At 62.8% G+C, this 54,642-nt stretch carries 59 protein-coding genes, 1 tRNA gene, 2 rRNA genes and 1 riboswitch (2 of these 63 only partly in view); of the genes, 39 read left to right on the forward strand and 23 right to left on the reverse strand.

The genetic code is table 11. The features are described from left to right. The 3 genes from ATN00_RS03995 to ATN00_RS04005 form a co-directional block, all read left to right on the forward strand. A 23S ribosomal RNA gene (locus ATN00_RS03995) occupies nt 1–2,202 on the forward strand; it begins 595 nt to the left of the window's first position. Between the two features lie 150 nt (nt 2,203–2,352). Next, nucleotides 2,353–2,467, forward strand: a 5S ribosomal RNA gene (rrf, locus tag ATN00_RS04000). Between the two features lie 112 nt (nt 2,468–2,579). After that, a tRNA-Met gene (locus ATN00_RS04005) sits at nt 2,580–2,656 on the forward strand. Here the strand turns inward: ATN00_RS04005 and ATN00_RS23320 are convergent. From ATN00_RS23320 to ATN00_RS04035, 7 genes are all read right to left on the reverse strand, one after another. Then, complete coding sequence (locus ATN00_RS23320) at nt 2,642–2,809, reverse strand: hypothetical protein (RefSeq protein WP_156415215.1); 168 nt, start codon at nt 2,807–2,809, stop codon at nt 2,642–2,644. The two genes, ATN00_RS04005 and ATN00_RS23320, sit on opposite strands and share 15 nt — an antisense overlap. A gap of 338 nt (nt 2,810–3,147) precedes the next feature. Then, nucleotides 3,148–3,657, reverse strand: a complete 510-nt coding sequence (gene pal, locus ATN00_RS04010) for a peptidoglycan-associated lipoprotein Pal (RefSeq protein ID WP_062062427.1) — start codon at nt 3,655–3,657, stop codon at nt 3,148–3,150. A 107-nt stretch (nt 3,658–3,764) separates the two neighbouring features. Continuing rightward, a complete protein-coding gene (tolB, locus tag ATN00_RS04015; RefSeq protein WP_062062430.1) occupies nt 3,765–5,099 on the reverse strand; it encodes a Tol-Pal system beta propeller repeat protein TolB in 1,335 nt (444 codons plus the stop codon). Then, nucleotides 5,096–6,010, reverse strand: coding sequence for a hypothetical protein (locus tag ATN00_RS04020; RefSeq protein ID WP_062062433.1), 915 nt, complete (start codon nt 6,008–6,010; stop codon nt 5,096–5,098). The genes tolB and ATN00_RS04020 overlap by 4 nt, the downstream gene beginning before the upstream one ends. Nucleotides 6,011–6,028: 18 nt before the next feature. Beyond that, a complete protein-coding gene (gene tolR / locus ATN00_RS04025; protein WP_062062436.1) occupies nt 6,029–6,505 on the reverse strand; it encodes a protein TolR in 477 nt (158 codons plus the stop codon). A 40-nt stretch (nt 6,506–6,545) separates the two neighbouring features. Next, nucleotides 6,546–7,262 (reverse strand): protein TolQ, encoded by a 717-nt coding sequence (gene tolQ / locus ATN00_RS04030; protein WP_062062439.1) that lies wholly within the window; start codon nt 7,260–7,262, stop codon nt 6,546–6,548. Beyond that, the gene (locus ATN00_RS04035; RefSeq protein ID WP_062062441.1) at nt 7,259–7,744 is read right to left on the reverse strand and encodes a YbgC/FadM family acyl-CoA thioesterase; all 486 of its coding nucleotides are present in this window, start codon (nt 7,742–7,744) and stop codon (nt 7,259–7,261) included. The genes tolQ and ATN00_RS04035 overlap by 4 nt, the downstream gene beginning before the upstream one ends. A gap of 150 nt (nt 7,745–7,894) precedes the next feature. On the opposite strand from ATN00_RS04035, the gene ATN00_RS04040 reads away from it, so the two are divergent. Continuing rightward, nucleotides 7,895–8,773, forward strand: a complete 879-nt coding sequence (locus ATN00_RS04040) for a 3-hydroxybutyryl-CoA dehydrogenase (RefSeq protein WP_062062444.1) — start codon at nt 7,895–7,897, stop codon at nt 8,771–8,773. Nucleotides 8,774–8,890: 117 nt separating this feature from the next. After that, nucleotides 8,891–9,142, forward strand: coding sequence for a GIY-YIG nuclease family protein (locus tag ATN00_RS04045; protein WP_062062447.1), 252 nt, complete (start codon nt 8,891–8,893; stop codon nt 9,140–9,142). 136 nt (nt 9,143–9,278) lie between these two features. Here the strand turns inward: ATN00_RS04045 and hppD are convergent, their stop codons facing one another. Beyond that, entirely contained in the window at nt 9,279–10,322 is a 1,044-nt protein-coding gene (hppD, locus tag ATN00_RS04050) for a 4-hydroxyphenylpyruvate dioxygenase (RefSeq protein ID WP_062062450.1), read from the reverse strand. Further along, complete coding sequence (gene phhA / locus ATN00_RS04055) at nt 10,319–11,197, reverse strand: phenylalanine 4-monooxygenase (protein WP_062068383.1); 879 nt, start codon at nt 11,195–11,197, stop codon at nt 10,319–10,321. Before phhA ends, hppD begins: the two co-directional genes overlap by 4 nt. Before the next feature lie 94 nt (nt 11,198–11,291). Between phhA and ATN00_RS04060 the strand changes: the two genes are divergently transcribed. After that, nucleotides 11,292–11,762 carry an Lrp/AsnC family transcriptional regulator gene (locus tag ATN00_RS04060; protein WP_062068385.1) on the forward strand — a complete coding sequence of 157 codons (471 nt, stop codon included), beginning with the start codon at nt 11,292–11,294 and terminating at the stop codon, nt 11,760–11,762. Here the strand turns inward: ATN00_RS04060 and pspF are convergent. Next, a complete protein-coding gene (gene pspF / locus ATN00_RS04065) occupies nt 11,759–12,766 on the reverse strand; it encodes a phage shock protein operon transcriptional activator (protein WP_062062453.1) in 1,008 nt (335 codons plus the stop codon). The genes ATN00_RS04060 and pspF overlap by 4 nt on opposite strands. 174 nt (nt 12,767–12,940) lie before the next feature. On the opposite strand from pspF, the gene ATN00_RS23595 reads away from it, so the two are divergent. The 8 genes from ATN00_RS23595 (at nt 12,941) to ATN00_RS04105 (ending at nt 16,192) form a co-directional block, all read left to right on the forward strand. After that, nucleotides 12,941–13,114: a hypothetical protein gene (locus tag ATN00_RS23595; RefSeq protein WP_197413665.1), complete on the forward strand. Its 174-nt coding sequence runs from the start codon at nt 12,941–12,943 to the stop codon at nt 13,112–13,114. A gap of 76 nt (nt 13,115–13,190) precedes the next feature. Beyond that, nucleotides 13,191–13,868: a phage shock protein PspA gene (gene pspA, locus ATN00_RS04075; RefSeq protein WP_062062459.1), complete on the forward strand. Its 678-nt coding sequence runs from the start codon at nt 13,191–13,193 to the stop codon at nt 13,866–13,868. A 4-nt stretch (nt 13,869–13,872) separates the two neighbouring features. Beyond that, a complete protein-coding gene (gene pspB / locus ATN00_RS04080; protein ID WP_021244449.1) occupies nt 13,873–14,142 on the forward strand; it encodes an envelope stress response membrane protein PspB in 270 nt (89 codons plus the stop codon). Between the two features lies 1 nt (nt 14,143). Continuing rightward, on the forward strand, nt 14,144–14,518 hold the full coding sequence (gene pspC / locus ATN00_RS04085) for an envelope stress response membrane protein PspC (protein ID WP_062062462.1): 375 nt from the start codon (nt 14,144–14,146) through the stop codon (nt 14,516–14,518). Between the two features lie 107 nt (nt 14,519–14,625). After that, nucleotides 14,626–14,877 carry a hypothetical protein gene (locus ATN00_RS04090; RefSeq protein WP_062062464.1) on the forward strand — a complete coding sequence of 84 codons (252 nt, stop codon included), beginning with the start codon at nt 14,626–14,628 and terminating at the stop codon, nt 14,875–14,877. Between the two features lie 32 nt (nt 14,878–14,909). Further along, on the forward strand, nt 14,910–15,143 hold the full coding sequence (locus ATN00_RS04095; protein WP_062062467.1) for a hypothetical protein: 234 nt from the start codon (nt 14,910–14,912) through the stop codon (nt 15,141–15,143). 54 nt (nt 15,144–15,197) lie between these two features. Further along, nucleotides 15,198–15,629 (forward strand): SufE family protein, encoded by a 432-nt coding sequence (locus ATN00_RS04100; protein ID WP_031290866.1) that lies wholly within the window; start codon nt 15,198–15,200, stop codon nt 15,627–15,629. A 68-nt stretch (nt 15,630–15,697) separates the two neighbouring features. After that, nucleotides 15,698–16,192 (forward strand): hypothetical protein, encoded by a 495-nt coding sequence (locus tag ATN00_RS04105; RefSeq protein ID WP_062062470.1) that lies wholly within the window; start codon nt 15,698–15,700, stop codon nt 16,190–16,192. Nucleotides 16,193–16,195: 3 nt separating this feature from the next. Here ATN00_RS04105 and ggt read toward each other — a convergent pair whose 3' ends face one another. After that, entirely contained in the window at nt 16,196–17,896 is a 1,701-nt protein-coding gene (gene ggt / locus ATN00_RS04110) for a gamma-glutamyltransferase (RefSeq protein ID WP_062068387.1), read from the reverse strand. Nucleotides 17,897–17,946: 50 nt separating this feature from the next. Continuing rightward, nucleotides 17,947–18,984 carry a quinone-dependent dihydroorotate dehydrogenase gene (locus ATN00_RS04115; protein WP_062068389.1) on the reverse strand — a complete coding sequence of 346 codons (1,038 nt, stop codon included), beginning with the start codon at nt 18,982–18,984 and terminating at the stop codon, nt 17,947–17,949. Nucleotides 18,985–19,336: 352 nt separating this feature from the next. Between ATN00_RS04115 and ATN00_RS04120 the strand changes: the two genes are divergently transcribed. The 11 genes from ATN00_RS04120 (at nt 19,337) to ATN00_RS23325 (ending at nt 27,524) form a co-directional block, all read left to right on the forward strand. Beyond that, nucleotides 19,337–20,281, forward strand: a complete 945-nt coding sequence (locus ATN00_RS04120; protein ID WP_062062473.1) for a helix-turn-helix domain-containing protein — start codon at nt 19,337–19,339, stop codon at nt 20,279–20,281. Between the two features lie 121 nt (nt 20,282–20,402). After that, nucleotides 20,403–20,813: an RrF2 family transcriptional regulator gene (locus tag ATN00_RS04125; RefSeq protein WP_062062476.1), complete on the forward strand. Its 411-nt coding sequence runs from the start codon at nt 20,403–20,405 to the stop codon at nt 20,811–20,813. Between the two features lie 13 nt (nt 20,814–20,826). Then, nucleotides 20,827–22,311 carry a Fe-S cluster assembly protein SufB gene (gene sufB / locus ATN00_RS04130; protein WP_062062479.1) on the forward strand — a complete coding sequence of 495 codons (1,485 nt, stop codon included), beginning with the start codon at nt 20,827–20,829 and terminating at the stop codon, nt 22,309–22,311. 133 nt (nt 22,312–22,444) lie between these two features. Next, a complete protein-coding gene (locus tag ATN00_RS04135) occupies nt 22,445–22,900 on the forward strand; it encodes a hypothetical protein (RefSeq protein ID WP_062062482.1) in 456 nt (151 codons plus the stop codon). A gap of 4 nt (nt 22,901–22,904) precedes the next feature. Then, nucleotides 22,905–23,666, forward strand: a complete 762-nt coding sequence (gene sufC / locus ATN00_RS04140) for a Fe-S cluster assembly ATPase SufC (RefSeq protein ID WP_062062485.1) — start codon at nt 22,905–22,907, stop codon at nt 23,664–23,666. After that, the gene (locus ATN00_RS04145) at nt 23,663–24,415 is read left to right on the forward strand and encodes a SufD family Fe-S cluster assembly protein (RefSeq protein WP_062062488.1); all 753 of its coding nucleotides are present in this window, start codon (nt 23,663–23,665) and stop codon (nt 24,413–24,415) included. The genes sufC and ATN00_RS04145 overlap by 4 nt, the downstream gene beginning before the upstream one ends. Beyond that, nucleotides 24,412–25,635, forward strand: coding sequence for a cysteine desulfurase (locus ATN00_RS04150; protein ID WP_062062491.1), 1,224 nt, complete (start codon nt 24,412–24,414; stop codon nt 25,633–25,635). The genes ATN00_RS04145 and ATN00_RS04150 overlap by 4 nt, the downstream gene beginning before the upstream one ends. Further along, nucleotides 25,632–26,093, forward strand: a complete 462-nt coding sequence (locus tag ATN00_RS04155; RefSeq protein ID WP_062062494.1) for an SUF system Fe-S cluster assembly protein — start codon at nt 25,632–25,634, stop codon at nt 26,091–26,093. The genes ATN00_RS04150 and ATN00_RS04155 overlap by 4 nt, the downstream gene beginning before the upstream one ends. After that, on the forward strand, nt 26,093–26,452 hold the full coding sequence (locus tag ATN00_RS04160; RefSeq protein ID WP_062062497.1) for a HesB/IscA family protein: 360 nt from the start codon (nt 26,093–26,095) through the stop codon (nt 26,450–26,452). The genes ATN00_RS04155 and ATN00_RS04160 overlap by 1 nt, the downstream gene beginning before the upstream one ends. Nucleotides 26,453–26,470: 18 nt before the next feature. After that, nucleotides 26,471–27,271, forward strand: coding sequence for a Rossmann-fold NAD(P)-binding domain-containing protein (locus tag ATN00_RS04165; protein ID WP_062062499.1), 801 nt, complete (start codon nt 26,471–26,473; stop codon nt 27,269–27,271). A gap of 97 nt (nt 27,272–27,368) precedes the next feature. Then, nucleotides 27,369–27,524: a hypothetical protein gene (locus ATN00_RS23325; protein WP_156415216.1), complete on the forward strand. Its 156-nt coding sequence runs from the start codon at nt 27,369–27,371 to the stop codon at nt 27,522–27,524. Here the strand turns inward: ATN00_RS23325 and ATN00_RS04170 are convergent. Both ATN00_RS04170 and ATN00_RS04175 read right to left on the reverse strand, forming a co-directional pair. Further along, on the reverse strand, nt 27,521–28,420 hold the full coding sequence (locus tag ATN00_RS04170) for a DMT family transporter (protein ID WP_062062502.1): 900 nt from the start codon (nt 28,418–28,420) through the stop codon (nt 27,521–27,523). The two genes, ATN00_RS23325 and ATN00_RS04170, sit on opposite strands and share 4 nt — an antisense overlap. Beyond that, on the reverse strand, nt 28,420–29,433 hold the full coding sequence (locus tag ATN00_RS04175; RefSeq protein WP_062068390.1) for a threonine aldolase family protein: 1,014 nt from the start codon (nt 29,431–29,433) through the stop codon (nt 28,420–28,422). Before ATN00_RS04175 ends, ATN00_RS04170 begins: the two co-directional genes overlap by 1 nt. 148 nt (nt 29,434–29,581) lie before the next feature. Between ATN00_RS04175 and ATN00_RS04180 the strand changes: the two genes are divergently transcribed. Next, nucleotides 29,582–30,670 carry a branched-chain amino acid aminotransferase gene (locus tag ATN00_RS04180; RefSeq protein WP_062062505.1) on the forward strand — a complete coding sequence of 363 codons (1,089 nt, stop codon included), beginning with the start codon at nt 29,582–29,584 and terminating at the stop codon, nt 30,668–30,670. A 308-nt stretch (nt 30,671–30,978) separates the two neighbouring features. Beyond that, nucleotides 30,979–32,187 (forward strand): FAD-dependent monooxygenase, encoded by a 1,209-nt coding sequence (locus ATN00_RS04185; protein WP_062062508.1) that lies wholly within the window; start codon nt 30,979–30,981, stop codon nt 32,185–32,187. A gap of 22 nt (nt 32,188–32,209) precedes the next feature. Here the strand turns inward: ATN00_RS04185 and acs are convergent, their stop codons facing one another. Further along, nucleotides 32,210–34,156: an acetate--CoA ligase gene (gene acs, locus ATN00_RS04190; RefSeq protein ID WP_062062511.1), complete on the reverse strand. Its 1,947-nt coding sequence runs from the start codon at nt 34,154–34,156 to the stop codon at nt 32,210–32,212. A 170-nt stretch (nt 34,157–34,326) separates the two neighbouring features. Between acs and ATN00_RS04195 the strand changes: the two genes are divergently transcribed. Further along, nucleotides 34,327–34,998: a glutathione S-transferase family protein gene (locus ATN00_RS04195; protein ID WP_062062514.1), complete on the forward strand. Its 672-nt coding sequence runs from the start codon at nt 34,327–34,329 to the stop codon at nt 34,996–34,998. 17 nt (nt 34,999–35,015) lie between these two features. Here the strand turns inward: ATN00_RS04195 and ATN00_RS04200 are convergent, their stop codons facing one another. Further along, a complete protein-coding gene (locus ATN00_RS04200) occupies nt 35,016–36,179 on the reverse strand; it encodes a GGDEF domain-containing protein (protein WP_062062517.1) in 1,164 nt (387 codons plus the stop codon). A 75-nt stretch (nt 36,180–36,254) separates the two neighbouring features. Beyond that, entirely contained in the window at nt 36,255–37,133 is an 879-nt protein-coding gene (locus ATN00_RS04205; protein WP_062062519.1) for a LysR substrate-binding domain-containing protein, read from the reverse strand. Nucleotides 37,134–37,474: 341 nt separating this feature from the next. Between ATN00_RS04205 and ATN00_RS04210 the strand changes: the two genes are divergently transcribed. From ATN00_RS04210 to ATN00_RS04220, 3 genes are all read left to right on the forward strand, one after another. Then, on the forward strand, nt 37,475–39,769 hold the full coding sequence (locus tag ATN00_RS04210; protein ID WP_062062522.1) for a CDC48 family AAA ATPase: 2,295 nt from the start codon (nt 37,475–37,477) through the stop codon (nt 39,767–39,769). Between the two features lie 154 nt (nt 39,770–39,923). Beyond that, on the forward strand, nt 39,924–40,568 hold the full coding sequence (locus ATN00_RS04215) for a class I SAM-dependent methyltransferase (RefSeq protein WP_062062525.1): 645 nt from the start codon (nt 39,924–39,926) through the stop codon (nt 40,566–40,568). A 111-nt stretch (nt 40,569–40,679) separates the two neighbouring features. Beyond that, on the forward strand, nt 40,680–41,945 hold the full coding sequence (locus ATN00_RS04220) for a glutamate-5-semialdehyde dehydrogenase (RefSeq protein ID WP_062062528.1): 1,266 nt from the start codon (nt 40,680–40,682) through the stop codon (nt 41,943–41,945). 41 nt (nt 41,946–41,986) lie between these two features. Here ATN00_RS04220 and kdsA read toward each other — a convergent pair whose 3' ends face one another. Both kdsA and ATN00_RS04230 read right to left on the reverse strand, forming a co-directional pair. Next, nucleotides 41,987–42,814: a 3-deoxy-8-phosphooctulonate synthase gene (kdsA, locus tag ATN00_RS04225; RefSeq protein WP_062068392.1), complete on the reverse strand. Its 828-nt coding sequence runs from the start codon at nt 42,812–42,814 to the stop codon at nt 41,987–41,989. A gap of 5 nt (nt 42,815–42,819) precedes the next feature. Further along, complete coding sequence (locus ATN00_RS04230; protein WP_062062531.1) at nt 42,820–43,113, reverse strand: hypothetical protein; 294 nt, start codon at nt 43,111–43,113, stop codon at nt 42,820–42,822. Nucleotides 43,114–43,134: 21 nt separating this feature from the next. On the opposite strand from ATN00_RS04230, the gene ATN00_RS04235 reads away from it, so the two are divergent. From ATN00_RS04235 to ATN00_RS04245, 3 genes are all read left to right on the forward strand, one after another. Then, on the forward strand, nt 43,135–44,256 hold the full coding sequence (locus ATN00_RS04235; protein WP_062062534.1) for a hypothetical protein: 1,122 nt from the start codon (nt 43,135–43,137) through the stop codon (nt 44,254–44,256). After that, complete coding sequence (locus ATN00_RS04240; protein WP_062062536.1) at nt 44,253–45,626, forward strand: cytochrome P450; 1,374 nt, start codon at nt 44,253–44,255, stop codon at nt 45,624–45,626. Before ATN00_RS04235 ends, ATN00_RS04240 begins: the two co-directional genes overlap by 4 nt. 94 nt (nt 45,627–45,720) lie before the next feature. Then, nucleotides 45,721–45,906, forward strand: coding sequence for a hypothetical protein (locus tag ATN00_RS04245; RefSeq protein ID WP_062062539.1), 186 nt, complete (start codon nt 45,721–45,723; stop codon nt 45,904–45,906). A 42-nt stretch (nt 45,907–45,948) separates the two neighbouring features. Here ATN00_RS04245 and ATN00_RS04250 read toward each other — a convergent pair whose 3' ends face one another. Together ATN00_RS04250 and ATN00_RS04255 are read right to left on the reverse strand one after the other, a co-directional pair. Further along, nucleotides 45,949–48,057: a prolyl oligopeptidase family serine peptidase gene (locus tag ATN00_RS04250; RefSeq protein WP_082635088.1), complete on the reverse strand. Its 2,109-nt coding sequence runs from the start codon at nt 48,055–48,057 to the stop codon at nt 45,949–45,951. Between the two features lie 4 nt (nt 48,058–48,061). Next, entirely contained in the window at nt 48,062–48,358 is a 297-nt protein-coding gene (locus ATN00_RS04255; RefSeq protein WP_062068394.1) for a hypothetical protein, read from the reverse strand. Nucleotides 48,359–48,464: 106 nt separating this feature from the next. Further along, nucleotides 48,465–48,575: riboswitch (TPP riboswitch) on the forward strand. A gap of 53 nt (nt 48,576–48,628) precedes the next feature. Here ATN00_RS04255 and ATN00_RS04260 point away from each other — a divergent pair. From ATN00_RS04260 to ATN00_RS04280, 5 genes are all read left to right on the forward strand, one after another. Then, nucleotides 48,629–49,036 carry a DUF2065 family protein gene (locus tag ATN00_RS04260; protein ID WP_062062545.1) on the forward strand — a complete coding sequence of 136 codons (408 nt, stop codon included), beginning with the start codon at nt 48,629–48,631 and terminating at the stop codon, nt 49,034–49,036. 11 nt (nt 49,037–49,047) lie between these two features. Then, nucleotides 49,048–50,907, forward strand: a complete 1,860-nt coding sequence (gene thiC, locus ATN00_RS04265) for a phosphomethylpyrimidine synthase ThiC (RefSeq protein ID WP_062062548.1) — start codon at nt 49,048–49,050, stop codon at nt 50,905–50,907. Nucleotides 50,908–50,955: 48 nt separating this feature from the next. After that, nucleotides 50,956–51,135 (forward strand): hypothetical protein, encoded by a 180-nt coding sequence (locus ATN00_RS04270; RefSeq protein ID WP_062062551.1) that lies wholly within the window; start codon nt 50,956–50,958, stop codon nt 51,133–51,135. Between the two features lie 72 nt (nt 51,136–51,207). Further along, nucleotides 51,208–51,750, forward strand: a complete 543-nt coding sequence (locus tag ATN00_RS04275; RefSeq protein ID WP_062062553.1) for an Ivy family c-type lysozyme inhibitor — start codon at nt 51,208–51,210, stop codon at nt 51,748–51,750. Between the two features lie 90 nt (nt 51,751–51,840). Next, nucleotides 51,841–53,688, forward strand: coding sequence for an ABCB family ABC transporter ATP-binding protein/permease (locus tag ATN00_RS04280; protein WP_062062556.1), 1,848 nt, complete (start codon nt 51,841–51,843; stop codon nt 53,686–53,688). Here ATN00_RS04280 and ATN00_RS04285 read toward each other — a convergent pair. Both ATN00_RS04285 and ATN00_RS04290 read right to left on the reverse strand, forming a co-directional pair. Next, on the reverse strand, nt 53,685–54,080 hold the full coding sequence (locus ATN00_RS04285; protein ID WP_062062559.1) for an acyl-CoA thioesterase: 396 nt from the start codon (nt 54,078–54,080) through the stop codon (nt 53,685–53,687). The genes ATN00_RS04280 and ATN00_RS04285 overlap by 4 nt on opposite strands. Further along, nucleotides 54,080–54,642, reverse strand: partial view of a S9 family peptidase gene (locus tag ATN00_RS04290; RefSeq protein WP_062062562.1) — the final stretch only. It continues 1,498 nt past the right edge of the window; 563 of the gene's 2,061 nt are visible here — the last part of the coding sequence; its start codon lies beyond the right edge, outside the window — the gene reads right to left on this strand; its stop codon occupies nt 54,080–54,082. Before ATN00_RS04290 ends, ATN00_RS04285 begins: the two co-directional genes overlap by 1 nt.

Raw genomic sequence — 54,642 nt, forward strand, 5'->3', positions numbered from 1 at the left:
CCTCTTGCATAATGGGTCTGTGACTTAGTGTATCGAGCAAGCTTAAGCCGTTAGGTGTAGGCGCAGCGAAAGCGAGTCTGAATAGGGCGACCATAGTTCGATGCATTAGACCCGAAACCCGGCGATCTATGCATGACCAGGTTGAAGGTGCGGTAACACGCACTGGAGGACCGAACCGTTTAATGTTGAAAAATTATCGGATGAGTTGTGCTTAGGGGTGAAAGGCCAATCAAGCCGGGAAATAGCTGGTTCTCCGCGAAATCTATTGAGGTAGAGCGTCGGATGATTGCCGTTGGGGGTAGAGCACTGGATGGTTGCGGGGGTCGCGAGATCTACCAATACTAACCAAACTCCGAATACCAACGAGTCTAGTCCGGCAGACAGACGGCGGGTGCTAAGGTCCGTCGTCAAAAGGGAAACAGCCCTAACCTACAGCTAAGGTCCCCAAGTCATCACTAAGTGGGAAAGCATGTGGGATTTCCAAAACAACCAGGAGGTTGGCTTAGAAGCAGCCATCCTTTAAAGAAAGCGTAACAGCTCACTGGTCTAAATAAGAGATCCTGCGGCGAAGATGTAACGGGGCTAAAGTGATGCACCGAAGCTTAGGGTGTGTAGTTTACTACACGCGGTAGCGGAGCGTTCCGTAGGCCGTTGAAGCGGGAGGGTAACCGACCGTGGAGGTATCGGAAGTGCGAATGCAGACATGAGTAGCGATTAACAGTGTGAGATGCACTGTCGCCGAAATTCCAAGGGTTCCTGCTTAAAGCTAATCTGAGCAGGGTAAGCCGGCCCCTAAGACGAGCCCGAAGGGGGTAGTCGATGGGAACCACGTTAATATTCGTGGGCCTGGAGGTGTGTGACGGATGGCGTAAATGGTCTGGCCTTATTGGATTGGTCCAGGCTGTGAAGTTGTCCCAGGAAATAGCCCCTCCGTATAGACCGTACCCTAAACCGACACAGGTGGAATGGTAGAGTATACCAAGGCGTTTGAGAGAAGTATCCTGAAGGAACTCGGCAAATTGCCTCCGTACCTTCGGAAGAAGGAGGCCCCACATTAAGGCAACTTTTTGTGGGGGGCACAGGCCAGGGGGTAGCGACTGTTTAGCAAAAACACAGGGCTCTGCTAAGTCGGCTTCAAGACGACGTATAGGGCCTGACGCCTGCCCGGTGCCTGAAGGTTAAGAGGAGGTGTGCAAGCACTGAATTGAAGCCCAGGTAAACGGCGGCCGTAACTATAACGGTCCTAAGGTAGCGAAATTCCTTGTCGGGTAAGTTCCGACCTGCACGAATGGCGTAACGACTTCCCCACTGTCTCCAGGATATGCTCAGCGAAATTGAATTCTCCGTGAAGATGCGGAGTACCCGCGGTTAGACGGAAAGACCCCGTGCACCTTTACTGCAGCTTCAGAGTGGCATTAGGAAAGAACTGTGTAGCATAGGTGGGAGGCTTTGAAGCATTGACGCCAGTTGATGTGGAGCCATAGGTGAAATACCACCCTGTTGTTTTCTGATGTCTAACCTCGCACCGTTATCCGGTGCAGGGACCCTCTGTGGCGGGTAGTTTGACTGGGGCGGTCGCCTCCTAAAGAGTAACGGAGGCGCGCGATGGTGGGCTCAGGACGGTTGGAAACCGTCTGTTAGAGTGCAATGGCATAAGCCCGCCTGACTGCGAGACTGACAAGTCGAGCAGAGACGAAAGTCGGTCATAGTGATCCGGTGGTCCCTCGTGGAAGGGCCATCGCTCAACGGATAAAAGGTACGCCGGGGATAACAGGCTGATGATTCCCAAGAGCTCATATCGACGGAATCGTTTGGCACCTCGATGTCGGCTCATCACATCCTGGGGCTGGAGCAGGTCCCAAGGGTTTGGCTGTTCGCCAATTAAAGTGGTACGTGAGCTGGGTTCAGAACGTCGCGAGACAGTTTGGTCCCTATCTGCCGTGGGCGTCGAAATTTGAGAGGAGTTGACCCTAGTACGAGAGGACCGGGTTGAACATACCTCTGGTGTACCTGTCGTTCCGCCAGGAGCGCAGCAGGGTAGCTATGTATGGACGGGATAACCGCTGAAAGCATCTAAGCGGGAAGCCTCCCTCAAGATAAGATTTCATCGAGCCGTCGTAGACCACGACGTTGATAGGCCGGATGTAGAAGTGTGGTAACATATGGAGCTAACCGGTCCTAATTGCTCTGTTCGCGCCTGAGAGTCCCACCATCAATGACAGCACTGGCAACAGCGCTTCATCGATCCGTGGTGATGACCAGCCAGATATATAAATTTGTTCGTAAACGCATTTTTACAAAAAATGCCCCTGTGCACGGTATCGATTATAACCCGAAGCGCCTGCTTCATTGCTTGGTGACCATAGCGTCAGTGACCCACCCGATCCCATCCCGAACTCGGACGTGAAACCTGACTGCGCCGATGGTACTGTGGCTCAAGCCCCGGAAGAGTAGGGCGTCGCCAGGCATTGCAGCACGCGCTTCGAACTTAAAACCCATTCACATGTTCGTTGGCCTCAGCGGTCCATCGGCCTCGCACAGGAAAAGGACACCGCTACCTGATCCAACACCATGGTTGACGCGGGATGGAGCAGCCCGGTAGCTCGTCAGGCTCATAACCTGAAGGTCGTAGGTTCAAATCCTACTCCCGCAACCACGTAAAAACCATCACCCCCAAACCCGCCCGCAAGGCGGGCTTTTTGCGTTCAAAGGCCAAGGCCATCGACAGAATGCCAGCCAGATCGCCGCGCACGTCGATCTCCCGTGCGCCACCCAGCACCAGCACCATCGCCTCGACAAAACCCCGCAAAGCCGTGCCTGGCCCCGCCTGAAACAAGAATTGCGCGAGCGCGACATCCCGCTTCGCCTACACCCCCCCCCGCATCCCACCAGCTATCCCGCCGATCAATCCCATGATCGGATACAAAGGCAGCAGTACCCGTCTACGGTAGCCAATCTTTCTTGGGCGCCTTCATCCTGATGATGCTGGCGTCAACCTTATCGGCCGCTCCGCCGAAGGAGATTAATCGGCACCTACGGATCGGGACCGATTTTCCTGATCCCCGGCCCTGACGGCTTTCGCAACTCAACAAAAAACCGGCCGATCATAGAACCGGCGGGCCTGAAGCTAGGCGCGACCCAAGGGCTTCAATATTGCACGGTGACAGTGACGGCGCGGCGGTTCTGCGCCCATGCGGATTCATCGGAGCCCAGCGCGGCGGGGCGTTCCTTGCCATAGCTGACCGTGGTGATCCGGCCGGGATCGACGCCGAGTGAGGCAAGATAGTTCTTCGCCGCATTGGCGCGACGCTCGCCCAGCGCGATATTATAGTCGCGGGTGCCGCGCTCGTCGCAATGTCCTTCGATTGTCACGCGGACGCTGGGGTTCTGTTGCAGCCATGCGGCCTGGCTTTGCAGCGTGGCCTGATCCTCCGCGTCGACATCATATTGGTCCAGACCGAAGAGAATGCGGTCAGAGGATACCGATGCGACGAAGTCCTCCTGGCTGCCTTTGACCGGGCCGCCCGGCGTAGCCGTGCCGGTCGCAGCACCCGTGTCGCCGCCGGGCGCGGGAGGCAGCTCTGCTGGCGGCTTTTTCGAGCAAGCGGCGAGTGTGATGATGGCTGTCGCCATCAAAAGGGGCCGGGATAGTTTCATCGGGGTCTCCTTGGTCGTTTTGGGCCGCCCGCGAAGTCAGGCGCTAGGCTTGGTTAAAATCGTTACGCTGTCAAGACGATTGGGTTCCGTTATCCACAGAAAAATGCTCAGGGGAGCAACGGGCCCCATGCCGGATCGGAACCGCTGAGCGGAGTGGGGATGCGGCGTTCGTTGACGCCGGTCAGATCGACTTGCCACACTTGGCTGGTCCCCTGGCGGCCCGCCGTGGTGCGGAAGAATTGCAGCACACGGCCGTTGGGCGACCAGCTGGGCTGCTCATCCTGCCAGCCATTCGTCAAAATCCGTTCATTGTCGCCGGTCGGGGTCATCACTGCGATCTTGAAGCCGCCCGATAGCTTGGTGAAGGCGATGAGGTCGCCGCGCGGCGACCATTCGGGCGTCGCATAGCGGCCGCCGCCATGGCTGATCCGGCGCTGGCCGGAACCGTCCGCGTTCATGACATAGATCTGCTGCCCGCCCGAACGGTCGCTTTCGAACACGATCTGGCGGCCGTCGGGGGAATAGCTGCCGCCGACATCAATGCCGGGCGTGTTGGTCAGGCGCACCGGCGTCCCGCCATTCACTGACACGCGATAAATGTCGGTGTTGCCCGCGACAGCCATGGAAAAGAGGATGTTGCGGCCATCGGGCGACCAGCGCGGCGCGAAAGTCGGATTGTTGCTTTCCGTCACCAGCCGCTGCTTGCCGGTGCCGATGTCATAGACATAGATGCGTACCCGGCTGCCCAGATAGCTCACATAGACGATGGACTTGTAATCGGGCGAGAAGCGCGGGGTCAGCGCGATCGACTGGCCGTTGGTGATGAAGCGGTGGTTCGCGCCGTCCGAATCCATGATGGCGAGCCGCTTGGTGCGGTTCCCCTTGGGACCGCTTTCGGCGATATAGGCGATGCGGCTGTCGAAGAAGGGACTTTCGCCCGACAGGCGCGCATAGATGGCGTCGGCGCATTTATGCGCGGCGCGCCGCCAGTCGCGGGGCGCGACGACATAGCCTTGCCGCGTCAGTTCCTGCTTCAATGCCACGTCGTAGAGATAGCAGCCAACGGTGATGTCCGCTTCCCCGCCCGTGGTGCGGACGAAGCCCTGCACCAGCGCCTGCCACGCCCCCCATTTCTCATATTGAGGGAAAGTGACTTCGGAAAAGCCGACCGGGGACAGGCCGCCCGGACCGGACGGATCGAACAGGCCGGAGCCTTTGAGGTCCGACGCGATCACCTCCGCGATCTTGCGGCCCAGTTCGCTGGAGGAACCGGCGGGCGTTGATACTTCCTGCTGGGCGGGAAGCGTGGGCACTGCGATCTTGAGATTGCTTTCGATCTCGCCGGTCACGTCGACCGAAAGCTGCGCCAGCGCGGGCGCGGCGGTGAAAGCGATCAGCGTGGCGGCCGCCATGCTGAAGCGGCGCATCAGGGTCGTCATCATCGGTTGAGCCTCGCGTCAAAGCGGAGCGGCCGCAGCCACTTCCACTGTTCGTAATATTGGGGCGGCAGATTCGTGAAGGGAGAGGCGAGCTTCACCGCCTGAATGGCGCGTTCGGCGTGAAGCTGCGCCTGCGGGCGATTGCTGGCGGTGACGCCGAGCTGGTCGATCACCTCCGGTTGGCCGATCACCCGGCCGTTTTTGTCCAGTCGCACTTCGAGCAGGGTGACAAGTTGGTCGGCGTCCGCACCCGAAGGGGGACGCCAATGCGGCTTCAATTGGCGGCGCAATTCCGCGTCGAGCGCGGCCTTCTGCTGCGGACCCATGCTGGAAGCGGCGGGGGCGGCGGGCTTGCGGGGCGCGTCAGCGTCCGTGTCGATGCCCTTGAGGAAATCCTTGCCCAGCAGCGAGCCTTTGGGCTTGTCCGCCTTTCCGCTGCCGGAGGCGCGCGCCGGGGCATCCTTTTTGGGCTTGGGCGCGTCCTTTTTCTTCGGCGCGGGCGCGGCGGCGGCGGGCTTGTTCGGTTTTTCCGGCGCGGGCTTCGCCTTGGGCGGCGCGGGTTTTTCGGGTGCGGGCTTTGGCTTTGGCGCGGCCTTGGGCACGTCTTTCTTGGGGGGCGCCGGTTTGGGCTTGGGCGGTGCGGGCGCGGGTTCCGGCGCCGGGGCAGGCTCCGGCTCCGGCGCGGCGTCCTGCGTCGGGCCTTTTTCCGGCGCTTCGCTGGGCGGAGGCGGTTCAGCCGAGATGCGCGGCGCGGCGGATTTCAGCGCCACCTCGTCCACCAGGCTCACGTCCATGGGCGGGGAATTGAGCTTCAAGGGATTGGGCGTGGCCAGGAATCCGGCGGACAGCAAGCCGAACAGCAGGGCATGTCCTGCCGTCGCGACGCCCAGGCCGATCTTTTCCGCGCGCTCCATCCCCTGAACCTATGAACCTTATTCTGAACTATCGCTGACGTCACCGGCGGCGGCATCGCCATTTTCCGCGCCGGTGCTGACCAGCGCGACCTTGTTGAGGCCCGCGCGGTTGAGTTCGCCCATCACCCGCATCACCCGGCCGTAATCGAGCGCGGTGTCGGCGCGCAGGAATATCTGCGGCGGCTCGGGCTGGCCTGCATGGGCCGACATGATCTCGGCCAGGCGGCCGGGCAGGTCGGCATCGCCGATCTGTTCCTCGTCGATATAGAGGCCGCCATCGCGGTCGATGGACACCACCGTAGGCTTGGCGTCCTGATCCAGCCCCTTGGCGCGGGTTTCGGGCAGGTTCACCGGCACGCCCGTCACCAGCAGGGGGGCCGTCACCATGAAGATGATGAGCAGCACCAGCATGACATCCACCAGCGGCGTCACGTTGATGTCCGCCATCGGCGCGCGACCGCGGCCCCGGCGGCCCGAAGGACCGGACATGGCCATTATCGCGCTCCTTCCCTGACGAAGGTGGAGAGCCGCCTTCTCATCGCTGGGCTTCCAGTTCGCGGCTCAGCGTCGAATAGAAGCCGTCGGCGAAGCGCGACAGGCGGGTTTCGAGGCGGTTGATGCCGTGGCTGAAGCGGTTGTAGGCGATGACCGCCGGGATTGCCGCGAACAGGCCGATGGCGGTGGCGAACAGAGCCTCCGCAATGCCCGGCGCGACGACGGCGAGGCTGCTCTGCTGCTCGGCCGCGATGGCGGTGAAGGCGCGCATGATGCCCCAGACCGTGCCGAACAACCCGACGAAGGGCGCGACCGAACCGATGGTGGCGAGGATGTTGAGCCGGTCGGACAATCGATCCACCTCCGATGCGATGGTGCTGTTCATCGCGGTATGGAGGCGGTCGCGCGTGCCGTCACGGTCGATCACCTTCTGCGCGGTGGAGCGGCGCCATTCGGACACGCCCGCAGCCATAACCTTGGCGGCGGGAAACTCCGCCTTGCCGCGCGCTTCATAGAAGCGGTCGATATCCTCCGCCTTCCAGAAGTCGCCCTCAAAGGCGCTGCTCTGCTTGCTCGCTTTCCGCAAGGTGAAGCTGAAGCCGATGATCATCGCCCAGGTCCAGATGCTGGCCAGCAACAGGCCGATCATCACGCCTTTCACGACGATGTCGGCCTGAAGGAACAAATGGAGCGGCGATATAGTGGCATTGGCGGCAACGGCGCCCATCGCGCCGACGGCGGGCATGGCAAGGCTCATGGGTGGATGTCTTCCCCTCTCATCAGGCGGCTGAAAATATCGATCCAGGGCTTGGGCTGCCTTCGGGGCCGGCCCTGGGGTGTCAGGAAGGCGACCGATATGTCGCCCTGCGTCAGTATTTCCTCGCCGCGCATGACCGCTTGCTGAATGGCGCAGGTGGCGGCGCTGACCTGTGACACGCGGCTCACCACCATCAGGTCGTCGTCCAGCCGGGCGGGGCGACGGTAGCGGATCTGAAGATCGGTGACGGCATAGACGCCCTCTCCCTCTTCCAGCGCCGCGCGCTGGCCGATGCCCGCGATCCGCAGCATGTCCGACCGCGCGCGCTCCATATAGCGCAGATAATTGGCGTGGTAGACGAGGCCGGACAGGTCCGTATCCTCGAAATAGACGCGCAGGGGGAAATGATGCTCCGCCGCGATGAAGCGGCCGGATGCGGGAACCGGCAAGCAAGGCGCTTCAAGGGCGTCGGAAAGGGCCATGCCCGCCTTTAACCATCATCGGCGAGCGGCGCAAAGCGGGAAATGACGCGCCCGCACCATCTTGCCCGCGCGATGGGGCTGTCCGTCCCGCTTCCCCGGCGCTAATGGCAAGCTGGTAAGCATGCTTCATGCGGAAGGATTTGGGTATATATGACTGACATTCGCACGGTCGGGGTGATCGGCGCCGGACAGATGGGCGCGGGCATCGCGCAGGTTTCGGCGCAGGCGGGCTATGATGTGATCCTGTCCGACATCGATCAGGCGCGCGCGGAGAAGGGGATCGCGGGCATTGCGAAGCTGCTGGCCAGGGGCGTGGAAAAAGGCAAGATCGAGCAGGCCGATGCCGACGCCGCGCTCGCCCGGATCAGGCCGGTGGGCGATGTCGCGCCGCTTGCGGGCGCGCAATTGGTGATCGAGGCTGCGACCGAGCGTGAGGACATCAAGCGCACGATCTTCGGCAATGTCGGGCCGCTGCTCGCGCCGGATGCCATTCTGGCGTCCAACACCTCCTCCATCCCGATCACGCGGCTGGCGCAGGCGGCGCCCGATGCTGCGCGCTTCGTGGGCGTGCATTTCTTCAATCCCGTGCCGATCATGGGCCTGATCGAGATCATCCGCGGCCTTGCCACCGCGCCCGAAACCGTGGGGGCGATCGAGGCCTTTGCGGTGAAGCTCGGCAAGCAGGTCGTCCATGCGTTCGATGCGCCGGGCTTCATCGTCAACCGCATCCTGCTGCCGATGCTGAATGAAGCCTGCTTCGCGCTGGGCGAGGGCGTGGCCAATGTGAAGGATATAGACACGGCGGTGCAACTGGGCCTCAATCACCCGATGGGGCCGCTGACGCTGGCGGATTTCATCGGACTGGATACCTGTCTTGAGATTTGTCGGGTGCTGCACAGTTCGACCGGCGACCCCAAATACCGCCCGGCGCCGATGCTGGTCAAATATGTCGAGGCGGGCTGGTATGGCCGCAAGACCGGCAAGGGCTTTTACGATTATTCGGGGGCTGAGCCTGTGCCTACGCGGTGACGGTCGTGGGCCATGGGGGCACGGGCCATGGGGCGGCGACAGGCGATAATGTCGGGGCGGTCCTGTCTCCGTTCGTCCTGATCTTCGAAGGACGCGCGCTGACGGTAGATCATGGCAATGGCCTTTCACGCATATCTCCTCCGGTGCAGCGATGGCTCCTTTTATGCAGATCATACAGATCATCTCGAAAGTCGGTTGGCCCAGCATCAGATGGGGTTGGGCGGAAGTTATACCGCTCCGCGCAGACTCGTTGCCTTGGTCTTGATGGAAAGTTTTGGGACGCGGGACGAGGCTCTAACCGCTGAGCGCAGAAGCAAGAATTGGAGTCGGGCCAAGAAGCAGGCTTTGATCGAAGGGGGAGCGAATTAGGCTCTTTGCCCGCAATCGACAGAGTTGAAACAGGTTGGGTAAACTTGACTCGCGTCCTTCGACAGGCTCAGGGCGAACGGAGGATGGTGAGGCGACCCATGCGGCCGGGGGAGCCATGCCGCATGGGTCGTGGCGCTCAGGCGTCCACGCTGATGACGCCGCGCCGGATCTGGTCCAGTTCAATGCTTTCGAACAGCGCCTGGAAATTGCCGTTTCCAAAGCCCTCATTGCCCTTGCGCTGGATGATCTCGAAGAAGATCGGGCCGAACATCGGCTCGGTGAAGATCTGGAGCAATATGCCTTCGCCCGTTTCCACGCTGCCGTCGATCAGGATGCGGTTCTTTCTGAGGCGCTCCAGATCCTCGCCATGGCCGGGGACGCGCTTGTCGACCAGTTCGTAATAGGTTTCGATGGTGTCCTGCAGGCGCACGCCGCGCGCCCGCAGCTTCTCCACCGTGGCATGGATGTCGTGGGTGGTCAGGGCGAGGTGCTGGATGCCTTCGCCATGATATTCGCGGATGAATTCCTCGATCTGGCTTTTGTCGTCCTGGCTTTCGTTGAGGGGAATGCGGATCGCCTGGTCCGGTGCAATCATCGCCTGGCTGAAAAGGCCGGTCGCCTGCCCCTTGATGTCGAAATATTTCTGCTCCTCGAAGTTGAAGAGGGTGCGGTAGAATTCGCTCCACACCCGCATCTGGCCGCGCCGGACATTGTGGGTGAGGTGGTCGAGCAGGTCGAGGCCGACGCTGTTCCTTGCTTCCGCCTCGCGCCAGCCGGGAAATTCGGCCCAATCGGCATAGAGGTCCGTGCCGTCTGCGATGAAATAAAGATAGGAACCGCCGATGCCCTGAATGACGGTGTCATCCTCGTCCGTCGGTTTCGCGCCATGCTCCAGCGCCCATTGCATTGCAGCCCCGGGGTCGGCGACGCGAAAGGCCATGGCGCTGGCCGAAGGGCCATGCTTGCCCCGGAAGGCCGCAACGCGCCCCGCATCGTCGCGGTTCAGCATCAGATTGATGCGGCCCTGCTTGTAGCGGGTGATATTCTTGACCGGGTGGCGGTGGGTGGGGGTGAAGCCGAGTTGTTCGAACTGCGCGACCATGGCTTGCGGATCGGGCGAGGTGAACTCGACGAATTCGAAGCCGTTGAGACCCAAGGGATTGTCCGACGTTGCGGTCATGGGAGGCGGTCCTCTTTTGTGAAGCGGCCACGGGCATATGCCTGCGTGCCGAGGGTGTAGATGCGATCTTCGGGGAGGATGGTGTCGACCTCCAGATCGGGGGCGCCCTCCAGCGCGTGGTAGAGGGGCGCGAAGTCCGTCTCGACGGTCTGGCGCAGCAGATCCTCGAAGCTGTCGATGACGAAGTAGCTCTGCTGATAGTCGTCGATGCGATATTTGGTCCGCATCAGACGCTTGAGATCGAAGCCCAGGCGATTCGGCGAAGGATCGTCCAGCGCGAAGATCGATTCACCATGCGAGGACACGATGCCCGCGCCGTAAAGACGCAGATCGTCGCCTTGCCGGATCAGGCCGAATTCGACCGTATACCAATAGAGGCGGGCGAGGCGGTCGATCGCGCCCATCCGCTCGGCGCGCAGCCCGCCTTCGCCATAGGCTTGCATATAGTCGGCGAAGACCGGATGGGCGAGCAGGGGCACATGGCCGAACACGTCGTGAAAGACGTCCGGCTCCTCCAGATAGTCGAGCTGCTCCGGCGTGCGGATGAAGCGGCCCGTGACGAAGCGGCGGTTAGCCAGATGCTCGAAAAAGACGCGGTCGGGGACAAGGCCGGGGACGGCCACGACCTGCCAGCCGGTGCGCCGCATCAGCCGGTCCGACAATTCGCTGAAGTCGGGGATGCCGGGCTTCGTCATGCGGAGGATGTCTAGCCCGTCCATGAACTCCGGCACCACGCGGTCGGGGAGCATCGCCGCCTGCCGCGCGAAGAGGGTGTCCCACATCGCATGGTCCTGGGGCGTGTAGGCGCTCCAGTCCTGCGGGATTGTCCAGTCTGCGGCGGCGCTCGCCGGGGCGCGCTCATGGATATGAGACATGGCGAAGAGTATTTCACGATTTTGCGGAAATTTCGTTTCAATCTCCGAACGAAAAAGGCTTATCATGAATCATTGTTTCGACTATGGTGAGAATATGAAACAGAAGCGTCAACTTGATGCGGTCGATCGCCGGATCGTGAAACTGTTGCAGGCCGATGCGTCGATCAGCCATGCGGAACTGGCCGAGAAGGTGGGCGCGTCGAGCGCGTCCTGCTGGCGGCGGATCAAGGCGCTGGAGCAGGCGGGGGTGCTGCTCAAGGCCGTGCGGTTAGTCGATCCGGCGAGCGTCGAGCGGCAGGTCAATGTGCTGTGCAACATTCGGATGCGGAGCCATGCGCGCGATGCGCGTGCCTTGTTCGAGCAATTCGTCGATGGCCGTGCGGAGATCGTGGAGTGCTTTTCCATGTCCGGGGAGTGGGACTATCTGTTGCGGATCGTCGTGGCGGACGTGGCGGATTATAATGATTTCCTGATGAACGTAGTGCTGTCGCACCCCTCCGTTCAGGGCGCGGCCTCCCATTTTGCGCTGTCGATGACGAAATATACGACGGCGCTGCCGGTTTAGCCCGCCGACAGTCCGTGCTTCTTCATGCAATGCCTTAGCTGGTCGTAGCTGAGGCCGAGGCCCTTGGCGGTCGCGCGCTGGTTGTAGCGGTAGCGGTCGAGCGCGGCGCGGACGATGGCGGCTTCATGAGCGTCGACGGCGGCCTTGAGGTCGGTGATCGACTCGAAATCGGAGGGCGGCGGAGGCGCGGGCGGCGTTTCGGCGCGCGGCAGCATCATCGGTTGCGGCTTCCACGGGGAAGCGAAGGGGTCGAAGGTGATGCGGCTCACCGGCCGCGCCGGATCGTCCCAGCGGTAGACGGCGCGCTCTACCACATTGCGGAGTTCGCGCACATTGCCGGGCCACCCATGACCCTCAAGCTCCGCCATGCAGGCGGCGGAAAAGCCCGGCCATTGCGGCCATGCCAGTTCCGCCGCCATGCGCCGCCCGAAATGGTCGACGAGGACGGGAATATCGCCTTCGCGCGCGCGGAGCGGCGGCAAAGTGATGACCTCGAAGCTCAACCGGTCGAGCAGGTCGGGGCGGAAACGGCCTGCCTGCGCGGCGGCGGGCAGGTCTTCGTTGGTGGCGGCGACGATGCGGACGTCGACGGTGATCGGGCGGGATGCGCCGATGCGGGTGACTTCGCCATATTCGATGACGCGCAGCAGCCTTTCCTGCGCCGCCATGGAGAGCGTGCCCAGTTCGTCGAGGAAGAGCGTGCCGCCGTCCGCTTCCTCGAACCGGCCGGGCCGCGCTTTTGTCGCGCCGGTGAAGGCCCCTTGCTCATGACCGAATAATTCCGCTTCGATCAGCGTTTCGGGGAGCGCCGCGCAGTTCATGACGATCAGCGGCTCGCCCCAGCGGCGGGAAAGGTGATGGAGGCGTTCGGCGACCAGTTCCTTGCCGGTGCCGCGTTCGCCGATCACCAGCACCGGGCGGTTGAGTTCGGCGGCGCGCCCGGCCAGTTCGACCGCGTCGAGAAAGGCCAGTGATTGGCCGACGAACTGCGTGTTCTTCTCCATTCCCAACTTATGGGGAAATTTCCCAAATCTTCGCAAGAGGATTTTGGCACGGGCCGCCTAAAGCCGCGCTTTTCCGCCATTTCGGCAAATTGGCACGGCTTCTGCAAAGACAGGGAGGAAGCCGCCGCACAAGCCGACGGCACTTTTGAAGGCCAGAGTTCAGGGAGCAAGAAGATGGAAGAGAAGAGCAACCCAGTCCGCGAAATCGGCCAATTGCTGTCCGTCGCCATCGCCGCCGTGCTGTTTGGATCGACCCTGATCCTTTCCGCCGTCGGCCCGGCCCGCGCCAGCGAAGCCCCGATGCTCGCGACACAGGATACCCCCGCGGCCCTGCGCTATCTGGCGTAAGGATCGCAAGCCCCGGCCGGGGCGGGAAGCCCCCCTCGCCCGCCCCGGCAAAGTTTTGACCAGGAGTGACGTTCAAATGGGTATATTCTCCCGCACCCGCGACATCATCGCCGCCAATGTCACCGACTTGCTCGACAAGGCGGAAGACCCGGCGAAGATGATCCGCATGATTATCCTCGAAATGGAGGAGACGCTGGTCGAGGTGCGCGCGTCGGCCGCCCGGACCATCGCCGACCAGAAGGAGATGCGCCGCCATATCGGCAAGCTGAACGCGCTTCAGGATAGCTGGACCGAAAAGGCGCAACTGGCGCTCAGCAAGGATCGCGAGGACCTGGCCAAGGCCGCGCTGGTCGAAAAGCAGAAGGCCGCCGACATGGCGCAGCAGATGTCCCATGAGATCGAGACGCTGGATGAGGCGCTGCGGGCTTCGGAGGAGGACATCGCCAAGTTGCAGGCCAAGCTGCGCGAGGCCCGTGCCCGTCAGAACAGCCTCGTCACCCGGATGCAGAGCGCCGAAAACCGCCTGCGCGTCCGCGAAGCCTATGCCGGCGAGAAGGTGAACGAAGCCTTTGCCCGCTTCGACATGCTGGAACGCCGCGTGGACATGGCCGAAGGCCGCGCCGACGCCATGGCGCTGGGCCAGCAGCCCAAGACGCTGGAGGAAGAGATCGCCGAACTCAAGTCGGCCGACAAGGTGGACGCCGAACTCGCGGCGCTCAAGGCGTCGATGAACGCTGGCAAGACCGGGGAGTGACGCCATGGAAGACATTCTTGTCCCCATCGCCATCGTCGGGATGCTGTTCATCGGGATGCCCTGGCTGATCTTCCACTATGTGACCAAGTGGAAGCAGGCGCCCAAGATCACTGACGAGGACGAGAAGCTGCTGGACGAGCTTCACCTGCTCGCCCGGCGGCTGGAGGAACGGTTGCAGACGGTCGAACGGATCGTCGCCGCCGACAATCCCGATTTCCGCCCCGCCCGTCCTTCGCAGGACGATGGCGATTATGCATTCGACCGGAGGAACTGAGATGACCGCCCGCCGCACCAAATTCTATCTCGACAAGCAGAACGGCAAGTTCATGGGCGTCTGCTCCGGCATCGCCGACTATACGGGCATCGACGTCGTCTGGGTCCGGGTTGCCATGGTCCTGTCTTTCTTCATCATCGGTTGGACGCTGCTGGGTTATTTCGTGATCGGTTTCGTCGCCGAAAACAAGCCGATTGGCCTCTATGCAGATCGCGACGATGCGAAATTCTGGCAGGGCGTGCGCGCCAATCCGGCGCGCTCCACCCGCGATGTGCGCTCCAAGTTCCGCGATATCGACCGGCGCTTGGCCGACATCGAAACCTATTACACCAGCCGCAACACGCGTCTGGCGGATGAGATCGAGAGCCTGCGCTGATACCGTTCATCGAACGGCGGATGCCGCCGGTCGAAAAATCGGCCGCGCGCGGGCCAAGGGAAGGAAATGGCGATAGCGCGCCGTCCTGACAGGCAAGGGGAAAAGCCATGAATCCATTTGAAATGGTCGTCGCCATCGTCGCGATCACCGCCATCGCCAGCGTCATCCGCGCCAAATATGGCGTCCTGCGCCGGGACAAGGGCGAAGCCTTCGCCCATCGTGGGCCGGACCCGGAAGCCGAAAGGCTGCGCGCGGAGGTGAAGGCGCTGAAGGATCGGGTGGCCGTGCTGGAACGGCTCGCGACCGACAGTTCCACCGCGCTGGAGCGCGAATTCGATAAATTGAAGGACCGCGACTGAAAGCGGCCCGGACGAACCGTAGGGAGGACAATGTGCAGGACCCCCTTTTCTATCTGACCATGGCCGTGGCCGGCCTTTCGGGGCTGGTGATCGTCGCGGTGACGGCGCTGCGCGGCTGGAACGGCTGGCTGGAACTCAAGCGCGCGGAACTGGCGCGCGGGGCCGGGGAAGCCGCCCCGCCGTCCGCCGCCACGCGGATCGAGGTCGCCGACCTGAAAGAACGCATCCGCAAGCTGGAAGCCATAGCGGCGGACGTCGATCTGTAAAGCAGATGGGAAAAGCGGGTTTCGCCGCCCGCTTTTCCCCCTATATGGGCGGGCATGACACAGATGCGCGCCATTGCCGATCTTCACGAAGAATATGCGTTTCTCGACGCCGACGATCGCTACCGGCTGTTGATCGATCTGGGCCGCGAACTGGAGCCGATGCCCGACGCGCTCAAGACCGACGCGACGCTGGTGCGCGGCTGTTCGGCGGCGGTGTGGGTCTATCCCACCGTGCTGGATGCCGATTCCGGTCATGGGCAGCGGCTGCATTTCCTGGCCGACAGCAATGCCGCGATCACCAAGGGGATCATCGCGCTGGTGCTGCTGACCGTGCAGGACCGGACGCCCGAGGAAATCGGCGCGGCGGATATAGAAGGGGCGCTGGCGCCGTTCGACCTGCGCAATCAGCTCAGTTCCAATCGGACGCAGGGGATTCCGAACATGATTGCCCTTATCCGCGAAACGGCTCGTCGCTACGGCGGCTGACCCGCGCAACCGCTGTTTCCGCACGGACGTTGTCCTTCCGTAACATGATATATGGAAGGAGAGAGGCGATGCGCGCCATCCTGACTTTGACGGCCCTTGGGCTGATCGCGGCCTGTTCATCGGGCGAGAAGGACATGACCCAGCGCGAGCAGATCGGGCAGACGTGGAAATATGAAGGCGGTGGGACCGGCGGCAAGCCGAAGGTCGCCTATATTGGCAGCGCCAACACGGTGCAGACGATCACCGCGCCCGACACCTTTTCGGTGATGCTGGTGCAGCCGATGACCAACGGCGAGAAGGACGTGACCGTCAAGCTGGTCGGCGCGCCGTTCCGCTGCGACCTGTCCGACTGCGCGGTGACGGCGGTGACGGACGACGGCAAGGAACATCGCTGGAAGGGTCGCATGGCCGACACCAATGACGGGATCGAGATCATGCCTTCGCAAAATGCCTATGAGGCGATTGCCAAGGCGAAAACGGTGAAGGTCAATCTGGCCGTGGGCAAGGATGACCGGACCTTCCCGTTCCAGTTCAATGTCGAGGGGCTGGACCTGAAAAGCTGATCGTCATTCCTGCAAGGACACGCCGGGGCTGCGCGGATCGGCAGCCCCCACCCAATGGCCGTCGGGCAGGCGCTCGGCGGCATTGGCCTTGAGGCCGAGGCGGGAGATGGCGACGCGGTGGCCCAGCCTTTCCAGCGGCGCCTTCATGGCTTCGAGCGATGTGCCCTGTTCCAGCACGAGGCCGTCGCCGTTGAAGAATTCCAGGCCCAGCGCGATGGAATCCTGCGCGGACAGGCCCCAGTCGAAATGGGCGATCAGCGCCTTGGCGACCTGCATGATGATGGTCTTGCCGCCTGCCGCGCCGACGGTGAAGATCGGCGTGCCCGCCGCGTCATAGACGATGGTGGGCGACATGGAGGAAAGCGGGCGCTTGCCCGGCTCCACCCGGTTGGCGACGGGCGCGCCGTTTTTTTCCGGCGTGAAGCTGAAGTCCGTCAGTTCGTTGTTCAGGATGACGCCATTGGCGACAAGCTGGCTGCCGAAGAAGCTTTCGATGGTGGAGGTCCAGGCGGCGATGTCGCCATTGCGGTCCACGGCGACGAAATGGCTGGTGCCCGATTCGGGCTGGGGCCGGGATGCGGTGCGCGGCTGCCCGCCCTGCGGCTGGCCGGGCTGGTAGTCGTTGCGGGCCTTGCGGAGCGAGATGAGGGCGGAGCGCCGTTTCAGATAGGCCGGGTCGATCAGCCCCGCTAGCGGCACGGCCACGAAGTCGGGGTCCCCCAGCCATGTGCCGCGGTCGGCATAGGCAAGCTGCATCGCTTCCCCGATCACATGCCAGGATCGCACATCGTCCTTACCCCATTGGCCCAGCGGGAAGCGTTCGACCATGCCGAGGATCTGGAGAACCGTGACACCGCCGGAAGAGGCCGGTCCCATGCCGCAGACGGTATAGACGCGATATTTGCCGCAGACGGGCTTGCGCGGTTTGGCCTGATAAGCGGCAAGGTCCGCCTGTGTCATCGGCACCGGATTTTTCGGCGCGTTGGTGACGGCGTCCGCGATCGCCTTTGCATTGTCGCCCAGATAGAAGGCGTCGGGTCCTTCGGCGGCGATACGCCTGAACAGGGCGGCGAGCGGCGGATTCTGGAGGATGGTGCCGATCGGCGCGGGCTTGCCGTCGATCCAGAAATATTTGCGAATTTCCGGGAAATCGGCCCAGATCGGCGCGACGGCGTTCATCGCGGTGTCGAGCCTTTGGCGCACTTCGAACCCGTCCTCGGCCAGATGGATGGCGGGCTGGAACAGGTCGGCCCAGGGCAGTTTGCCCCATTTGCGATGCGCGTCCCAGGCGAGGCGCAGATTGCCCGGCACACCGACTGAATAGCCGCCTGGCCATGCATCGCGGAAGGAAAGCGGCTGTCCATCCGGTCCCATGAAGCGGTCGGGCTTTGCAGCGGCTGGGGCAGTTTCGCGGCCGTCGATGGATTCGAGCGCCCCCGTCGCGCCATCATGATGCATCAGGAAGCCGCCGCCGCCGATGCCGCTGTTATGCGGTTCGACCACGTTCAATGCCAGCATCATGGCGATGGCAGCGTCCGTCGCGCTGCCGCCCTTGCGTAGGATATCCTGTCCCGCCTGGGCTGCGCGCGGATCGGCGGCGGATACCGTGGCGTTGAGCGCAACGGGCTCGCGCGCCGATAGTGGTGCGGGGGAAAGGGCGACGAGAGCGAGGGGGGCCAGCAGGGCCAGGAAGCGGAATGTCATGGCGGCCACCCTATCGCCCGCGTCGCTGGCTGCAAGCCTGCCTGTCCGGATCAGGCGTCGATACCGACTGCCTGACTGATCGTCCGCAAGCCGTCGCGTTGCAGCAGGGTCTTCAATCCGGCATTGATGCGCTTCGCCAGATACGGCCCTTCATAGACCAGCGCGCTGTAGAGCTGGATCAGGCTCGCCCCGGCGCGGATGCGGGCATAGGCCTGTTCGGCATCGGATATGCCGCCGACCCCGATCAGCGGCAGGCGGGCGCCCAACAGGCGGCGGAAATCGCGCAACCTCTCCAGCGAAAGGTCGTGCAGCGGCGCGCCCGACAGGCCGCCTGTCTCGCCCGCATGGGCCGAACGCAAGGGCGGGCGCGAAATGGTGGTATTGGACACGATCAGCGCGTCGATGTGGTGGTCGAGGCAGGCGGCGGCGATGTCCTCCACATCCGCCGGTTCGAGGTCGGGAGCGACTTTGAGGAAAATGGGCGTCCGGTCCGAGCCCCGTGCCGCCATCACCGCGCCCAAAAGCTGATCGAGCGCCGCCCGGTCCTGAAGCGCGCGCAGGCCCGGCGTGTTGGGAGAGGAAATGTTGACCGTCAGATAATCGGCGAGCGGCATCATGCAGGCGACGCCTGTGGCGTAATCCGCGATACGATCCGTCGCATCCTTGTTCGCGCCGATATTGATGCCGATAACCGCGCTTCCATTCCGCCGCCGCTTGGCGACTCGTTCTGCCGCCGCCGCTTGTCCACCATTGTTGAAGCCCATGCGGTTGATGACTGCCCGGTCCTCCTCCAGCCGGAACAGGCGGGGCAGGGGGTTGCCCGGCTGCGGCAGGGGGGTCAGCGTCCCCAGTTCCGCAAAGCCGAAACCCAGGCCATGCATCTTGTGCGCGACCAGTCCTTCCTTGTCATAACCGGCGGCCAGTCCCACCGGGTTGGGGAAGGCGATGCCCGCGACCGTCTGGGCCAACATGGGATCGGGTTGGAGGGCGGGCGGAGTCGGCATCATCCGCAGCAGGGCGATGGACAGGTGGTGCGCCCGTTCGGCGTCGAAGGCGAAAACGAGGGGGCGGATCAGGCGATAGGACATGGCGGCTGCTATGCCAGCGCCGCTCGCATTCGTCGAGTCGCTGTTGCGATTGGGCAACAGCTGATCCAGATCAGTTTTCATGGCTGGAATCGTAATATTTTGAGACATTTTCCGTCAGCCAATGTCCGATCCATCCAATAATCTTTCCCCGATTCGGGCGTAAAGCAGGGCTGCGACCCGAAGGCTCCAAGGCCACATGGCCGAACGAGACCTTTTCCTGGCCCGGCAGTGAAAGCTGCCGGGCCATTTTTATATGTGTCTTGTGCATGACACTGGATTGTTTCCCGATTTTAACCAAATTTTCTTGCGAAGCCCTCGCGAAGGGAGATATTGGATAGCGGGGGTCATAAATATGGGGTTGCATCCTCAACACACACCCGGGGGGGTAGCAGGGGTCGTCGCTGCGGATGACGGCGCGCCGCTTTCTTATACCGTCGAAGCGGCGCAGGGTCCGGTCAGGCTGCGTTATTTTGCTCCGCCCGAACCACTATGCGCTTATTTCGGTTCGCTTTATATTTTCAGCGTTTCCTCTTCGGGTTATGCCGACGCGACGCGTGCGGATGTGCCCCAACTGCGCTTCCGGCTGGGCGGGCGAGGCGGCAATTACATCTTTCAGGACGGCATGGTGATGCCGACGCCAGAGGTTTGCCTGTTGGGGCCGACCTTTGGCGCGACACGGTTCCGTCTGGAAGAACCGTCGCGGGTGCTGGGCATATCGCTGCTTCCCGCCGGATGGATCGCGCTTTATGGCGACGATGCGAACAGCATGGCGGACAGCGCCTTCGACATGGTGACATGCGATGCCGAATATGGGCGGTTGCTGCAAAAGCTCCAAGGCATGGAGGATGCCGATGCAATTGCGTCGCTTTGCTGGTCATTCCTCCAGACACGGATCAAGCCGTTGCCCGACACGACCTGGCGCCTGCTCGAGGCGGTGGATGGTTGGCTGATGGACGAAGGATCGCCGCGAATCGAAATACTGGCCGACCGCACCGGGCTTTCGCCGCGGCAACTCGCGCGGCTTACCAACCGCTATTATGGTGCGCCGCCCAAGCTACTGGCGCGCAAATACAGGGCGCTTCGATGCAGCGCGCGGATCGTGCTGGACCGGGAAAGCTGGCAGGTGCTGTGCGACGAAGGGGGATTTTATGACCAGTCCCATTTCATCCGCGAGATCAAGCATTTCATCGGCCTGACGCCCCAGCAATTGCAGAATGATCCGACCGCCGTCGCGCAGTTGACGCTGTTGCGCCGGTCGCTGGGCGGAGATGTGGCCGTCATCAATCGCATGAGCTGAACGCCGCTCCGCTTTTGTAGTGGATGCTATGAGAAAAGCCTTGATAATCCGCCGTTGGAGGACCACATGCCAATCGGATTGATTCGATCCGATTTGAGAATGGTTCGCAACTGGACGCGGGATGAAACTGTCGAGCTTCGCTGACTATGCCGTGGTGCTGATGTCTGCCGCTGCCCGCCATTGCGGAGCCGCAAAGATGAATGCGACCACGCTTGCCGCTGAAACCGGCATTCCGTTGCCCACGGCGCAGAAGCTGGTCAGCCGGCTGTCAGCTGCGGGCCTGCTTGAGTCGAGTCGCGGCACCGGCGGCGGCGTGCGGCTGGCGCGGCCCCCGGCGGCGATTACGCTGGCGGATGTGGTGGAGGCGGTGGAAGGTCCCATTGCCATGACTGCTTGTGCCGAACATGGCGCGCATGACTGCACATTGGAGCAGGATTGCCGCATCCGTCCGCATATGAATGCGGCGAACAGTGCGATTCGTTCGGCCCTTGCGAGAGTGACAATCGCCAGTTTGACACGAGAATTGGCCTGATACGAGAAATGGTATGACGCAGGAAACGATTAGCATCCGTAATCTCGAAGCGCATGAGGCGGCTGAGCGCGCCTCCACTTACGAGCATGGCTGGTCGTCGGCTATCGAGCAGGATTTCGCGCCCAAGGGGCTGAGCGAGGATACCGTCCGTTTCATTTCCGCCAAGAAGAACGAGCCGGAATGGCTGCTCGAATGGCGCCTGAAGGCGTTCGCCATGTGGCGGAAGATGGAAGCGCCGGAATGGGCCAAGCTCAATATTCCGCCCATCGACTATCAGGATGCTTATTATTACGCCGAGCCGAAGAAGAAGGCGGAGCTGAATTCGCTGGATGAGGTCGACCCGGAAATCCTGGCCACCTATCAGAAGCTGGGCATCCCCATCGCCGAGCAGGAAGTGTTGGCCGGGGTCAAGGGCAGCCGCAAGGTCGCGGTCGATGCGGTGTTCGATTCGGTTTCCGTCGCTACCACCTTCCGCAAGGAACTGGAGGAGGCAGGTGTCATCTTCCGCTCGATCAGTGAGGCGGTGCGCGAATATCCGGACCTTGTGAAGAAGTGGCTGGGTAAGGTCGTGCCGATGCACGACAATTATTTCGCCACGCTCAATTGCGCGGTCTTTTCCGACGGCACCTTCGTCTACATTCCCAAGGGCGTGCGCTGCCCGATGGAGCTTTCCACCTATTTCCGCATCAATGCCGAGAATACGGGGCAGTTCGAACGCACGCTGATCGTCGCGGACGAGGGGGCTTATGTAAGCTATCTCGAAGGCTGCACCGCGCCGATGCGCGACGAGAACCAGCTCCATGCCGCAGTGGTCGAATTGGTCGCGCTGGACGATGCGGAAATCAAATATTCGACCGTCCAGAACTGGTATCCGGGCGACGAGAACGGCAAGGGCGGCATCTATAATTTCGTGACCAAGCGGGCGCTGTGCCAAGGTCGCAACAGCAAGGTCAGCTGGACCCAGGTGGAAACCGGGTCGGCGATCACCTGGAAATATCCGAGCTGCGTGCTGAATGGCGAGAACAGCGTGGGTGAATTCTACTCGGTGGCGCTGACCAACAATCTGCAGCAGGCTGATACCGGCACCAAGATGATCCACAACGGCAAGGGGTCGCGGTCGACCATCGTGTCCAAGGGAATCAGCGCGGGGCGTTCGAATAACACCTATCGCGGGCTGGTGCGCGTGGCGCCGGGCGCGGAAGGTGTACGGAACTTCACCCAGTGCGACAGTCTGCTGCTGGGCGACCAATGCGGCGCGCATACTGTGCCCTATATTGAGGTGCGTAATCCCTCCGCGCAGATCGAGCATGAGGCGACCACTTCCAAGATTAGTGATGACCAGCTTTTCTACGCGATGCAGCGCGGGCTGGATCAGGAAAGCGCGGTGTCGCTGATCGTGAACGGCTTCGCCAAGGAAGTGCTGCAACAGCTGCCGATGGAGTTCGCGGTCGAGGCGCAGAAGCTGTTGGGCATCAGCCTTGAGGGGAGCGTGGGCTAACGACTTTTCCACGCGTCATGCTGAACTTGTTTCAGCATCCACTTGGCTTTCGAAGGTGAAAGGGCGCGAAGAGAAATGGACCCTGAAACAAGTTCGGGGCGACGAAGAATGTGAGAGTTTGAAGGACTGAACCTTGAGCGACGAAGACGATATTCAGGATGCCCTCGCCGATTTCGCGGAGGATGTTGGCAATGGACAGGCGTGGACCGCCGCGATCCGTATCCTGACCGAGGACTATGAGTTGGAAGAGGGCGAACTTCAGACGCGCGCCGCCAAGGATTTCGGTGACCTCGATGCATATCAGGTCGAATGCCGCGCCGCGCTGGAGGCAGGCGACAAGGCGATGACCGAGCGCCTGCGGACCGACAAGGCGTTCCACAAGGCCAAGGCCCCCAACCTCGCCCGCATGGGGCCGGTTAGCGAATTCGTCGTCGCGCTGCTGGAAAAAGGTGCGCCCGAGCCGGATGCCGACTGGTGGCCCTATATGCCGATCAAGCGCCACATCGACACACTGTTTCCCGCTCCGGGCGACGTTCGCGACATGGCCTTCTGGACCGCGCGGACGCTCCAGCGCGCACACAAGGATTGAATGCATGCTGACAATTGAAAACCTCTCGAACGAGATTGACGGCAAGGTGATCCTCAAGGGGCTGTCGCTTTCCATCAATGGGGGCGAAGTCCATGCGATCATGGGACCGAACGGCGCGGGCAAGTCGACGCTGGCCTATACGCTGGGCGGCCGCCCCGGTTACGAGGTGACGGGCGGCAGCGCGACTTTCCTGGGGAAGGACCTGTTCGAAATGGAGCCGCATGAGCGCGCTGCCGCCGGGCTGTTCCTGGGCTTTCAGTATCCCGTTGAGATTCCAGGCGTTTCCAACCTGCAATTCCTGCGCGAAAGCCTCAATTCGCAGCGCCGCGCGCGGGGCGAGAAGGAACTGAACGGCGGCGAGTTCATCAAGCTCGCCAAGGAGAAGGCCGCGCTGCTGGGCCTCGACATGGAAATGCTCAAGCGCCCGGTGAATGTCGGCTTTTCGGGCGGCGAGAAGAAGCGCGCCGAAATGGTGCAGATGGGCATACTCGACCCGAAGCTGGCGATCCTGGACGAGACGGACAGCGGCCTCGACATCGACGCGCTCAAGACCGTGGGCGCGGGCATCAATGCGATCATGCGGCGCCCCGATAAGGCGGTGCTGCTCATCACACATTATCAGCGGCTGCTCGATTATGTGAAGCCGGACTTCGTGCATGTGCTGGCTGGCGGCCGGATCGTGAAGTCGGGCGGGCCGGAACTCGCGCTGGAACTGGAACGCGAAGGCTATGCCGATATGGTCGGGGCCGAGGTGGTTGCGGCGTGACGACAATCGCTCTTCCCACGCGCAGGCAGGAAGATTGGCGTTACAGCGACGTCGATGCGCTGGCTGCCATCTGGCCGACGCCCGCACCCACGCGCATCGACGTCGCGGCGGATGAAACGGCGCGCCATCATTTGTTGCAGAATGCAGCCGATGGCGCGGTGGCGGTGTATGACTATGCCATCATCATTGCGGACGGTGCGCGCTGCGATTTTCATGTGCTCAATATCGGCGGCAAATTCGGGCGGGTGACGATCAACGTCACGTTGGGCAGGGGTTCGCATTTCGAATTGAACGGCGCAATCATCGGCGGTGGCGAACAGACGCTGGAGATCGTCACTGCCGTCACCCATGCCGCGCCGGACGCCACCAGCGGGCAGACGATCCGGTCGATCCTGGGCAATCATGCTACTGGCAGCTATCTCGGTAGCATCAATGTCGCTCGCGGCGCGCAGCGCACCGACGCCTTCCAGTCGGTGAAGGCGATGCTGCTGGACCGCACGGCGACCGCGAACGTCAAGCCAGAGCTGGAAATCTACGCCGACGATGTGAAATGCGCGCATGGTGCGACGGTGGGCGAACTCGACAAACAGGCGCTGTTCTACATGGCCTCGCGCGGCATGGACCCCGCGACAGCCAAGACGCTGCTTTTGAAGGCCTTTGTCGCTGGCGTGTTCGACGATATGGCCGACGAAGCGGTGAAGGCGGCACTGGAAGCGGCGGCGATCGCCAAGCTGGAGGTGCTGGTATGACCGTCAGCGCCTTCGATCGCCTCGACCTGCGCCATGATTTCCCCGGCCTTCTGGATGGAAATGGGGGCGACTGGCATTATCTCGACAGCGCCGCCACCGCGCAGAAACCGCGAGCGGTGATCGACGCCATCGCCCGCGCCTACGGCGTGGATTATGCCACGGTGCATCGGGGCGTCTATGAGCGATCCGCGAATATGACGCTGGCCTATGAGGCGGCGCGGCGGAAGGTCGCGAACTTCATCGGCGCGGCGAGCGACAGCGAGATCGTCTATGTCCGCGGTGCGACCGAGGGCATCAATCTCGTCTCGACATGCTGGGCTGGCGAGCAGTTGGAGGCGGGGGATCGTATCCTGCTGTCCATGCTGGAGCATCACAGCAATATCGTGCCGTGGCAGATGGTGGCCGAGAAAGTCGGTGCAGAGATCGACGTCGTGCCCCTGACAGCGGATGGCAAGATCGACCTTGATGCCATAGCCGCGATAATTACCCCCGCGCATAAAATGGTAGCGCTCGCCCATGTTTCGAACGTGCTGGGCAGCGTGCTGGACGTGCGGCGCGCCGCCGACATCGCCCATTCGGCCGGCGCGAAGCTCCTGATCGACGGGTGCCAGGCCGTGCCGCGCCTTGCCGTCGACGTGCAGGCGCTGGATTGCGACTTCTACGCCTTTTCCGCGCACAAGCTTTATGGGCCGACCGGCATCGGCGTGCTGTGGGCGCGCAAGGAACTGCTCGATGCCATGCCCCCCTATCAGGGCGGTGGGTCGATGATCGACAAGGTGACATTCGAAAAGACGACCTATGCTCCCGCGCCCACGCGGTTCGAGGCAGGGACGCCGCATATCGTCGGCGTAGTTGGGCTGTCCGCCGCGATCGATTATGTGCAGGCGATCGGGCTGGACGCTATCCATGCCCATGAATGTGCGTTGGTGGGCAAGGCGCGGACAGCGCTGGAAAAGCTGAATAGCGTGCGCGTTTTCGGCCCGGAGGATTCGGCAGGCATTCTTTCCTTTGAGGTGGAGGGGGTGCATCCGCACGATGTCGGCACCATATTGGATGAAACGGGCGTGGCCATCCGCGCCGGGCACCATTGCGCTCAGCCGTTGATGCGTCATCTGGGTGTAGAGGCGACGGCGCGGGCGAGCTTTGGTGTCTACAGCGACGAGAGCGATGTGGACGCGTTGGTCAAAGGTATCGAACGAGTGAGGAAGATCTTCGGATGACCGAGCGGAAGATTATGGTCGAGGAAGTGGAAAGCGTGGAAGCGCCGCCCAAGGCGCGTCTGGACGATGCCGGAGGCGAGCAGCCGCGCCAGCGCGACTATCTGGAAGGCTTCCTTTCGCAAAAGCCCGCCGAGACGCCAGCGGGCGAGCCGGGCGGCGACCTGTATGATGCGATTATCGATGCGCTCAAGGAAATCTTCGACCCGGAAATTCCGGTGAACATCTATGATCTTGGCCTCATCTACGGAGTGGACGTTACACAGGACGGCCATGCCGTCGTCACCATGACGCTGACGACGCCGCATTGCCCGGTCGCTGAATCCATGCCGGGCGAAGTGGAACTGCGCGTCGGCGCGGTGCCGGGCGTGGGCGATGTAGAGGTGAACCTCGTCTGGGATCCGCCATGGGACCCCGGCAAGATGTCGGACGACGCCAAGCTGGAACTGGGAATGCTCTGATGACGACGCAAACCAAAGCTCGCGCCCGTCCCGCTGCCGTCGTCCTGACGCCGAGCGCGGAACAGCGCATCGCGGAGCTTATGGCTCAGGCGCCTGAAGGGGCGATCGGCGTCAAGCTTTCGACTCCGCGCCGGGGCTGCTCGGGCCTTGCCTATTCGGTCGACTATGTGACCGATGAGGTGAAGTTCGACGAGAAGATCGAAACGCCTGGCGGCATATTCTACATCGACGGCGCGTCGGTGCTCTATCTGGTCGGATCGACGATGGACTGGGTGGAGGACGATTTTACCGCAGGGTTCGTCTTCAACAATCCCAATGCCAAGGGTAGTTGCGGTTGCGGCGAGAGCTTCACCGTCTAAGCGTTGGTGGGCCGTATCATGCCGCATATGTTGATCCTGGGGCTGGGCTACACCGCCGCGCGCCTAGCCGGACGGCTGCGCGCACAGGGCTGGCAGGTCACGGGGGTGCGCCGCACGGCTGGTCCCGAAGCATTGGCGTTTGACGATGAACCAGCTGTCCGCGCTGCCATTGCTAACACCACGCATATCCTCTCCTCCGTCCCGCCGGACGGGGAAGGAGATCCTGCCCTTGCCCGCTATGGCGTCGCCATCGCCGCCGCGCCCGCGCTCTGGACTGGCTATCTATCCTCCACCGGCGTCTATGGCGATGCGGACGGCGCATGGGTCGACGAAGCCAGCCCGGTGGGTGAGGGCCGTCGCACCGCCCGCGCGGAAGCCGATCTGGCATGGGGCGCGCTTCGCCCCGATATGCGCCGTTTTCGGCTGCCCGGCATCTATGGCCCCAGTCGTAGCGCTTTGGACCGTGTGCGAGAGGGGAAAGCGCATCGCATCGATCTGCCGGGACAGGTCTTCAGCCGTGTGCATGTTGACGACATTGTTACGGGCGTCGTCGCATCTTTCGATGGGCCGCCGGGCGTCTATAATCTGGCTGACGACCTGCCCGCGCCGCAAAATGCGGTGACGCAGGCGGCCTGCGCGCTGCTGCACCTACCACTCCCGCCGCTGCTGACGCCGGAAGAGGCGAAGCTGTCTCCCATGGCCCGCGCCTTCTATACGGAAAATCGCCGGGTTGCGAACGGGCGGGCCAAGCGCCTCCTCGGCTGGAAGCCGCGCTACCCAACCTATCACGAAGGGCTGGCTGGCTGCTTTTCTCAATAGGCGTGAATCGGTTCGTCGCATCGCCGCACCCATGGTTACCCTATGTTAACCACGCTGGTCCGAAAGCCTATGTCCTCACCACCATGGGATCGGACAGATGGACTCAATCGACCTTGCTTTTGCCGCAATCAGCCAGCGGATGGCCAGCCTGTCCGTGCCCGCTCGCGCGCCTCGCAAGCCTGAACCGATCGCACACCTCCTTTCGCGGGTGAACGCGGCCAAGCGTGGTTACGAACTGGGCGTGCCGCGCTAATTTTTCTTCGCTCGCAGCGCGATGATCATGCCCAGGATCGCCAGCGCGGCTCCCGCGATGGATAGGGCAGTCCAGCGATAGCCCTCCGCCACCGTGGAGATCAGCATGGCGATCACCGGGATCAGTACGCTGCTATAAGCTGCCCGTGCCGCGCCGATGCGCTGGATCAACTGGAAATAGAGTGGGAAGGTGACGACCGATCCCGCTATCCCCAACCACAATATCCCCATTACATAAGCGGCTCGCCATTCCATCACCGGCGGCCCCACCGTAATCCATGCATAGGCCGCGTCCATCGCCCCGCCGATCAGCATCGCCCAGCTCAACACCGCCACCATCGGCAGCCGCCGGGCGATCCACATCCCCTGCATGACATTGGCCGCCGATGCACTGAACAGCCCAGCGATGCTGAGCGCCACGCCCAGCAGCACCGCATCGGATGCGATTTCCGCCGCGCGATATTCCTTTACCAGCAGCAATGCGATTCCCGCGATGGCGATGGCCGATCCGGCGATGAAGGCGCGGCTCACCGGTTGGCGAAAGGCGATCCAGGACAGGATGCTGTTGGGGATCAGCAGCATCGCATAGACGGTCGCGACCACGCCGGAGGTCAGATAATGCTCCGCGCGATAGACGAAGTTGAAGTTGAGCACGAATTGCGCGAGTCCCAGCAATGCGGCAAAAGCGATACCTTTCGGCGGCAGGCGCAGCGGCACCCGCCGTGCCAACGCGAACAGGACCATAGCGAATCCCGCCACCAGAAAGCGGTAGCTGACAGACCAGCTTGGCGGCACCGCCGACAGTTGGTCGCGGATCACGATCCAGGTCGAACTCCAGATCAAGGTGACGAGGAGGAAGGGGAGGATCACGCCGCTTTTTGCCGGCTGCTGCTCCATCAGCCGAGTGCCCGCAACGCCTGGGCGAGCACTTCGACACTTGCAGCATCCTGCGACCAGTTGGTGACGATCCGGGCCGCGCCTTCGCCCCAGTCATGGAATTCGAAGCCCTGCGCGCGCAGGCTTGCCGCTTCCGCCGCCGTCAGCTCTAAGAACAGTTCATTGGCCTGCACCGAATACATTAGCCTGCCGCTCGCGTTCGCCGCCAGCACCTGCGCCGCTTCATTGGCCGCACGGGCGTTGGCCAGCCACAGATCATCCTCCAGCAGCGTGAGGATCTGCGCGGCGAGATAGCGCCCTTTCGAAACGAGATGCCCCGACCGCTTGCGCCAGCGCTCGGCCTCAGCCGCCCGCACGTTGGCCTGCGGGCCGAAAAAAACCAGCGCCTCGCCCACCATGCCGCCATTCTTGACGCAGCCGAAGCTCAGCACGTCGACGCCCGCGCGCCATGTGATGTCGCCCGGATCGCAGTCCAGATGCGCCACCGCATTGGCGAAGCGCGCGCCGTCCATGTGGAGGCCCATGCCATGCGTTTTCGCTACGGTGCTCAGGCGCGCCACCTCGTCCGGCGTATAGACGAGGCCATATTCGGTTGCGTTGGTGATGGTAATCGCTCGCGCAGGCATCTGGTGCACGTCCGGGCGGATTGTCCCAAGCCGCTCTTGCACCGCATCAGGTGACAGCTTCGCGCCTTCGCCCGGCAGCGTCATCAGGCTGGCGCCGTGAGTAAAGAAAGCCGGCGCGCCACATTCGTCTACCGCGACATGCGCCTCTTCGTGCGCGACGATGCCGCCATAGGGCGGGCACAGGCAGGCAAGCGCGATACTGTTCGCGGCCGTCCCGCTCGCCACCCATATGGCTTTTGCAGGCGTGTCGAACAGATCGGAAAAGGCACCGTCCAGCCGCGCGCTCCATGCGTCGCGATCATAGCCATGATCCTCCCGGTCAGCGGCGGCGATGGCGGCCATGACAGGCGGACAGACGGGCGTGGCGTTGTCGGAAAAGAAATGCATGACGAGCGGGATAATCGCCTTCCGGCAAAGCGCAAGCGTCGCTCGCCGGTCCATTTATCAGTCAATGGACTCAAATCCATCGCGCAACATTGTTTCGTCGCCCGCTTTGTGACATAGGGCGCGCGTCCAAGCCGAAGGAGTAGTTATCATGGACGTCCAGCAGACATCGCGCTTCACCGTCATCCCCAACAGCAAGGCTGTGGCGGCTGACCAGCGCGCCGTATTGTTGGAAGATCCGGGCTTTGGGCGCATTCACACCGATCATATGGTGACGATTCGCTATTCTGAGGGGCAGGGCTGGCACAGCCATATGCTCGGACCGCGTGAGCCGTTTCAGCTCGATCCGGCCTGCGCGGTCCTGCATTATGCACAGGAAATATTCGAAGGCATGAAGGCCTATCGCCTTGCCGACGGCAACGTCGCCATGTTCCGGCCGGAGGAAAATGCCCGTCGTTTCAATGAATCGGCGCACCGCATGGCGATGCCCCCCATTCCCGAAGACCTCTTCCTAGAAGCGGTCGAGCAGCTGGTGAAGATCGACGCGGGCTGGATTCCGGATGGTGAGGGAAGCCTTTATCTGCGCCCCTTTATGTTCGCGAGTGAGGCGTTCCTAGGCGTGCGACCGGCCAAGGACTATATTTTCTGTGTCATCGCATCGCCTGCGGGTGCCTATTTCAAGGGCGGCAAGAAGGCCGTCAGCCTGTGGGTGTCGGAACATTATACCCGCGCCGCGCCCGGCGGCACCGGCGCCGCCAAATGCGGCGGCAACTATGCCGCTTCGCTGATCGCGCAGGCCGAAGCCAGCACTCATGGTTGCGATCAGGTCGTCTTCCTGGACGCCGCAGAGCATAAGTGGGTCGAGGAATTGGGTGGCATGAACATCTTCTTCGTGATGGAGGATGGGGCGATCGTGACTCCGCCGCTCGGTACGATCCTGCCCGGCATCACCCGCGATAGCATCATGAAGCTGGCCCGCAACAAGGGCCATGACGTGCGCGAGGAACCCTACAGCTTCGCCCAGTGGCGCGCGGACGCGGCCAGTGGCAAGCTGCGCGAAGCCTTCGCCTGCGGCACGGCGGCGGTGGTAACCGCCATCGGCACGGTCAAGAGCGTGGAGGGCGATTTCACCATCGGCAATGGCGATGGCGGCATGGTGACAGAATCGCTGCGCGCTGACCTGACCGGCATCCAGCGTGGCACGGTGGCCGATCCGGTGAACTGGGTACGCAGGCTGTAAAGAGCGGCCTTCTGCCTTTGTAGGAGTGGTTTTCCACGGGCGAATTTGGGTGGTTTGTGGACACTCAAATCCGTTCGTCCTGAGTAGCCACTGAGCTTGTCGAAGTGGCATATCGAAGGACTGATGTCGCGCAAGACCCTTCGACGTCGGTCTTCAACTTCGCTCAGCCACTACTCAGGGCGAGCGGAGTGGGAACCGCCATTGACCGAAACCTGCCATGACAAGCCGATAGCCTCGTGCAAATGACGCAACTCCATCCTCGATACCACCGCTTCCCTTCCGCTGCCCGACCGCCTAGACAGGCGCTCATGCAACGCTTTGACGTCGTGATTCTGGGCGGGGGCCTCGTCGGCCTCACCCTTGGCATCGCTCTTTCGGGCCACGGTGTGCGCTGCGCCGTGATTGACCCCGCCGATCCGGTCGAAACCACCGCCGCCGGTTTCGACGGGCGGGTGTCGGCCATTTCCTCGACCAGCCATGCGATGCTGTCCGCCATCGGGGTCGCCGATCTGCTGGAGGGCAAGGGTTGTCCCATCGATCGCATCTGGGTCAGCGACGGCTTGCAGCCCGGCGCCCTCGACTTCGCGCCGGATGCGGATGACGGCGTGATGGGTGTCATGTTCCCCAATCGCGACTTGCGCGTGGCGCTCGTCCAGGCGGCGGAGAAGGCAGGAAACCTCACCCGCTTCCAGCCCGATCGCGCTGTCGACGTGGATCGCGGCGCGGATGGCGTGACGTTGACGCTCGCCAGTGGCGCGCAACTGTGCGGTGGGTTGCTAGTTGCGGCGGAGGGCCGCAACAGCCCTACGCGCGAAGCGGCGGGTATCCGCACGACTCGCTGGCAATATAAGCATGTCGCGATGGTCACGGCCATCGACCATGAAGTGCCGCACGGCAACACGGCCTATGAAATCTTCTATGTTGGCGGCCCCTTTGCGCTGCTGCCGATGCTGCCAGGAACGCGCTCAGCCATCGTGTGGACGGTGCCGACGCAGCAGGCGCCCGCGATGATGAAGCTGTCGGAACGGGCGTGGCTCGCCGAAGCGCAGAAGCGCATGGGCGGCTTTCTGGGCGAGATTTCGCTGGCGGGGCCGCGATCATCCTATCCGCTGGGTTTCCATCATGCGGCGCGGATCACCGATACGCGCCTTGCGCTGGTGGGCGATTCGGCCCACGCCATCCATCCCATCGCAGGGCAAGGGTTGAACCTTGGTTTCCGTGATGTCGCGGCGCTGGCGGAAGTGCTGGTGGAAGGGATGCGCCTTGGCCTCGATCCGGGCGACGCGCAGCTTCTGGCACGCTATCAGCGCTGGCGGAGCCTCGATTCCCTGTCGGTCAGCGTGGCGATGGACGGCCTTGTCCGGTTGTTCGACATTCCCGGTCGCATCCCTTCAGCCATCCGCCGTGCGGGTCTTGCCGCCGTGCAGCGCACGTCCGTCCTCAAGAACCGCTTCATGGCCGAAGCGCGGGGCGAATCCGGGGCTCTCCCCCGTCTGCTGACGGGCGAGATGGTTTAGGGCCACCTCGCCAGTTGCTCTCCTATCCTCCCACCCGATTCGCCACCAAATTATCCACCACCGACGGATCGGCCAGCGTGCTGGTGTCGCCAAGCGCCTGAGCCGATGTCTCACCCTCCGCGATCTTGCGGAGGATACGACGCATGATCTTGCCTGAGCGGGTCTTGGGCAGCGCTGGCGCGAACTGGATGGCGTCGGGCGTCGCGATGGGGCCGATTTCCGTCCGCACCCATGCGCTGAGTGTCCTGCGGAGGTCCTCGCTCGGCTCCTCATGCGCGTTCAAGGTTACATAGGCATAGATGCCCTGCCCCTTGATGTCGTGGGGGAAGCCGACCACCGCCGCCTCCGCGACGCTTTCATGCAGCACCAGCGCGCTTTCGACCTCCGCCGTGCCCATGCGGTGCCCGGATACGTTGATGACGTCGTCCACGCGCCCCGTGATCCAGTAATAGCCGTCGGCATCCCGCCGCGCTCCGTCGCCCGTCGTGTATTTGCCGGGGAAGGTGGTGAAATAAGTCTGGAAGAAGCGATCATGATCCCCCCAAACGGTTCGCATCTGTCCCGGCCAACTCTGCGCGATGACGAGGTTGCCCTCCGCCGCGCTGTGTAGCACCTGCCCCTCGCCATCCACGATCTGCGGGATCACACCGGGCATGGGAAGAGTGGCGGAGCCAGGTTTCAGGTCCGTGGCACCCGGCATCGGCGCGATCATCGCCGCGCCGGTTTCGGTCTGCCACCATGTGTCGATGATCGGGCAGCGATCCTCGCCTACGATATGATGATACCAGCGCCATGCCTCCGGGTTGATCGGCTCGCCCACCGTGCCCAGCAGGCGCAGCGACTGGCGACTGGTGCGTGTAACGAACTCGTCGCCTTCCCGCATCAGCGCGCGCAACGCTGTGGGGGCGGTGAAGACGGCGTGCACCTGATGCCGGTCGACCACTTCCCAGATGCGGCTGGGCGTCGGCCAGTTGGGTACGCCTTCATACATTAGCGTGGTCGCCCCGTTCGCCAGCGGCCCATAGACGATATAGCTGTGACCCGTGACCCAGCCGATGTCCGCCGCGCACCACCAGATGTCGCCGGGCCGGTAATCGAAGCACAACTCATGGGTGAGGGCGGCCCAGAGCAGATAGCCTCCGCTCGTGTGCAGCACCCCCTTGGGCTTGCCGGTCGATCCGGAGGTGTAGAGGATGAACAGTGGATCTTCGGCGTTCATGGTTTCGGGCGGGCAGTCGGCGGAAACGCGTCCCGCTTCCTCATGCAGCCACAGGTCGCGTCCGTCCTTCATCGCCACCGCGCCGCCGGTCGCCTTCACCACGATCACGCGCTTCACGCTGGCGCAGTCATGGAGCGCCGCATCGACATTGGCCTTGAGCGGCACGGCCTTGCCCGCGCGCCGTCCTTCGTCGGCGGTGATGACCAGCGTCGAATCGCAATCGATGATGCGCCCGGCCAGCGCTTCGGGCGAAAAGCCGCCGAAGACGACGCTGTGGACCGCCCCGATCCGCGCACAGGCGAGCAGGGCGAAGGCGGCCTCCGGGATCATCGGCAGGTAAATGGTGATCCGGTCGCCCTTCTTCGCGCCCGCGCCTTTCAGCACATTGGCGAAGCGGCAGACTTCTTCATGCACCTGTTTGTAGGTGTAGCGGCGTGGTTCCTCTTCCGGGGAATCGGGTTCCCAGATGATCGCGACCTGATCGCCCCGTTCCGCCAGATGCCGGTCGATGCAATTGACGCTGACGTTGATCTGTCCGTCCGCGAACCACTTCACGTTGAAATCTGCTTCGGCAAAGCTGCTTTCGTCGGTGCGCGTGGGCTGGGTGATCCAAGCCAGCCGCTTAGCCCGCTCCAGCCAATAATCATGGCTGTCCTCGATCGAGCGCCGGTAATCCGCCGCCCGCCCCTCCCGGTCCAGCAGCGCATCCTTGGCCCATGTCGCGGGAACCGGGAAGAAATCGTCAGACATGGGGCATCCTTTCCTTTGCAGCGATTTATCGCCTTCCCTACCTAGGACGGGATGGCGCAAACCGGAAGATGGGCGACCCCGCTTTTCACGCAGATCGTTTCGCGATCGCTACGGAATTTCCCCATTTTGCCGCTTTCCCAATGTCGTGCGCGCGCCTAACAGACAGGGACATGTGGCAGCTTTATCAATTCCCGCTTTGTCCCTTCTCACGCAAGGTGCGCCTTCTGCTCGGCGAGAAGGGCGTGGGCTATGATCTTGTGCGCGAATCGCCATGGGACATGCGCGACGAATTTCTGGACCTCAATCCCGCGGGCACCACGCCTGTCATGGTGGATCGGGAAGGGGGCCTGACCCTGATCGACAGTCAGGCGATCTGCGAATATTTCGAGGAAACCGTGGAAAAATTCCCACTGATTTCCGGCACTGCAGCGGGAAGGGCGGAAGTGCGCCGGCTGACCGCTTTTTTCGACCAGAATTTTTATGGCGACGTGGTCGGCCCGCTGCTCCACGAGCGGATGAAAAAGCGCCTGATCGAACGTGCTCCACCTGACGCCCGTGTCCTGCGCGAGGCGATGAAACGCGCCAACATTCATATGGATTATATGGACTATCTGCTCGACCACCGCGCCTGGATGGCGGGCGGAACGCTCAGCCTTGCCGATGTCGCGGCGGCGGCGCATCTATCTGTGGCGGATTATCTAGGTGGCATCGACTGGGCGGGGCATGAAACGGTGAAACGTTGGTATGCCGGCTTCAAGTCGCGCCCGTCCTTCCGCCCGCTGCTGTCGGAGCGGATGGAGGTCATCACTCCGCCGCCCCATTATGAAAAGCCCGATTTCTAGGCGCGGACGAAAACGGCTCAATCCGTATCCGCTGCTACATAGACGCGGTTGCGGCCATGTTCCTTGGCTAGATAGAGTGCTCTGTCCGCAGCCCGCAGAGCGGCGCGGGGATGTTCATATTCCAGCACATCGGCGACGCCAGCTGAGAAGGTGACCTGTTCCATTTTCTCACCATTGGCGCGGTTGACGAGGCTGCGGCCCGCCAGATCTTCGCGCACCTTGTCGACCAGCGCGCAGGCTTCGGACGCCGTCTTGCCGCGGAATAGCATCACGAATTCCTCCCCGCCATGGCGCGCCACATGGCAGCGGTCGTTGGAAATCTTCGTCAGCAGGCCCGCCACGAATTTCAGCACCCGGTCGCCCGTGTCGTGCCCGTGGGTGTCGTTGATGATCTTGAAATGATCGATGTCGCAGAAGCCGATGGCCAGCGGCTCGCCCTGCGCCCGCGCCAGCGATAGTTCCTCGCGCAGCGCGCCTTCAAAGGCGCGGCGGTTGGGCAGGCCGGTCAGGAAGTCATGCTCGGCAGCCTGGCGGGCGTTTTCCAGGCCGGATCTCAGCGCCTGTGTCTGCTTCTGATTGTCGCGAAGCTGGGTTTCGACCTGTCGCGTCTTTTCCACCATCGACCGGGTCAGGCTGACCAGCCGGCCAAGCACGGTTTCCGCGTCGCCGCCTGATGCCAGATCCTTGGCATGTTCCTGCAGGGCGGCGCCGTAATCCTTGGCGCTGCTGCGCGATTCATGCATCAGGCCAGTGAACAGGGTCAGATTTTCCTCTACCTTGTCCAGCATGGCCACCAGCGCTTCGGGCGTGATTTCGTCGGCGCGCTGTTCGGCGACGACGGTTTCGACCCAGCTATTGGTGACTTGACCGCGTTCCATCATAACGGCCTTCACCGCCTTTTCGATGCCGATATTCGTGCCCGTCAGATAATCGAGCGCGACGGAGAAATTCATCGACGTCAGGTCCAGATCATGCGCGAACAGGAAAGCACCAATATCGTCATACAGCTTGCGCCGGCGCGTAATTTCCCGATCGGCTGCCGTGCTGGCGCGCGACCGCCGTTCAACCGGCGTTTCTTCCTCCCCCTCTTCGGCTTTGCCCGATAGGCCACGCGCCCATCGCGTCAGGCGGTCGGTAAGCCCATGCGGAGGGCTGGCGAAAGGAGAGGGTGCTGCGCTCATGCAAGGGAGAACGGCAGGGCGCAAGGAGGGTTAAATCCCTATCAAACAAATTCTGAAAAGCCATTGGAATCGCGTTCAGATATCCGCCGAAACCAGCCAGTCGCGGAATATGCGAACAGAACGCGTCTGCAATGCGCGCGGACGGCAGACGAAGAAATAACGATAGGGGCTTTCCACCCTGGTCGGGAACAGGCGGACCAGCCGTTCGTCCGCCGCCTGCTGGAAATGGCTGGCATGCATCACGGCGACGCCCAATCCCTGTGCCGCGGCTTCCAGCATGAGCTGGCCCGAATCATAATTGTCGACCGCCAGCGGTTGCAGGTCGGGCAGGCCGACCGCTTCCTTCCATGCGTCGAAGGCCAACGTCATGTCGCGGTGCAGCAATATGGTGTGTTGTGATAGCTCCTCCGGCGTGCTCAATGGATGGGGCTGCTCCAGCAGGGCGCGCCGCCCGATCAGATAGACTTCGTCATGATCCAGTTCATGCGCGTAGAGCGCGGGGTCGATGTCCTTCGCCAGCACGATGGCTGCATCCAGTCCCTCGCCCAGCCGCGCGACGGCATAAGGGGTGGTTTCGATATCGATATGTAGCTGGGGATGCATCTGCCGTAATTGGCCCAGCCGAGGAAACAGGCGCTGTGTTGCGAACAGAGGCATGACAGCCAGCCGCAGGCGCAGTTGATTGCCACCGCTCTGAATATTTTCGAGCGCCTGGCTGAGTGAATCCAGCGCGGGGGCGATATCGTCCAACAACCGCTGCCCGTCGGCGTTGATTTCCAGCGCCTGATGCTTGCGGTCGAATAGCGAACGCCCAATGAAACGTTCCAGCGCCTGCACCCGGCGGCTCAAGGCCGGTGTCGATAGCGCAAGTTCCTCCGCCGCCGCCTTGACCGAACCAAGGCGGGCAACCTGAACAAAGGCCTCCAGGGCCGTGAGAGGCGGCAGTCTGCGCATAAATCCGTCGAAATTCCAGAATATCCAGGCCGTCGCACCGCATCATATCTTTGTTGGATGGTGCGTCAGCCGACTTATCAGCATCCTCCATTCAATGATGAGCAATATCCGTCAATTGGCAAGATGCATTTTTTGCAACTTGCCCGATTTCTTTCGCACTTGCAAAAATAGCTGCTGCACCGCACATAGAAAAGGCCTTTCAGGCATCCTCTCCTATAAACTTTCAGGGCTGGCCTTCGGGCTGGCCCTTTTTTTGTTTTGGTGGGGCGAGCGATGCGCCCTTTTCCTTCGCCCGCGCATTTCCTATCTCGTTACGCAGGAGACAGGAACGAGGGGTGCCGATGGCGGATCAGGACAATGCAGGGCGCAGGATTCAGGTGGCGAATGCGCGGCCTGAGGATGCGGGGCGCGGATTGGCGCGCCTGCCGCTGGCAGTGATGGCGGAACTGGGCCTGGCCGAAGGCGATGTGGTCGAGATCGCCGGCAAGCGCCCGACTCCTGCCCGCGTGGTGCGACCCTATAAGGAGGATGAAGGGCTGGACGTGTTGCGCCTTGATGGGTTGCAGCGCGCCAATGCGGGCGTGGGCTCGGGCGATTTCGTGCACATCCGCAAGGTGGAGCTGCGCCCCGCCCAGCGGGTGATCTTCGCGCCTGCACAAAGCAATTTGCGGCTTCAGGGTAATCCCGACGCCTTGAAACGCGTCTTTTATCAGCGGCCATTGACCGCAGGTGACATCGTCGCAACCTCCGGCCAGCAGCAGGTGCCGCCCGGCGATATGCCGCCTCAACTCAGGCAAATGCTGGCCGCGCCGGCTTATGCCTTGCAGGAAATCCGTCTGGTGGTCGTATCGACCGTACCCAAGGGTTTTGTCCATATCGACGCCGACACCGAAGTCGAATTGCGCGCCGAATATGAAGAACCGCGCGACCTGCGGCGGGCCGATGTCACCTATGATGATGTCGGTGGCATGGCCGATGCGATCGACCAGCTGCGCGAGATGGTGGAGCTGCCACTGCGCTATCCCGAACTGTTCGAGCGGCTGGGCGTCGATCCGCCCAAGGGCGTGTTGCTCCATGGTCCGCCAGGCACCGGCAAGACGCGGCTGGCCCGCGCGGTCGCCAATGAATCGGAAGCGGAATTCTTCCTCATCAACGGCCCGGAAATCATGGGCTCCGCCTATGGCGAATCCGAAAAGCAGTTGCGCGAGATTTTCGAGGCGGCGACCAAGTCCGCCCCATCGATCCTGTTCATCGACGAAATCGATTCCATCGCGCCTAAGCGGGGGCAGGTAACGGGTGAGACGGAAAAGCGTCTCGTCGCGCAATTGTTGACGCTGATGGACGGGCTGGAGCCGCGCACCAACCTCGTCGTCATTGCCGCGACCAATCGGCCCGAGGCGATTGACGAGGCGCTGCGCCGTCCAGGCCGTTTCGATCGCGAAATCATCGTCGGCGTTCCCGACGAACGCGGGCGGCGTGAGATATTGGGTATTCACACCCGCGGCATGCCCCTGGCGGAGGGGGTCGACCTCACCGAACTGGCGCGCATGACATACGGATTCGTCGGCGCCGACCTTGCTGCGCTCACCCGTGAGGCGGCGATCGAGACAGTGCGCCGTTTCATGCCGCGCCTCAATCTGGAGGAAGGGATCATCCCGCCCGATGTGCTGGAAGAGCTTTCCGTCACGCGGGATGATTTCATGGCCGCGATCAAGCGCGTCCAGCCTTCCGCCATGCGCGAGGTGATGGTGCAGGCCCCGAATATCGGCTGGGGCGATATAGGCGGCCTTGGCGACGCGCAGATGCGCCTGAAGGAAGGGGTGGAGCTGCCGCTGAAAGACCCGGATGCCTTCCGCCGCATCGGCATCCGTCCGGCCAAGGGCTTCCTGCTCTACGGCCCGCCCGGCACCGGCAAGACGCTGTTGGCCAAGGCGGTCGCGCGGGAGGCGGAGGCGAACTTCATCGCTACCAAATCGTCCGATCTGCTCAGCAAATGGTATGGGGAGAGCGAACAGCAGATCGCCCGCCTCTTCGCCCGCGCGCGGCAGGTGGCGCCCACGGTCATCTTCATCGATGAGCTGGATAGCCTCGTCCCCGCGCGAGGCAATGGCCTTGGTGAACCGCAGGTGACGGAACGGGTGGTGAACACCATCCTCGCCGAGATGGACGGGCTGGAGGAACTGCAATCGGTTGTGGTCATCGGCGCGACCAACCGGCCGACACTGGTCGATCCAGCATTGCTACGGCCGGGCCGCTTCGACGAGCTGATTTATGTCCCCGTGCCCGACGAGGCCGGGCGGCGGCATATCCTGTCGATCCATACCAAGAAGATGCCTGTGGCTGACGATGTGGATCTGGATTCCCTCGCGGCGCGGACGGAACGCTTCACCGGCGCGGATCTGGAAGATCTGGTGCGCCGCGCGGGCCTGATCGCGCTGCGCCAGTCGCTCTCCATAGAGAAGGTTGGCATGGCCCAGTTCGAGGCGGCGCTGGAGGAAACTCGCGCATCCGTCACGCCGGAGATGGAACGCGAATATGAGCAGATCCAGGCTACGCTTAAGCAAAGCGTGATGCAGGTCGATCCCATCGGCTTTGTCGCGCCGGGCATGCTGAACGCCCGCAACAGGCGCGATTGAACGCGCGAAACATGCGGGCGGCGGATGAACCCATGTCGCCGCCCGCGCGTTCGATTGGGGTCTGGCGATATGGGGTCAGCATTGCAAAGCTGCTTGCAAGCAGCGCCCGGATTTGCAACCGGACGAAACGGTAATCAGAACAGGCGAACAATTGATGGCCTCCATTCCGCTGAAGAAAAATCATGCCGCCCGGCGGCCGGGACGAAAGGCCAAGTTCCTGGGACAATGGAGCATGTTCTTCCGCCAGTTCGTGAAGCATCCCGGCATGATCGGTTCCGTCATCCCTTCATCCCAGGCGCTGGTTGATACCGTGCTGGACGACGTGGACTGGGACACGACGCGCCTGTTCGTCGAATATGGGCCGGGTGTGGGCACCTTTACCCAGACGATCCTCGACCGCCTCCATCCCGAGGCAAAGCTGATCGCGATCGACCTCAATCTTGATTTCGTCGCTTATCTGGAGGCGGAAATCAGCGATCCGCGCCTGCGTGTCGTTCATGGTTCGGCCGTGGATGTGCGCCGCTTTGTCACGGAAGCCGGTTTCCGGCAGGCGGACTATGTCCTGTCGGGCATTCCTTTCTCCACGCTGCCCGAGGGTGTGGGCGAAGCGATTTGCGCGGAAACCCATGCCGTCCTGCGATCTGGCGGAGCGTTCCTCGTCTATCAATATTCCGCTTTCGTGCGCCGCTTGCTGACACCCATCTTCATGCGGGTGACCGAACGAACGGTGTGGCGCAATATCCCGCCCTGCCGGACGTTCCACGCCTTGCGGGACGAGGCACTGGCGCAGGCGGCCTGATCAGCGGCTGCTAACGCCTGCCGGTTCCTGTAGAGCCGTCATGGCGTGGGTTCCGCCCGGCGATGCTTTCATGCTAAGGCGCTCGCCGACGGAAAAGTGGCGAGACTCAAGATGAACGACCTGACCCAGACCCCTGAAATGCTGATCGCTACCCTGGGCGCTCGCGCCCGCGGGGCGGCTGCCATGCTGGCGAGCGCCACCGACGCGCAGAAGATCGACGCGCTCCGCCGCGCCGCGCAGGCTTTGCGTGACCAGTCGGCTCAGATCATCGCCGCCAACGCCCGGGATATGGAAAACGCCGCTGCCAACGGACTCTCTCCCGCCATGCTCGACCGTCTGAAACTCGACAAAGCGCGGGTCGAAGCGACGGCGGCGGGCGTCGATCAGGTCGCGAGCCTCGACAATCCGTTGGGCAGCATCATTGACAAGCAGGTTCGCCCCAACGGCATCGAGCTTTCCCGCGTCCGCGTGCCTTTGGGCGTCATCGGCATCATTTATGAAAGCCGCCCCAATGTGACGGCGGACGCAGCCGCGCTCTGCCTGCGCGCAGGCAATGCCGTGATCCTGCGCGGCGGCAGCGAGGCGAAGGAAAGCAACCGCGCCATCCACGCCGCCATGGCTGAAGGCATCGCTGCCGCGGGCCTACCCGCCGACGCGGTGCAACTGGTCCCCACCACGGACCGCGCTGCCGTGGGCGCTCTGCTCAAGGCGTCGGAGTTCATCGACCTCATCGTGCCCCGTGGCGGCAAGAGCTTGGTCGCCCGCGTGCAGGAAGAAGCGCGCGTGCCCGTGCTCGCGCATCTCGATGGCATCAACCACAGCTATGTCGATGGCGCGGCTGACCCCGATATGGCGCAAAAGCTGGTGGTGAATGCGAAGATGCGCCGCACCGGCATTTGCGGCGCGACCGAAACTGTGCTGATCGACCGCGCTTATGGCCAGGCGCCCGCGCTGGTGAAGACGTTGCTCGACGCGAAATGCGCCGTGCGCGGCGACGAGGCGGTGCAGGCGATGGACAGCCGCGTCACGCCCGCCAGCGACGAGGACTGGGACACCGAATATCTCGACGCCATCGCGTCGATCCGGTTGGTGGACGGTCTGGACGACGCGCTCGCCCATATCGCCGCTCATGCCAGCCACCACACCGACGCCATCATCACCGAGGATGCGGAAAGGGCGGAGCGCTTCCTGAACGCCGTGGACAGCGCCATCGTGATGTGGAATGCCTCCACCCAGTTCGCGGACGGGGGCGAATTCGGCCTTGGCGCGGAGATCGGTATTTCGACTGGCCGCCTCCATGCGCGAGGGCCCGTCGCTCTGGAAGGGCTGACGACCTACAAATGGCTGGTGCGCGGCACGGGGCAGACCCGGCCGTAGTGCGATGGCGTAGCCCGCGAAAGCGGGGGCACGCACTTGGCCTACCCCTTCACCACCGCGTCAATCGCCTTCAATCGTTCCAGCATCGGACCCATCCACGCCAGCGGCAGCATCACCGGGCCATCGGACGGCGCCTTGTCGGGATCGTCATGCGCTTCAGCGAAGATCGCCGCGACACCCGCCGCGACGGCGCTACGTGCCAGCACCGGCGCGAATTCCCGCTGCCCGCCCGAAGCCGAACCAAGCCCGCCCGGCTGCTGCACCGAATGGGTCGCATCGAACACCACCGGATAGCCCGTCTGCGCCATCACCGGCAAAGCGCGCATGTCGCTGACCAATGTATTATAGCCGAAGCTCGCTCCACGCTCGGTCAGCAATATGCGTTCATTGCCGGTGGATGCGACCTTCTGCGCCACCGCCGCCATGTCCCACGGCGCGAGGAACTGGCCCTTCTTCACATTGATCACCGCGCCGGTCCTGCCCGCCGCGACCAGCAGGTCGGTCTGCCGGCAGAGAAAGGCCGGGATCTGGAGGATGTCCACCGCCTGCGCCGCCGCTTCGATTTGGCTAGCCTCATGCACGTCGGTCAGCACCGGGCAACCCAGCGCGCCCTTCACCTCCGCCAATATGGCCAGCCCCGCGTCGATCCCGACTCCGCGCCGGCCGGACACAGACGTCCGGTTCGCCTTGTCGAAGGAGGATTTGAACACGAACGGCACGCCCGCCTGCGCCGCCGCCGTCTTCAGGGCCTCCGCCATGAACAGCGCATGATCGCGGCTTTCGATCTGGCAGGGGCCGGAAATCAGGACGAAGGGCAGGTCGTTGCCGATCGTCACCGGCCCCACCGAAACATGTTTGGGTATCGTCATGCCGCTCACTTCGGCGCTTTCACGAACCGCCGCAAGAGCTGACCGCGCCACAGGCCCTTGCCGGCATGATAATTCCAGCAGAACCAGCCGAAAGCCAGACAGGCGAGCAGCGAGGGCAGCGCCATCGGATCGCCATTATCCCGCATATGCCGGTAAAAGGCGAAGTCCGCCCGCCAGCGGTCCCGTTCCGTCCCTCCACCATGGATGCCATAGGCATTGTCATGGCGCCGGCAACCGATGTTTCGGTTGTATTTGCGGTGGTCTATGAAATAGCAGTAGTCGCGTTCGGGTGTCGTCATGGCCCGATGTGGACAGGGGCCATGGAAAAGTTCAAGCGGAAAGTCTTCTACCTTGGCGGTTTCGATCCGCGCGGGGTGCGTTTCTACCACCAGCTTTACCGCGAACAGGCGGAAAAATATGCGCGCCTCTCCGGCGAGCAGGTGGAGGTGAGCGCGCGCCGTCCGGGTCCGGCCTCTTCCGCGATCTGGACCGTCACCAATGCGACTGCGGGCGTCGAAACTGATTATGAGTTTTTCCGCTGGGAAGACCTCGTCGCAAAGGTATGGATCAGGAACCCGTTCCTTCTCGCCTGGCGTTCCATCGCGACCTACAGCGCCCATGCCCGCTTCATGCAGTTCGGCCGGATGCGTAAATTGCGGCGTGGTCCGGTTATTACCATCCTCTATCCGCCGATCCTTGCTATCCTCATTCCGCTCGGCATTGCGTTGCTGACGGCGCTGCTGCTGTGGACGCTGCTGCCCTTCTGGGCGGCGGCGCTCTGCGGCGTGGCGGTGAGCGCGCTGTTGTCGGGACGTCTTCTCAACAAGCTGATTGTGCCCTGGCTGCTACGATTCATGTATTATAACCACAGCGTCGCGGCGCAGGGACCGGGGCCGGAGATGGACGCCCGGCTGGATCAGTTCGCTGATCGTGTCCTTACCGAGATGGACGGCCCCTATGACGAGGTGATCTTCGCCTCCCACAGCAACGGCACCAATTACGCGATGAGCGTGATGCGCCGCATCCTCGAAAAGCGGCCCGGCCTTCCCGCCAATTTCACGACGCTGACCTTGGGGCAGGTCGTTCCCGTCACCGCGCTCCGTAAGGACGCGCGCTGGTATCATGCTGACCTCAAGGCGTTGGATGACAAGCATTTCCGCCTTGTCGACTTTTCCTCGCCCCCAGATGGCGCGGCCTTTTATGATGTGCATCCCATCCGCCTTGTTTCGGACCGATGCGCCGCCCGCGTTGATTTGCTTTCGCCGCGCTTCCACCTCTTCTACGAGCCGGAAAATTACCACAGCGGCTGGTCGAACAAATATGAGGCGCATTTCGATTATCTGCGCGTGGGCGACCGTCTCTCGCCGGTCGATTATCTGAGTCTCACCGCAGGCCGCCGCACCATCGACGAAGCCATCGCCGCCTTCAGGACGATTCCGTGACGGACCCTTTCATCCCGCCCTACCCCGAACCGCCACGCAGCAAGCGCGGCCTCGTCAAACGCTTCCTGCGCGGCTGGCATAGTTGGATTCATGTGCTCTTTGAAAAGAGCTACACGATGAAGATGGGCGAAATCCGCATGCCCGGCCAGACCATGTATATCGCCAACGAACTGCCGCTGGTGGATCGGATATTGCGTGGCGGCACCGCCTTTCCCAAGCATCGCGAACTGGTCCGCAACCTCTCTCCGCTCATCGGCAACAGCGTCTTTTCCGCCAATGGCGAGGATTGGGAAAGCCAGCGGGCGATGGTCAATCCCGCCTTCGCCCATACCGCGCTCCACCGCTCCATGCCGCTCATGGTCGCGGCGGCGGACGATTTCCTCGCCCGCATCGACGCCGCCGACCGGGGCAGGCCCATCGACATCGACCCGATGATGACCCATGTGGCCGCCGATATCATCTTCCGGACGCTGTTTTCGCAGACGCTGGACGCGCATCGCTCCAACATCATCCACACCGCGTTCGGCAAGTTCCAGCGGCTCGCCCACAGCGCTTCCATGCTGCGCCTCTACGGCCTGCCCGCCCGCTGGTTCGAACGGCGCTCCCTGAGGCCCGCCAAGGCCATTCACGACGTCTTCCGTCCCATAGTGGAGGCGCGTTTCGAAGGATTCCACCAGCGCGGGGACGCGCCGCATCGCGATATCCTCCAGTCGCTGATAGAGGCAAAGCATCCCGAAACCGGCGCGCCCTTCACCGTGCAACAGGTGATGGATCAGGTCTCGACCGTCTTTCTCGCGGGCCATGAAACATCGGCCAGCACGATGACATGGGCGCTCTACATGCTCGCCGAATGTCCGCATATCCAGAACCTAGCCCGCGCCGAGGTGCAGGACGTGGCCGGCGGCCAGCCGCTCGCCGCCGGGATGCTCAAGGACATGGGCGCGGTGCGGAACATCTTCCGCGAGACGTTGCGTCTCTATCCGCCGGTGGCCTTCTTCCCGCGCGAGGTGCCGTGTCCCATGGACATGCGCGACAAGCATCTGGAGGAAGGAGCGATGCTGGTCGTCGCTCCCTGGCTCACTCAGCGTAACAAGGACAATTGGGCCTGTCCCCATGCCTTCGATCCTGAACGCTTCGACGATCCGGCCAATGCGGAGATGGCGAAACAGGCATGGTTCCCCTTCGGCCGGGGGCCGCGCGTCTGCGTCGGCGCGGGCTTTGCCCAGCAGGAGGTGATGACGGTGATCGCATCCACGCTGCGTCGTTACCGCCTGTCGGTGCCGCAGGGGTTCAGGCCGGAACCGATCAGCCGCCTGACGATCCGGCCGAGAACGGGGATGAAGCTGATGTTTGAGGACATGAAGGGCTGAAGGGGCTATTTCCGTCAGGCGCCGAAGCAAAAATGCTGGCCTGTTCCGCGCGAGCGGCTAAGCTGCCGGTCCATAAAGAGCAGGAGAGCGCGCAATGATGGTGATGTTCGTGGGTGCGGATCGCACCGAAACCGCTGTCAACGCCGGTCAGGTCACGTTCGTTTCTTCCGTTACCGAGGGAACACGCATCCGCTTTGGCGAAGGACGCAGCGTCACGGTCACCGAACCGATTGCGGAAGTGATGGACAGATTGAACAAGGCGCTGCTGCCGCACGAATAGATATTACCATTCTGCGCGGCGGGGCAGGGCCGTTATTGCAGGTTATTCCCCCTCCAGTGCCCGCGAAAAATAGACCATCTGCATCGCTTGCAAGCGCGCGCCCTGTTCGATGTCGGCGTCACCTGAATGGCCGCCGGCGGTATCTTCATAGAACAGATAGGGTAGTCCATATTCCTTGAGTCGCGCTGCGAACTTGCGCGCATGTTGCGGGCCGACGCGGTCGTCCTTGGTCGTGGTCCAGATATATGGCATGGGATATTTCACTCCTTTGCGGATGTTGGCATAGGGTGAAATCTTCTCCAGAAACGCTTTTTCCTCCGGCACTGCCACGCTGCCATATTCGTCCACCCAGGAAGCGCCCGCCGCGATTTGTTCGTAACGAATCATATCCAACAGCGGCACCTGGATGGTGACAGCGTTCCAGAGATCGCGGTGCTGGTTGAACTCTACTCCCATCAGCAATCCACCATTGGACCCGCCATAAATCCCGAACCGCCGGGGTGAAGAAAATCCGCGCGCGAAAATATCCTTCGCTACCGCCGTGAAGTCGTCATAGATGATCTGCCGCTTCGTCTTGCGGCCCGCCTCATGCCAGGCCGGGCCGAACTCCCCGCCGCCACGAATATTGGCGAGCACGAAGCTATTCCCCCGCTCCAGCCACAGCTTGCCGGTGGTCGCGGCATAGCTGGGCGTCATCGACACTTCGAACCCGCCATAGGCCGTCATGATGGCTGGTGTGGAGCCATCCTTGCTCGCGTCCTTCCGCCGGACGATGAAATAGGGGATTTTCATCCCATCGGTGGAGGCTGCCTCATATTGCTCCACTATCAGTCCTGATGTGTCGAAGCGCGCAGGCATCGCCTTAACCTGCACAGGCTTCGGGTCCGTCGCATCCAGCGCCCACAGCGTCGTCGGTGCGAGGAACCCCGCTACCGCCAGATAAGCCTTGTTGCTCTTGTCCGTCGCCGTCGCGATGCCGATGGTCGCATTGTCGGGCAGGGAGACCGGCTGCGAGGTCCAGCCTTTGTCGTCCGACGCCAGCACTCGCACGCGCCCGCGCACATTGTCATTGATCGACAGGATCACGCGATCCTTTGTCGTCGCCACTCCATCGAGGGACTGCCGGGCATTGGGCGCGAAGAGGATAGCGGGCTTCAACGCCTCGCCACTCTCCAGAGCCTTGAGCGGCACCGCCGCAAGCGACCCGGCAGGCACGGTCACGCCGCCGCTCGTCCAGTTCTCGCCGGTCTGGATCAGCACCTGTCCCGCGACCATGCCTTGCAGGTTGCTTCGGGTTGGCAACGGTAGTTTCTTCGGCCCTTGCGCCGTCAGCAGGAACGTCTCGTTCCCGAAAAAGGTTACGCCGCGATAGAGGAAGGCTGCCCGGTTTCCCTGCCCATCGGACAGCACCATCGGATAGACGCCCACCTGATCTGACGCTTCCCCGCGATAGATTTCCTTCGCCGCCACCAGAGGCTCTCCGCGCCTCACCCCCTTGAGCACGAAGGGATAGCCCGAAGCCGTCATCGTCCCCTCGCCCCAATCGCGGGCCAGCAGCACCGTATCGCCGTCCAGCCATGCCTCATTCTGCTTCGAGGTTGGAATATCGAACCCGCCCGGCACGAACTGCCCGGTGGTGAGATCGAACTCCCGCAGGGTGACGGCATCCTCGCCCCCGTCCGATAGATTGATGAGCGCCCGCTTTTCATCCGGGTCGAGCAGGGTGGCGCCTTTCCAGACCCACTTCTTCCCCTCGGCCTTCGACAGCGCATCCAGATCCAGCACGGTTATCCATCGCGGCGCGTCGGAGGCATAGTCCGCTTCGCTGGTGAACCGCCACACGCCCTGTGGATGTTCGGTATCGCGCCAGAAGTTGAACACGCGCCCGTCTATCAGCATCGGCATGGCGATGCGGTCCTTGGCTGAAGCGATGGCGAGCGCGTCCTGATAATAGCCTGCATAGCGCGGATCGCCCTGCAGCGTGGCGACGGTGGCCTTGTTCTCTGCCTCCACCCACTGCATGGCGCGCGGTCCGGTCCAGTCCTCCAGCCAGACATGGGGATCGTCGGCCGGGGCCGAAGCGGTGGAGGGGGACGGCGCACCCGCGCCGGTCAGCAAAGCCGCACAAACCAAGCTCATCATCCTTTTCATGCAACTATTCCCTGATGCGCCGGATCATGTCCTGCGCGCAGTTCCGCTGCGCCAGATAGCGCCGCCGTAGCACCACCCCGATAACCAGCAGCGGCATCGCCGTCAGCATCATCGCCCCGCCCAGAAAGGGCGGCCACAGTCCGAACAGGCTGTTGATGCCCAGCGCCGACGGCGACATCACCAGCAGGAATCCACCCGTCAGCAGCCATAACCCGTAGCGGCGCGGCCTGACGGCGATCATCCGCATTTCGTGGCGATAGGCCTTGCGTCCGGCTTTGGTGGACAGGTCGGGATTCTTCATTGCTTCTGACAGTGCGGCAAAGTCCCTGCCCTTGTCCAGCATCCTGTCCAGTAGGATGAACCGACGGGCATGGGGCTTTCGCTCCGACGCGCGATCGGCTATCGCTGGCCCATCCCCGGGGGACCGCTCACAGGCGGTTGAGAGGCGGCTGACGTGGCCGCGACCCGCTGAACCTGATCCGGATAAGACCGGCGTAGGGAGGGAACGGCTTGTCACTGGCAGTCCGCGCCCCATCCTTCGCCCATGAGAGGAAGAGAAGGACGGCACGACATGGACACTATCTCCATCCTGACCCTGCGCCTCGCCGAAGCGATCGGCCTTTACCTGATCCTGATCGGCATCAGCGGCCTTGCCTCGCCCCAACGATGGCGCGGCGCGATGGAGGAACTGGACCGCTCGCCTGGCCTCACCCTTATCACCGGCCTCGTCGCCTTCGCGCTGGGCGCGACCATCGTCATGGTCCACCGCGCTTTCGCCGACCCCTTGGGCATCATCGTCACGCTGGTCGGCTATGTCGCGCTCATCAAGGGCGCGCTGCTGATCGCCGTGCCCGCACCACTCGTGAAGCTGGGCCACTGGTCTTTCCGCTTCACTCGTGCCTGGGCGGCCTTCGCGCTGATTCTGGGCATCCTTCTTTTTTACGCAGGCCTTACCGGCCGCGCGACGGTCATCGCCTGAAAGGAACTGATATGGCTGATATTCCTGCTCGCACAGAGATGCGCGTCACCACTGGCCCGATCCGTGGATCGCGCAAGATTCATGTCGGCCCGCTCAAGGTCGCCATGCGCGAGATCGCCCTGGAACCGGGCAGCGGCGAGCCGCCCGTCCGCGTCTACGACACGTCCGGCCCCTATACCGACCCGCAAGCCCGCATCGACATCATGGCGGGCCTTCCCGCGCTGCGCCGCGACTGGATCATGGGCCGGGGCGATGTGGAGGAATATGACGCCCGCGAGATCAGGCCCGAAGACAACGGCCTCAAAGGCCCCGACCGTTCGGGCGGCGTCCAGCCCTTCCCCAATCTCGTCAAGCGGCCCCTGCGCGCGAAGCCGGGCGCGAACGTCTCGCAGATGCACTATGCCCGCCGCGGCATCATCACGCCGGAGATGGAATATGTGGCCGAGCGTGAGAATCTGGGCCGTGCCCGCCTCGCCGAATATGTGCGCGACGGACAGGATTGGGGCGCGGAAATCCCCGACTATGTGACGCCCGAATTCGTCCGCGATGAAGTCGCGCGCGGCCGCGCCATCATCCCGTCCAACATCAACCACCCGGAATCCGAGCCGATGGCGATCGGCCGTAACTTCCTGGTGAAGATCAACGCCAATATCGGCAACAGCGCCGTCGCCTCCGACGTGGCGGCCGAAGTTGACAAGCTCGTCTGGTCGATCCGCTGGGGAGCGGACACGGTGATGGACCTCTCCACAGGCCGCAACATCCACGACACGCGCGAATGGATCATCCGCAACTCGCCGGTGCCCATCGGCACGGTGCCCATCTACCAGGCGCTGGAAAAGGTCGGCGGCATCGCCGAGGACCTGACCTGGGACATCTTCCGCGACACCCTGATCGAGCAGGCCGAGCAGGGCGTCGATTATTTCACCATCCATGCGGGCGTGCGCCTGCCCTATATTCCGATGACGGCGAAGCGCGTCACCGGCATCGTCTCGCGCGGCGGGTCGATTATGGCGAAATGGTGCCTCGCCCATCATCGCGAGAGCTTCCTCTACGAGCATTTCGACGAGATCACGGAGATCATGAAGGCCTATGACATCGCCTATTCGCTGGGCGACGGCCTGCGCCCCGGCTCCATCGCCGACGCCAATGACGAAGCCCAGTTTGCCGAACTCTACACGCTGGGCGAACTGACGAAGCGCGCCTGGGAACAGGATGTGCAGGTGATGATCGAAGGACCGGGCCATGTGCCGATGCACAAGATCAAGCAGAATATGGACAAGCAATTGGAAGCGTGCGGCGAAGCGCCCTTCTACACGCTTGGCCCCCTCACCACCGACATTGCGCCGGGCTACGACCATATCACCTCAGGCATCGGCGCGGCGATGATCGGCTGGTATGGCACGGCGATGCTCTGCTATGTCACGCCCAAGGAGCATCTGGGCCTGCCCGACCGCGACGACGTGAAGGTGGGCGTGGTGACGTATAAGCTCGCCGCCCATGCCGCCGACCTGGCAAAGGGCCATCCCGCCGCCAAGGTCCGCGACGATGCGCTGTCCCGCGCTCGCTTCGAATTCCGCTGGCGCGACCAGTTCAACCTGTCGCTCGATCCCGACACGGCCGAGCAATATCACGACCAGACGCTTCCGGCGGAAGGGGCGAAGTCAGCCCATTTCTGCTCCATGTGCGGCCCCAAATTCTGCTCGATGAAGATCACGCAGGAAGTGCGCGACTTCGCGGCCAAGCAGAACCAGCCCGCCACCGCCTTCATCGCGGCGGAAGAAGCGGAAAAGGGCATGAAGGAAATGAGCGAAATCTTCCGCGAAACCGGAAGCGAGCTTTATATGGGTGCTGGCGGGCGGGAGCATGATTGAGTGGGAAAGGGGGCCTCGGGAGGCGCCCCCTTTTTAGATAGGCAACCCATGGATGGTTTGCTCGATGCTATCCATACCGGCTCCAGCCGGCCAGTCTCCGTTTCACCCATGCGCGATTATTTGGCGAGAACGCGCAGGATGTTCAAGGCCATGCTGGAACTCGCCGCAGGCAACCTTTCGCAGAAGGAACTGGCCGACTGGTTCCGCGCCCATCTCCTCTCGCCCTGACGCCTCAAACCCCCTTGCCTCGCGCCGCGTAAAACCGCACCATTGCGCCAGCGATACGACAGGGGAGACGTTATGACCCGCAGCACGATCCTCGCCGGATTTCTGGCCGCCACCGCTTTGCTCGCCGGTTGTTCGAGCGAACGCAAAGAGGCGCCCGAAAATGCAGCCGCGAACGCTATGAACGCCGCTGAAGCGGTCGACAACGCCGGTAACGCCGCGCCCGCCAACGAAAGCGCGGTGGTTCCCCCACCCGACGCCTTCTCCCGCTATGTCGGCAAATATCCCTTCGACAAGGTCGGCGCGCATAGCTGGAATGACGATCCCGCCGTCAAATCCGCGATCGAAACGGCGGTTTCGGACGCCAAGGTCCGCAAATGGGTGCTCGCCGCCGAAGGGCCGTCCAGCCCGATCGAGATGATCGACGGCAAGGTCGCGGCCTGGACCTGCGAAACCCACAATTGCGGCCCGCATCAATGGGTGACGCTGATCGACCCCAAGACCGGCGCGGCGCAGGTCTGCTATTTCGACGAGGCGGTCGCCCCCGACAAGACACGCTGGTTCAAGAACGGCAAGGAGGAAAGCCGCGCGGGCAAATGTCCCGAAGGGCAGGGCTGACGCGGGAAATCCGCGTCTCGTAAGATTTCTCCATGCCCCAAACGAGCATTCCGACTGGATCGGCGCGCATTTCACCCTAAATAGCAGTCGATGCCGCCTTCTTCCCCCGACAGCGCCACGCCCATTCCACCCGTCTGGGCCACGCTGCGCCGGTTCCTCCCCTATCTCTGGCCTGCCGACGCGCCCGCGCTGCGCCGCCGGGTTGCCATCGCCATGGTGCTGGTGCTGCTCGCCAAGCTGGTGGGCCTCGCCATGCCCTTCGCCTATAAGGCCGCGATCGACCGGATGGCGCCGGGCATGGAACCCGCCGCCACCCTCGCCATTGCGCTGGTCGCCGCCTATGCGGGCGCGCGCTTCGCCAGCGTCCTGTTCGACAACCTCCGCAACGCCGTGTTCGAGCGTGTGGGGCAGGAGGCGGGCCGCCGTCTTTCCGACGATGTGTTCGTCCACCTCCATCGCCTGTCGCTGCGCTTCCATCTCGACCGCCGCACCGGGGCCGTTACGAAGATCGTGGAACGCGGCACGAAAAGCATCGACACGATGCTCTATTTCCTCCTCTTCAACATCGCCCCCACGGTGCTGGAACTGGCGGCGGTCTGCATCATCTTCTTCGTGAAGTTCGGCCTCGGCCTCGTCGTCGCGACGCTGGTGATGGTCACACTCTATATCTGGTTCACCCGCACGATCACCGAATGGCGCAACCAGCTTCGCCGCGACATGGTAGACCTCGACACCAATGCGGTCGCCCATGCCGTGGACAGCCTGCTGAATTTCGAGACGGTCAAATATTTCGGCGCCGAAGACCGCGAAGCCGCCCGCTACGCCCGCGCCATGCGCCGCTACGCCAATGCGGCGGTCAAGAGCGAGAACAGCCTCGCCTGGCTCAATGTCGGCCAGTCGCTCATCACCAACCTGATGATGGCGGGGGCGATGGGCTATACCGTCTGGGGCTGGAGCAAGGGCCAGTTCACCACCGGCGACGTGGTGCTGGTGAACACGCTGCTGAGCCAGCTTTTCCGCCCGCTCGACCTGCTCGGCATGGTCTACCGCACGATCCGGCAGGGCCTGATCGACATGGAGGCGATGTACAAGCTGATCGACACGCAGGCGGAGATCGCCGACGCGCCCGGCGCGCCGATGCTGCATGTGGAGGCGGGAGAAGTCCGCTTCGACCATGTCCGCTTCGGCTACGACCCGGAACGGGAGATATTGCACGGCGTCAGCTTCACCGTTCCCGCCGGGCATACGCTGGCCATCGTCGGGCCTTCGGGCGCGGGCAAGTCCACCATCGCGCGGCTGCTCTTCCGCTTCTACGACATTCAGGGCGGGCGCATCCGCATCGACGGGCAGGATATCGCGCAGGTGACGCAGCACTCCTTGCGCGCCTCCATCGGCATCGTGCCGCAGGACATGGTGCTGTTCAACGACACGGTAGGCTATAATATCGGCTATGGCCGTGAGGGCGCCACGCAGGAAGAGATCGAGGCGGCGGCGAAGGCGGCTTCCATCCACGACTTCATCATGAGCCTGCCGCAGGGCTACGAAACCCGCGTCGGCGAACGGGGCCTCAAGCTGTCGGGCGGGGAGAAGCAGCGCGTCGCCATCGCCCGCACGCTGCTCAAAGATCCGCCGGTGCTGGTGCTGGACGAGGCGACCAGCGCGCTCGACAGCCGGACCGAGACGGAGATTCAGGAGGTGCTGCGCTCCATTTCCCGCCGCCGCACCACGCTGATCGTCGCGCATCGGCTCTCAACGGTGGTCGACGCGGAGGAAATCATCGTGCTGGATCAGGGCCGAATCGTCGAGCGTGGCCGCCATGCCGATCTGGTCCGTGCCGATGGCCTCTATGCCGCCATGTGGGCGCGGCAGGCATCCGAGCGGGAGGATATGGACATGGAGCCGGTCATCGAAGACAGTTTTTCCGCCACCGCGCCCTAATCGAGGAAGCGCGCCGCGACCTCCGGCGGCACCCGCAGGATGCGGCCCGTTGCCTTGTCGATGATCGCCCAGGTGGATTTGGCCGATACCTTGACCTTGCCGTCCGGGCCGGTGAACTCCATCAGCCGGTCGAAGCGCGCGCCGCGCGGTCCCTGGGGAATCCAGGTGCGGACGGTGACGGCCTCGCCCTCCTTCACATTGCCGCGATAGTCGATTTCATGCCGGGTCACGACCCAGACATAGGCGTCGAGATGGGCGGGATCGGCATCGCGCATCCAATGCTCGGTCGCGACCTGTTCCATCCACCGCACCCAGACCGCGTTGTTCACATGGCCGAGTATATCGATATGCTCTGGAAGCGCGGTGAGGGTGGTAGTGTAGCTAGTCGCCATCAGTCCGCCATGCCCAGTTGCCAGAGGATGAAGGCGAATTCCTCCGCCGTCTCATGCAGGCTTTCGAAGCGGCCCGATTTGCCGCCATGGCCCGCGCCCATGTTGGTCTTGAGGATCAGGATATTGCCGTCGGTCTTCGTAGCGCGCAGCTTCGCCACCCACTTCGCCGGTTCCCAATAGGTGACGCGCGGATCGTTGAGGCCCGCCGTCACCATCAGCGGCGGATAGTCCTGCGCGCGGACATTGCCATAGGGATCATAGGCGCGGATCGTCTCGAACGCGGCCTTGTCCTCGATCGGGTTTCCCCATTCGGGCCATTCGCCCGGCGTCAGCGGCAAAGTCTCGTCCAGCATGGTGTTGAGCACGTCCACGAAGGGCACATGCGCCACCACCGCACCCCACAGGTCCGGGTCGCTGTTCATGACCGCGCCCATCAGTTCGCCGCCCGCCGATCCGCCGGAAATGCTGATCCGGCCCTTGGACGTATAGCCGCGTTCGATCAGGCCCTTCGCCACGTCCACGAAATCGGTGAACGTGTTGGTCCGCTTGTCGAGCTTTCCGT

This window comes from Sphingobium baderi, from assembly GCF_001456115.1.
GTDB classification, from domain to species: domain Bacteria; phylum Pseudomonadota; class Alphaproteobacteria; order Sphingomonadales; family Sphingomonadaceae; genus Sphingobium; species Sphingobium baderi_A.

Bases quoted from the DNA above. Each gene is read 5' to 3' on its own strand.
- ATN00_RS04165 (WP_062062499.1), top strand. From the start codon at position 26,471: ATGCCGCATATGTTGATCCTGGGGCTGGGCTACACCGCCGCGCGCCTA.
- tolR (WP_062062436.1), bottom strand. From the start codon at position 6,505: ATGGCCATGTCCGGTCCTTCGGGCCGCCGGGGCCGCGGTCGCGCGCCG.
- ATN00_RS04125 (WP_062062476.1), top strand. From the start codon at position 20,403: ATGAAACTGTCGAGCTTCGCTGACTATGCCGTGGTGCTGATGTCTGCC.
- ATN00_RS23595 (WP_197413665.1), top strand. From the start codon at position 12,941: ATGGAAGAGAAGAGCAACCCAGTCCGCGAAATCGGCCAATTGCTGTCC.
- pal (WP_062062427.1), bottom strand. From the start codon at position 3,657: ATGAAACTATCCCGGCCCCTTTTGATGGCGACAGCCATCATCACACTC.
- ATN00_RS04100 (WP_031290866.1), top strand. From the start codon at position 15,198: ATGACACAGATGCGCGCCATTGCCGATCTTCACGAAGAATATGCGTTT.
- ATN00_RS04285 (WP_062062559.1), bottom strand. From the start codon at position 54,080: ATGGCGACTAGCTACACTACCACCCTCACCGCGCTTCCAGAGCATATC.
- ATN00_RS04040 (WP_062062444.1), top strand. From the start codon at position 7,895: ATGACTGACATTCGCACGGTCGGGGTGATCGGCGCCGGACAGATGGGC.
- ATN00_RS04035 (WP_062062441.1), bottom strand. From the start codon at position 7,744: ATGGCCCTTTCCGACGCCCTTGAAGCGCCTTGCTTGCCGGTTCCCGCA.
- tolB (WP_062062430.1), bottom strand. From the start codon at position 5,099: ATGATGACGACCCTGATGCGCCGCTTCAGCATGGCGGCCGCCACGCTG.
- phhA (WP_062068383.1), bottom strand. From the start codon at position 11,197: ATGTCTCATATCCATGAGCGCGCCCCGGCGAGCGCCGCCGCAGACTGG.
- ATN00_RS04170 (WP_062062502.1), bottom strand. From the start codon at position 28,420: ATGGAGCAGCAGCCGGCAAAAAGCGGCGTGATCCTCCCCTTCCTCCTC.
- pspF (WP_062062453.1), bottom strand. From the start codon at position 12,766: ATGGAGAAGAACACGCAGTTCGTCGGCCAATCACTGGCCTTTCTCGAC.
- ATN00_RS04115 (WP_062068389.1), bottom strand. From the start codon at position 18,984: ATGTCCTATCGCCTGATCCGCCCCCTCGTTTTCGCCTTCGACGCCGAA.
- ATN00_RS04105 (WP_062062470.1), top strand. From the start codon at position 15,698: ATGCGCGCCATCCTGACTTTGACGGCCCTTGGGCTGATCGCGGCCTGT.
- tolQ (WP_062062439.1), bottom strand. From the start codon at position 7,262: ATGAGCCTTGCCATGCCCGCCGTCGGCGCGATGGGCGCCGTTGCCGCC.
- ATN00_RS04275 (WP_062062553.1), top strand. From the start codon at position 51,208: ATGACCCGCAGCACGATCCTCGCCGGATTTCTGGCCGCCACCGCTTTG.
- pspB (WP_021244449.1), top strand. From the start codon at position 13,873: ATGGAAGACATTCTTGTCCCCATCGCCATCGTCGGGATGCTGTTCATC.
- ATN00_RS04255 (WP_062068394.1), bottom strand. From the start codon at position 48,358: ATGAAGAATCCCGACCTGTCCACCAAAGCCGGACGCAAGGCCTATCGC.
- ATN00_RS04215 (WP_062062525.1), top strand. From the start codon at position 39,924: ATGGCCTCCATTCCGCTGAAGAAAAATCATGCCGCCCGGCGGCCGGGA.
- ATN00_RS04220 (WP_062062528.1), top strand. From the start codon at position 40,680: ATGAACGACCTGACCCAGACCCCTGAAATGCTGATCGCTACCCTGGGC.
- ATN00_RS04200 (WP_062062517.1), bottom strand. From the start codon at position 36,179: ATGAGCGCAGCACCCTCTCCTTTCGCCAGCCCTCCGCATGGGCTTACC.
- acs (WP_062062511.1), bottom strand. From the start codon at position 34,156: ATGTCTGACGATTTCTTCCCGGTTCCCGCGACATGGGCCAAGGATGCG.
- pspC (WP_062062462.1), top strand. From the start codon at position 14,144: ATGACCGCCCGCCGCACCAAATTCTATCTCGACAAGCAGAACGGCAAG.
- hppD (WP_062062450.1), bottom strand. From the start codon at position 10,322: ATGACCGCAACGTCGGACAATCCCTTGGGTCTCAACGGCTTCGAATTC.
- ATN00_RS04270 (WP_062062551.1), top strand. From the start codon at position 50,956: ATGGATGGTTTGCTCGATGCTATCCATACCGGCTCCAGCCGGCCAGTC.
- ATN00_RS04150 (WP_062062491.1), top strand. From the start codon at position 24,412: ATGACCGTCAGCGCCTTCGATCGCCTCGACCTGCGCCATGATTTCCCC.
- ATN00_RS04090 (WP_062062464.1), top strand. From the start codon at position 14,626: ATGAATCCATTTGAAATGGTCGTCGCCATCGTCGCGATCACCGCCATC.
- ATN00_RS04195 (WP_062062514.1), top strand. From the start codon at position 34,327: ATGTGGCAGCTTTATCAATTCCCGCTTTGTCCCTTCTCACGCAAGGTG.
- ATN00_RS04235 (WP_062062534.1), top strand. From the start codon at position 43,135: ATGGAAAAGTTCAAGCGGAAAGTCTTCTACCTTGGCGGTTTCGATCCG.
- sufC (WP_062062485.1), top strand. From the start codon at position 22,905: ATGCTGACAATTGAAAACCTCTCGAACGAGATTGACGGCAAGGTGATC.
- ATN00_RS04260 (WP_062062545.1), top strand. From the start codon at position 48,629: ATGGACACTATCTCCATCCTGACCCTGCGCCTCGCCGAAGCGATCGGC.
- ATN00_RS04060 (WP_062068385.1), top strand. From the start codon at position 11,292: ATGAAACAGAAGCGTCAACTTGATGCGGTCGATCGCCGGATCGTGAAA.
- ATN00_RS04245 (WP_062062539.1), top strand. From the start codon at position 45,721: ATGATGGTGATGTTCGTGGGTGCGGATCGCACCGAAACCGCTGTCAAC.
- ATN00_RS04120 (WP_062062473.1), top strand. From the start codon at position 19,337: ATGGGGTTGCATCCTCAACACACACCCGGGGGGGTAGCAGGGGTCGTC.
- ATN00_RS04250 (WP_082635088.1), bottom strand. From the start codon at position 48,057: ATGAAAAGGATGATGAGCTTGGTTTGTGCGGCTTTGCTGACCGGCGCG.
- ggt (WP_062068387.1), bottom strand. From the start codon at position 17,896: ATGACATTCCGCTTCCTGGCCCTGCTGGCCCCCCTCGCTCTCGTCGCC.
- ATN00_RS04205 (WP_062062519.1), bottom strand. From the start codon at position 37,133: ATGCGCAGACTGCCGCCTCTCACGGCCCTGGAGGCCTTTGTTCAGGTT.
- ATN00_RS04230 (WP_062062531.1), bottom strand. From the start codon at position 43,113: ATGACGACACCCGAACGCGACTACTGCTATTTCATAGACCACCGCAAA.
- kdsA (WP_062068392.1), bottom strand. From the start codon at position 42,814: ATGACGATACCCAAACATGTTTCGGTGGGGCCGGTGACGATCGGCAAC.
- ATN00_RS04185 (WP_062062508.1), top strand. From the start codon at position 30,979: ATGCAACGCTTTGACGTCGTGATTCTGGGCGGGGGCCTCGTCGGCCTC.
- ATN00_RS04280 (WP_062062556.1), top strand. From the start codon at position 51,841: ATGCCGCCTTCTTCCCCCGACAGCGCCACGCCCATTCCACCCGTCTGG.
- ATN00_RS04155 (WP_062062494.1), top strand. From the start codon at position 25,632: ATGACCGAGCGGAAGATTATGGTCGAGGAAGTGGAAAGCGTGGAAGCG.
- ATN00_RS04180 (WP_062062505.1), top strand. From the start codon at position 29,582: ATGGACGTCCAGCAGACATCGCGCTTCACCGTCATCCCCAACAGCAAG.
- pspA (WP_062062459.1), top strand. From the start codon at position 13,191: ATGGGTATATTCTCCCGCACCCGCGACATCATCGCCGCCAATGTCACC.
- ATN00_RS23325 (WP_156415216.1), top strand. From the start codon at position 27,369: ATGGACTCAATCGACCTTGCTTTTGCCGCAATCAGCCAGCGGATGGCC.
- ATN00_RS04160 (WP_062062497.1), top strand. From the start codon at position 26,093: ATGACGACGCAAACCAAAGCTCGCGCCCGTCCCGCTGCCGTCGTCCTG.
- sufB (WP_062062479.1), top strand. From the start codon at position 20,827: ATGACGCAGGAAACGATTAGCATCCGTAATCTCGAAGCGCATGAGGCG.
- ATN00_RS04020 (WP_062062433.1), bottom strand. From the start codon at position 6,010: ATGGAGCGCGCGGAAAAGATCGGCCTGGGCGTCGCGACGGCAGGACAT.
- ATN00_RS04210 (WP_062062522.1), top strand. From the start codon at position 37,475: ATGGCGGATCAGGACAATGCAGGGCGCAGGATTCAGGTGGCGAATGCG.
- ATN00_RS04175 (WP_062068390.1), bottom strand. From the start codon at position 29,433: ATGCATTTCTTTTCCGACAACGCCACGCCCGTCTGTCCGCCTGTCATG.
- ATN00_RS04045 (WP_062062447.1), top strand. From the start codon at position 8,891: ATGGCCTTTCACGCATATCTCCTCCGGTGCAGCGATGGCTCCTTTTAT.
- thiC (WP_062062548.1), top strand. From the start codon at position 49,048: ATGGCTGATATTCCTGCTCGCACAGAGATGCGCGTCACCACTGGCCCG.